Origin of the sequence: Butyrivibrio sp. INlla16 (genome assembly GCF_900104155.1) — a bacterium.
Classification (GTDB): domain Bacteria; phylum Bacillota; class Clostridia; order Lachnospirales; family Lachnospiraceae; genus Butyrivibrio.
In genome coordinates this window covers 1-57,671 of record NZ_FMYB01000012.1, presented here as the reverse complement: position 1 = coordinate 57,671, position 57,671 = coordinate 1, and the positions used below count along the sequence as shown (strand labels likewise).

The window sequence follows — 57,671 nt, the reverse complement described above, 5'->3', positions numbered from 1 at the left end:
GCCGGGAACCACGAGTTTTGGAGCGGCAGAGTACAGGAGATGAAGGAATATCTTAAAACTGTCGGAGTGACAGTGCTTGAAGGTGGCAACACTGAACTTGAAGTTCGTGGGAATACAATAGACATCTGCGGAGTTGATGATCCCACCTATATGTCCATGGATGAGTGGAGAAAGCAGCTTGAAAGCGCCATGACCACATCGGATAATTACAAGATTCTTTTGTCACACAGACCTGAAAAGGTAGATGTGTATAAGGATTATAATTTTGACCTTGTTGTAGCAGGACATGCTCACGGCGGACAGTGGAGAATTCCCTTTACAAAGTACGGAGTAGAAGCGCCGGATCAGGGCCTTTTCCCTAAATATGTCGATGGGCTTCATACTTTATCTGATAAAACCAAAATGATTGTAAGCAGAGGCCTTTCAAGGGAGAGAATACCGCTTCCAAGGTTTTTCAATCATCCGGAAGTGGTGATTATCGAGATTGATTAAATATCGCAGTTCGGATTTTGCTTTTGCAGACCGAATAAGATTCTGCGATAATAATATATATGAATAATAGATTATCTGATAAAACTAAAAAACAATATGACATGCTAAGCGGGAGTTTGCTGGATAAAATTGTTATCTTTGCACTTCCGCTTGCTATTTCCAGTATATTACAGCAGCTTTTTAATGCTGCTGACCTTGCTGTGGTCGGAAGATTCGCTTCTTCGGAGGCGATGGCAGCGGTAGGAAGCAACTCATCGGTAATCGGACTTCTTATCAGCTTTTTTATCGGCTTGTCCGTTGGTGCAAATGCTCTTATCGCCATGGAAATCGGAAGAGGAAGAAATGACCAGATAAAGGAGACTGTGCACACGGTAATTGCGGTTTCTCTCATCGCGGGTATTGCACTCGTTTTTATTGGCTTTTTTATATCAAAACCGATTCTGATACTTATGGGTGCGCCGCAGAATGTTATGTCTCTTGCAATCGTTTATCTTCGCATTTATTTCCTTGGAATGCCTGCAGTAATGATATACAACTATGGCTCGGCGATCCTTAGGAGTAAGGGAGATTCGAAGCGCCCTCTGTATGCCATGATGATTGCAGGAGTAATAAACATTCTTTTGAATCTTCTTTTTGTTGTGGTGTTCCATCTGCATGTAATCGGAGTTGCTTTGGCGACGGTGCTTTCAAATATGTTCAGTGCGGGGCTTGTTCTGAGCTTTCTGGTGACGGAGGAAGAACCGTTCAGATTGGAGTTTAAAAAGCTTTCCATTAAAAAGAAGTACCTCATCCGTATGATGAAGATAGGCCTTCCGGCGGGGCTTCAAGGCGCAGTTTTTTCTCTTTCCAATGTTGTGATTCAGTCTGCTGTAAACAGCTTTGGAGCAGATGCGATTGCAGGTTCAACTGCCGCAACCAATTTTGATTTCATTTCGTATTGTGCAATGAGTGCTTTTGCACAGTCTGCAGTAACTTTCACCAGTCAGAACTACGGCGCCTGCAATTTCGATCGCTGCAAAAAAGTATTCAGGATTTGCATGCTGTGTGGAATCGGGGTGTCTGCTACGGTAGTATTTTTGCTGGTGACCTTCAGATATCAGGCGATTCAGCTATTTACAACCGATCAGGCGGTAACAGAGTTTGCCATGAAAAGAATAATGACAGCGTTCGTACTGCATTTCCTTATAGGATCTTATGAAATCAGTGGTGGCGCACTAAGAGGAATGAACCATTCTCTGGCGCCTGCGGTTATATCTATTTTTGGAACCTGCGTCTTCAGGCTGATTTATGTATTTACCTATATTCCGAGTCATCATACTTTTGAGGCACTTTTCCGCGTATATCCGATTTCCTGGGTTATAACAGGGACAGTAACTTTAAGTGTGTATTTTATTGTGAGGAACAAAGAGTTTAGAAAGATTGCTGATAGGAAATAAGAAAAATATAAGGAACGCAAATTATCATGAACAACGACAGTAAATACAGGCTTGCAGAGGCAATTAAGGAGTGCATGAAAACAACCTCTGTTGAGAATATTACGGTAAAACAAATTGTGGATATCTGTGGTGTTTCAAGGCAGACGTTCTACCGCAATTTTATAGATAAGTACGACCTCATAAACTGGTACTTCGACAGACTCCTTGAGCAGTCCTTTAAAGAAATGGGCAGTAAGGAAAATCTGAAAGAGGGACTTATAAAGAAATTCAAGTACATAAAGGCTGAGAGAGTATTCTTTTCTGCAGCCTTTCGCTTTGATGAGCAAAACAACCTCAAGGAACATGACTTTATCATGATTTATGAGTTTTACTGCAGACTCATAAGGGAAAAGACAGGGAAGCTTCCGGATAAGAAAACACGAAAGCTTCTGGAAATGTACTGTCAGGCCTCAATTTATATGACAGTTCAGTGGGTGCTTAAAGGCATGAAGGAATCAGAGTCAGAACTTGCTGATCTGATGATAGACGCCATGCCGGCTCCGATTGCAAAACTCTTTTCCGAGCTTGGAATATCATGGAACAAAATATCAAAAGTGTAACTTATATTTGTATCCCATAAATGCTAAGGTTTTAAGTGGTAGGTAATGTCTGTGTAACGCAGGCAAAATAATAATTTTTTATGGGAGGCATTTATAATGGCAAACAGAATTTCATTAAACGGCACATCCTATCATGGAGCAGGTGCCATCGCAGAAGCAGTTAACGAGATTAACAACAACGGATTCAAAAAAGCATTCGTGGCTTCTGATCCCGATCTTATCAAGTTCGGGGTAACATCAAAGGTTACAGATCTTCTCGACGGAGCTAAGATTCCTTACGAGATATATTCCGATATCAAACCCAATCCCACAATTGAGAACGTAAAGAACGGCGTTGAAGCCTTCAAAAAGTCAGGTGCTGACTGCATTGTTGCTGTTGGTGGCGGATCTTCAATGGATACCTCCAAGGCCATCGGTATAATCATCACAAACCCTGAGTTTGCTGATGTTCGTTCACTTGAAGGTGTTGCACCCACAAAGAACCCTTGTGTTCCGATCATTGCAATTCCCACAACAGCAGGAACCGCTGCAGAGGTAACTATCAACTACGTTATCACGGATGTTGAAAAAGAGAGAAAGTTCGTATGTGTTGATACACACGATATGCCCATCGTTGCTATCGTTGATCCCGAGATGATGAGCTCGATGCCTAAGGGACTTACAGCAGCAACAGGTATGGATGCGCTTACACATGCAATCGAAGGTTATACAACAAGAGCAGCCTGGGAGATGACAGACATGTTCCATCTCGAGGCTATCAGACTTATCTCCAAGAATCTTCGCGGCGCTGTTGAAAATACCAAGGAAGGCCGTGAGGGAATGGCACTTGGTCAGTACATCGCAGGAATGGGCTTCTCCAACGTAGGCCTTGGAATTGACCACGCTATGGCTCATACACTTTCAGCTCACTATGATACTCCTCATGGTGTTGCCTGCGCTATGTTCCTTCCTATCTCCATGGAGTTCAACCGCGAGCACACCGGCGAGAGACTTCGCGAGGTTGCAAGAGCAATGGGTGTTGAGGGCGTAGATAACATGAGCCAGGAAGAGTACAGAGATGCTGCAATTGCCGCTGTTAAGAAGCTCTCTGAGGATGTTGGTATTCCGAAGACTCTTGATAAGATCAAGGAAGAGGACCTCGATACACTTGCAACAGATGCTCTTAACGATGCTTGCTATCCCGGCAATCCTCGTGAGGCAACCAAGGAGCAGGTAATCGAAATGTTCCGTATGCTTATGGCATAATATCAAATGTACTTTGAATTTGGAAGGCAGAAGAATATGATGATTGGTTTATATATTGAGAGCATTACCCTGCAGTTGTAGGTCTTGCGGCAAATGATGTAATAAAGGATATGTTTGCAGGACTTGAGATCAGTATATATAAGCCCTTCGATCTGGGATCAAGAATAAAGCTTGAGAATGGACAATCCGGAATTGGTGAGGCACTGAATGAAAATGGTATAGAGCTTACCTATGACTGCACGAATGTAATTTTGAGGGACGACCTTTGAATATGAACGGGGAGGAGGTAGGCAGAGATTAACCCCGCCTATAAAACCCGGTCCCGGTCTGGGATACGATACCCATAATGCATAATTCCACCAGGCAGTTCATGACTTGAGCGACCGATATTTCAATTCCACTTGACAACAGTTTTTCAAAAATAACGGATGTGGTCTGGGGATAAAAATCCAGTGAATTAAAAATGCATTCCTGTGTTTTATTGAGCCCAAATGTGGATGAGTCATTTATGAAATCATTTTTATCGGATGAAGAATTACCGCCAAGTGCAGCAGACTTTTTGCAAACATTCTTCCCAAGATTTCTTTTCAGATAATCCACGATATCTTCCGGACTTGACGCGATATTTGCACCTTGTCTGATCAGTGAATTACATCCGTAGCTCAGGCTGTCGCAGATCCTTCCGGGGAGTGCGAATACCTCACGGCCCTGTTCAAGGGCCATATCAACAGTGATAAGTGTGCCACTTTTTTCTCTTGCCTCTATCACAAGGACAGCGTCGGACAAGCCGCTTATTATCCTGTTTCTTGGCGGGAAAAACTGCGGCTTTGGCTGCGTTCCCGGAAGATATTCCGATATCACCCCTCCGGAGGATATCAGCTCATCATAGAGACTCCGGTTTTCCTCGGGATAACAGATATCGACGCCGCAGCCCAGAACCCCATAGGAGTCTCCTCCTGCATAAACTGCGGCCTGCTGAGATATGCCGTCGATGCCACGAGCCATGCCGCTTATTATCTGAACTCCCATGGACGCTAGCTTTTCGCCGAAAAGTTTGGCGGCAAATTTTCCGTATTCGGAACTGTTTCTCGCACCTATAATCGACACGGAAGGCCTCCTCTCATCAGGAAGTTTGCCGGCGCAGTATAGGGCAAAGGGCGGATCCGGGATATCAAGAAGCCGTATTGGATAGCCTGCTGATCCATAGTGATAAAAGTCGATTCCGGTATTGTATAGATGCTCATATTCAGCCTCGAGATCCCACTGCTTCCTTTTCAAGGCGAAGGCCTTGGACTGCTTCACAGTCATGATTTTCTTTAGCAGACTTTCATCGGCTTCAAAGATATTCTTACAACTTCCAAATTCCTGAAGGAGTTTCATAAGAGTCTTATTTCCAAGCCCCGGAACATTATGGAGCATATATGCGTAAGCATTTTCGGTTATCATGACACGCTCCTTTCTGAAACTCTTTTGCTGAAATATTTTGAATCCATCATTCTGTAACACGCCGCTTCGGTCAGATGCCGGGCCTCGATATTTTCAGAGCATTCAAGATCCGCAATTGTGCGGGCTACTCGCAGGACCTTGTGATATGCGCGGGCGGAGAGATCCATAGTGTTGAAAATCTGCTCCATGAGGCGCTGTTCCTTTATTCCGAGTTTGCAGTATTTTTGAATCTGTTTGGGGCTCATCTCAGAATTGAAACGTATACCTTCGCATACAAATCTCTTTCTTTGAATTTCAACAGTTCTCATCACACGTTTTCTTATCTCTGCACTTGTTTCGTTGCAAGCGGTTCCATGACTTAGCTCGCTGACATCCACTTTGGCGGCTTCTATGCTGATATCGATTCGATCCAGTATAGGACCCGATATTCTGCCCAGATACTTACGTATCTCTGACTCCGAGCATTTGCATTTGTTGAGATCCGGGTAATAACCACAGGGGCAGGGATTCATCGCGCCAACCAGAAGAAGATCCGCAGGATAGGAAAAATTGCCACCGCTTCGCGCTATATGAACCTCACGGTCCTCGAGAGGCTGTCTTAAAAGATTCAAGGTGTTGCGTTTAAATTCTGCCATTTCATCAAGAAACATTACACCTCTGTGGGAGAGAGAAATAACGCCGGGATGAGGATATAATCCACCTCCGGCAAGGGCAGACTCGGTTATCGAGTGATGCGGACTCATGAAGGGGCGCCGGGTTATAAGAGTTTCGCCCTTTTTCAGCATTCCCGCGACACTGTAAATTGATGATACTTCCAGCGCTTCGTCCCTCGAAAGAGGAGGCATGATGGAAGGAATTCTCTTTGCCACCATGCTTTTTCCCGAACCCGGAGGGCCTATCAGAAGAATATGGTGATATCCTGCAGTCGCAATTTCCACAGCTCGCTTGACTGCAGACTGACCGTTAATCTCTGCAAAATCCATGCCCTTTAGATAGTCATCACGGCATTCTTCATTTTTGAAAAGCGCATCGACATCGACTAATGTGGGCATGATCAGTGAATTTCGTTCCTCTTTATCGGTTTTGAGATATGCCACAACTTCGGAAAGGGAGCTTACACCAATTACCTTCATTCCCTGAACAACCGCTCCCTCACGGGCATTGTCCGCAGGCAGGATACATGTTTTAAAACCGCAGGAATAGGCGTGAGTCACCATCGGAAGAATTCCGCTGACCGCCTTTACCTCGCCGTCTAGTCCGAGCTCGCCGATGACAATTGTATCTTCGAGCGCATCTGCCTGAATCTCGCCGACTGCTGAAAGGATACCCACTGCCACCGGCAAATCCACGGCGATTCCGGACTTTCTGATATCAGCGGGAGAGAGGTTGACCGTAATCCTCATGGGAGGAAGCGGATAGCCAGCATTTTTCAAGGCGACTTTGACTCTCTCTGCAGCCTCCCTGACATCGCTGCTCATGAAGCCCACCATATTGAACATGGGAATGCCGTCAGAGGTGTCAACCTCTACCTGCATCAGATACGGCATAATCCCTTTTACCGCACCTGAAATTACTGTACTGAACATTAAAAATACTCCTTTCGGGCGCAAAAATAGCGCATCAAAGGATTTCTTCGAAATCAAATACAGGAAAATACGGAGAAACTCCGTGTGGAAAAAATAAGCGCGTTTACGCGCAAAAACAATTATATACAAACGAGACCTTTTTGCAAGAGGAAAATTCTAAAGTAACAAAAATTCATCTAAATTTTAGCTTTATTTCATTCTATGTTCGTTGACTTTTGTCCCCTGTATCTACAAGATAAAGATAGGAGGAAATGTCATGTCAAGGATTGATGATATTCTGAAAACAGCAAAGGAACATGGTGCATCTGATGTGCATATTACGGTTGGTATTCCTCCCAAGATGCGTGTGAACGGCAAGCTCATCGCGCTCGAGGGCTATAACAAAATGCTGCCGGACGATACCAGGGAAATAGCCGATACCATCATGAGCGTAAAGCAAAAGGAACTGCTGGAAGCAAACGGACAGCACGATATGTCCTTTTCAATTATGGGGCTGGGGCGTTTCAGGCTGAACGTTTTTAAACAAAGAGGCTCAATTGCCATGGCAATCCGCCTTGTTGAGACGACAATTCCCGATGCGGAAACTTTGGGTATCCCCTCATCTGTCATTAATCTGTATCAGAGACAGCGAGGCCTTGTGCTTGTAACAGGTCCCACGGGATCAGGAAAATCCACAACGCTTGCCTCCATAATCGATATGATAAACAGCAACAGGGAAGCGCATATCATCACTCTGGAGGATCCCATAGAGTTCCTGTATCACCATGATAAATCCATTGTAAACCAGCGCGAGGTTGGACTGGACAGTGACAATTATGCGAATGCGCTGCGCGCAGCCCTGCGTGAGGACCCCGATGTTATCCTTGTAGGAGAGATGCGTGATCTTGAGACCATAAGCACTGCGATTACCGCAGCGGAGACAGGCCATCTTGTTTTATCAACGCTTCACACGATCGGTGCCGCAAGCACAGTGGACAGAATAATTGATGTATTCCCTCCGCATCAGCAGCAACAGATCAGAATTCAGCTGGCGAACGTTCTTGAAGCTGTTATCTCGCAGCAGCTTATACCGACAATTGATGAGGAGGCAAGGGTAGCAGCTTTCGAAGTCATGCACGTCAATTCTGCGGTAAGAAACATGATTCGAGAAGGAAAAACACACCAGCTCATCACTATTATGCAGACAAACAGAAAGCTTGGCATGGTCACTATGGATGAAGCCATCATTGATCTGTGCAGAGCCGGAAAGATTTCAAGAGACAAGGCGATTCAGTACGCTCAGGATCCCGAAGTTATGCAGAATAAGATTTTGAGATAAGATCAAAATATTTGATATAAAGATAATTTGTTTAGGGAAAATAGGGGCGAAAACACTTTTAGAAAGCGTTTTCGCCCTTATTTTATGCGGCTTTTGCAAAATAGAGGGAACGAAAAGCCAGGATTTTAGGGGTAAAATGGCACTTCTGCACAAACTTTATATGTAAACTTGAAGATGACATAAAGCCTGTGTTTACCATTGGTTTAGCGGTTGCGCAAAGCGCGCACCCTAAAACCACGACTTAATAATCGATTGTGCAAATTGTATAAGGAAAACGTTTTACGTTTGTTAAAAAATCCCCATTGACCACAACAATATACAGGACTACAATTACTTTCAGAACAACCGATTGCGCATATTGTTGCGCAATAGAAACCAAAACCATAGTTTCGGTAAATGGAGGAGAAGAAATGAAAAAGAAATTGGTATCAGTTATGTTGTCTACAGCAGTTGCTGCTACAATGCTTGCAGGATGCGGCGGCAGCGGTGCGGATTCAGCAGCAGACACAGCACAGAGTGTTGCAGATGCAGCCACGGAAACAGCAGATGCGGTTGAGGAAGCTGCAGGAGATGTTGCAGATGCAGCAGAGGACGTTGCAGAGGACGTTACAGAGGATGTTGCGGATGCAGTCGAGGAAGCAGCAGACGACACAGACTACGGCACAGGCGAGATCAAGGTATGGGTTGCTGATAACGTAGTTGATTTCACAAATGAGCAGATCGCAACTTTCCAGAGCGAGCATCCTGAATTCTCAGGCTACACATTTACAGTTGAGCCTGTAGGTGAAGGTGATGCAGCAGGTAACATGATCACAGACGTTGAGGCAGGTGCCGATGTTTATGCATTTGCTCAGGATCAGATCGCAAGACTTGTTACTGCAGGTGCTCTTGAAGAGGTTGAGGAGAGCAATGCAGAGGCAGTAAAGGCTGAGAACGATGCCGGTGCTGTTTCAGCAGCTACAGTAGGTGGCACACTTTATGCATATCCTATTACATCTGACAATGGTTATTTCCTTTACTATGATAAGAGCGTTGTAAGTGATCCTTCCACACTTGAAGGCATCGTTGCTGATTGTGAAGCAGCAGGTAAGAACTTCTACTGCGAGATCAACTCCGGATGGTATCAGACAGCATTCTTCTTTGGTGCAGGTGCTGAGCTTACATACGATACAGATGATGAAGGTAACTTTACAAAATGTAATTCTACATACGCTTCCGATGCAGGTGTTGTTGCACTTAAGGAGATCGCAGAGCTTGCTTCTTCCAAGTCCTTCCAGAATGGATCAGCAGCAGGTGAGGCTACAAACGTTGGTGCTATCATCGATGGTACATGGGATGCAGGAACAGTTAAGGATCTTTTCGGCGACAACTATGCATGCGCTAAGCTTCCTACATTTGAGGGCGCTGATGGCAAGAGCTATCAGATGAGCGGTTTTGGTGGCTTCAAGCTCCTTGGTGTTAAGCCTCAGCAGGATGACAACAAGCTTGCAGTATGTGATGCTCTTGCAGCATTTCTTTCAAGCGAAGACGTTCAGCTTGCAAGATACAATGCAGTAGGTTGGGGCCCTTCAAACCTCAATGCTCAGCAGTCTGATGAGGTTAAGGCAGACGAAGCACTTTCAGCTCTTGCAGAACAGCTTCAGTACACAATTCCTCAGGGACAGTATCCCGGCGAGTATTGGTCACTTGCTACATCACTCGGTGATTCAGTTATCTCCGGTGAGATCACAAAGGATTCTTCTGACGATGACTTCATGAAGGCTCTTGAGGACTTCCAGACAACATGTGAAGGCTATGCTCAGTAATTTTTCATAAAACTGATATAAGATCCTAACTTCAGGCTCGGAATCACTATTGTTTCCGAGCCTGTCTTAGGATTTGGAAAGACTAGTTTGTTCTATAGATAAGGAGGCCGAAGGTATGGGAGGAGACGCGAATAATAAGAAAAAGAGCGGAGCGTCTTTGTTCTTTGAGGCTATCGGGAATGGCTTTAAGGAGATCGGAGTAACATTTGCACAGGGAGATATAAAGACAAAGCTCTCATTTATAATTCTCGGACTTGGTCCTATTTTAAGAGGACAATTTGTTATAGGAATTGCGCTTCTTCTGTGTGAGGTGCTTTTCTTCTGGTTTATGTTTGGTTTCGGATGGCAGTATCTGTCCAAGATAACAACTCTTGGTACAATCGCCACCAAAAAAGTTAAGAGAAAGACGGTTTATGGCGACAACAGCTTTCTTATTCTGCTGTTTGGAATACTCTGTGTTTTCGCTATAATCGCTCTGATTACAATCTGGTACATCAATATTAAGGAAAATCGTAAGGAAGAGCTGGCACTTAAGTCAGGGAAAAAACTTCCCACCAACGGCGATGCCCTTCGTTCCTTACTTGATAAGAATTTTGATAAAACACTTCTGGCACTTCCGGTAACGGGTGTGTTTGTATTCACTGTGCTGCCTATTGTTTTCATGATTTTGGTAGCTTTCACCAATTATGATAAAAATCACCAGTCACCTACCAATCTTTTCACCTGGGTGGGACTGGAGAACTTTAAAAACCTTGTTTCATTTTCAAAGAACGGACTTGGTCCCACATTCGTACAGGTTCTCCTTTGGACACTTATATGGGCTTTCCTTGCAACGTTCATCGATTACTTCCTTGGACTTGCTGTTGCAATTCTGATTAATAAAAAGGGTATAAAATTTAAAAAGCTCTGGAGAACAATTCTTGTCATGACAATAGCGGTACCTCAGTTCGTATCACTTTTGTATGTCATGAAAATGTTTGCAAACGATGGCCTTATCAATGGTTATCTGAAGAAGTGGGGATTTATACAATCCTACATCCCGTTCTGGACAGATCCCATGCTCGCCAGAATTACAATTATTGTGGTTAATATCTGGATAGGTATTCCGTACATGATGCTTATCGCTACGGGACTTTTGATGAATATCCCGGAGGATCTGTACGAGAGTGCGAAGATCGACGGTGCCAACGGATGGCAGATGTTCAGAAGTATTACACTTCCCTACATGCTGTTTGTAACAGGACCTTTCCTTCTTACACAGTACACAGGTAACCTCAATAACTTCAACGTCATCTACCTTCTTACTCAGGGAAAACCGCAGTCCATGAATCTTGCTGAGAGAGCAGGTAATACAGACCTTCTGGTAACCTGGCTCTATAAGATGACGGTTACGGATACCAACTATAAGATGGCAGCTGTTCTCGGAATCGTAGTATTTATTGTTACAGCAGTTGTTTCCCTTGTGGTTTACAACATGCTTCCGTCAGTAAGAGATGAGGAGGGCTTCCAGTGATGAAATCATATAAAAGAAAAAGAACCGTAAGTAACGTTATAGGTTATATCGTTCTTATTTTAATAAGTATTATCTGGCTGTTCCCTTTTGTGGGACTGGTGCTTCAGAGCTTCAGATCCTATTCGAACGAGTACGGCGGAATGGTTGATTATCTGGTGCCTCATACTTTTTCACTGGATAACTACAGATTCCTGTTCTCAGGGGAGACTAACTTCGTAAAATGGTATGCAAACACACTTATCATAGCTGTTTGTGTCACTATTTTTCAGACGATAATCATCCTCTGCGTAAGCTATGCTCTTTCAAGAATGAGATTTAAGGGCAGAACACTGCTCATGCGCTTCTGGCTGATTCTGGGAATGTTCCCGGGATTCCTCACAATGATCTGTCTGTACTTCCTTTTGAAGCAGTTCGGACTTACTCAGGCAGGTGCGGTACCCGGACTTATCCTTGTTTCTGTTGCCAGCTCAGGTATGGGTTACTACGTATGTAAAGGTTACTTTGACACAATTCCGAAGGCTCTTGATGAGGCTGCAAGAATTGACGGTGCTACAAGAGCAAGAATATTCTTTACAATGATTATTCCTATGTCAAAGCCAATCATTATCTACACCGCGCTGGTTGCATTCATGGCACCCTGGTGTGATTACGTATTTGCATCCTATGTTGCTTTTGGTCATGACACCAGCTATAACGTTGCGGTAGCTATGACAAGATGGGTTTGGACCAACGACTATCAGGGATATTTCACAAGATTCTGCGCAGGCGGAGTACTTATTGCAATCCCTGTATTACTTCTGTTTATGTTCCTTCAGAAATACTATGTTGAAGGTGTAACCGGCGGTGCTGTTAAAGGTTGACCTTTATCACTTGGCGAGGTCCTTTCGAGCCTAGTGAGAAAGGTCGTTCTGGCGAACGAAGTGAGAGCAGAACTACATTATGAAAATGAATAATGCAAAAAAAACTACACTTGAGGATGTAGCGGCTGCCCTTGGAGTTTCCAAAACCACCGTTTCCAGGGCTATTTCGGGAAAGGGGCGTATAGGTGAAGCTACAAGGACCCGCATTCTTGAATACATTGATCAAAATAATTTCAGACCGAATGTCGTAGCAAAGAGCCTTGCTGAGAGCCGAACCTTCAGTATTGCTGTAGTCTGGCCGGGGGATTATTCTCTTGTGGATCTTTCGTTTTTTCAGAAGTGTCTTGTCGGAATGAGTGAAGTGACCAGCGGACACGGATATGATATTATCGTGTCTGTGGTCAGCGGAGATGACATGAGCAGCCTTAAGAGAATTATTGAAAATCGCAAGGTTGACGGTGTTGTTCTGACAAGAACTCTGATTTATGACAAGCCTGCAGAATATCTGCTTAAAAGCGGCGTTCCTTTCGTTGCAATAGGTGAATCACCGGATGAGAGAATCATCACGGTTGATAACGATCACTTTGATGCATGCAAGGAACTCACCTCGATTATGATAGGAAAAGGGCACACTAAACTTGCTCTCCTCGGAGGATCAAGAAATCTTGTGATCACGAAGAAGAGATATGAAGGGTTTGCAGCAGCCTTTGCACAGACAGGGAAAAAGCTTGATGAGTCGCTGGTTTTCCTTGATCAGGGAAACGAACAGAAGATGACTGAGATAGTAAAGCGACTGGCAGCCGAGGAGGTCGACGGTGTAATCTGTATGGATGATATGCTTGCTGCTTATGTGATAAGAATCTGCAGAACAGCAAATATCAAAATACCCGAGGACCTTAGACTCGCATCTTTCTACAACAGTACAACGCTTGAAAACTCTGTGGTTCCAGTTACGTCACTAAATTTTGACGACAGAAACCTGGGCGCTGTTGCAACAAGAATGCTACTGCGACTAATCGACGGCGAGAAGGTCGAGAACCAGAAACTCAAGACCTACGAAGTAATAATGAAAGAGAGCACGAAGTAGTGCTCTCTTTACCTTACCCTAGGAGAAAAATATGCTATCAAAAGATTCACAATTATCATTTAATACCATGTCACTTACCCTTGACGGAAAGGGCTTCTATCCCGTAATGGGTGAAATGCACTTTTCCAGATACAGGAACAGATATTGGGAGGAAGAACTCTGCAAAATGAAGAGCGGCGGTGTCTCTATCGTATCGCTCTACACAATATGGATTCATCACGAGGAAATTCGCGGTGAGTTCGACTTTAGCGGTGACAGGAACCTTCGAAAGTTCCTCGGCACTGTTAAAAACGTAGGACTAAACTGCATCCTTAGAATAGGACCCTGGGCACACGGCGAAGCAAGAAATGGTGGTTTCCCGGACTGGCTTCTTGAGGATGCTAAAGAAAAAGGATACGAACTTAGAAGCAATGCGCCTGAATATCTTGAGCATGCGAGAAATTTTTATGAGCACATCTATGAGCAGGCAAAGGGATTTTTCCTGAAGGATGGCGGTCCTATCATCGGAGTGCAGATTGAAAACGAGTACGGACACTGTGGTGGTTTTGGCGGCGAGGAGGGTGAAAAGCACATGCGAACCCTTCGCGACATGGCTGTGGAAATTGGATTTGATGTCCCAATCTATACGGCAACCGGTTGGGGCGGCGCTGTTACAGGGGGCATGCTTCCTGTTATGGGCGGCTACTGTGAAGCACCCTGGGATCAGAGAACCACTGAAATCGAACCAAGCGGCAACTATATTTTTACCAAAGAAAGAAACGACCACAACATCGGGTCCGACCACGGACTTGGTGTCGGGATCACTTTTGATATGGATAAATTCCCTTATCTTACAGCTGAGCTCGGAGGCGGACTTCAGGTTACTCACCACAGAAGATGCATAGCGACCGGAACCGATACCGAGGCCATGAGCATGGTGAAAATGGGCAGTGGTGCTAATCTTCTTGGCTATTATATGTACCACGGCGGAACGAATCCTGAGGGAAAACTTACTACTCTTCAGGAGAGCAGGGAGACAGGATATCCCAACGATCTTCCGGTTTTGTCCTATGATTTTAATGCTCCTATTAAAGAGTATGGGCAGATGTCCGAGACCTACAGAAGGGTCAGAAGACTTTCCATGTTTACCGCGGATTTCGGGGAGGTACTTTGCGATATGCCCTACATTCCGCAGCCGGGAAATACGGATAAGCCGGATAACTCATCTGCCATTCGAACTGCTGTAAGGGCTGTGAAAAAGGATATAAACGGCGAAGAGCTGATGAGCGGATTTTTATTTGTGAATAACTATCAGAGAAGATATGAGCTCGAAGCTCATGACGCCATTACCCTGAAGGCTCATGATGAAAACGGAAATATGATAGCTGAGTTTGAAGAGAGGGATGTGAAAAACGGTGATTATTTCTTCTATCCCTTTAACATGCCGATTGGCTTTGATGCAGTTTTGAAGAAGGCCAACATGATTCCTCTTTGCATTCTTCATGATGAGAGAGGAAGAGAAAATGCATACGTTTTCTATGCGGATGAAAGAGACTCGGCTGCAGCTGAGATAGAGGGTGATCTTGGAAGCATTAAAATCGTGACACTGAGCAGCTATGAAGCTGAGCATGCAGTTAAGATAACCGATGAGAGGGGCGCTGAGCACCTGGTAATCTGTGAGTACGATGTTGTCGACAGGATTATCGGCAGCAACCGGAGAAGAAGCGGTGTACTTGAAAACGGCAATCCGAACGGCTATGAGATTTATGCTGAGATTCCGTCTGATGGAAATGAGCACACTGTTTCCTTCAGAGTGTGGCCGGACCTCGATGAGACACCTTCGGGATTTATCCATGACGATGCAGAGAATGTGTCAGATACCTACATGGTGGACATCATGGACTTTGCGGATTACAGATATGTGGATTCGCTGCTTAATCCGGTCAAGGCTGAGATAAAAGAGGACGAAAAGGCATATCAGCTTAATGTCACCGGAATAGACGAAGAGATTGACGAAATTTATCTTCATATAAAATATGCCGGAGATCGTGGAGAACTCTTTGCAAAAAGTGATATCGATATTTTTCACGAGGGAGAGCTGATCGCTGACAGTTTTTACACCGGTCAGGACTGGGAGATAGGCTTAAAGCGCTTTATCGGTTCTGAAGGAAAAACTGAGCTGGAGGAGAGCTTTGAAGGCGAAGTGGTAATTCATCCGCTTTTCGAAGATCAGGAGATTTATCTTCAGGAATGGCCGCAGCTATCTGAAGAAGCAGAAGGTAAGAAGTGTGCCTGCAGAATTGATGCAGTAGAGAGCGTTGCACAGTACAAGATAAAACTATGGTGATATGACAACAAAGACCGGATTATTTTATTATTTGTTGTTACTTGTAATAGCCATGCATGGTGGATTTTACCCACTGTGCATGGCACTTTTTATGAAGGTGTTATTAGTCTTTGAGTCTTGTTCATTTTTCCCTATGCAGATTACTTTTATAATAGTAAAATAGTAATGCTGTGTTTAGCATTTTTTAATCTGTAAAAAGCACGGCACAAATTGGGGGAAAAACAAAAAAACGGAGGAGAGTATATGCTAGAAGACATCTTATTGGGACAAAAAAGTCTCTTTGAGACCGGGGTTCAGACTGTTCTGAGAGGACAGGAAAACAGGTACAGAAAAATCGTTATACAAAACGGTAATCTTGTGGCAAATGAGCGCTCAGAGGAGAGTGGAATCTGCGCCAGAGTGTATTATAACGGGGCTTACGGCTTTGCATCTACCGCGGAGTATTCTAAGGACGCTGCGGCAAAGACCATTAAGGCTGCAACTGAAAATGCAAAATATCTTGATAAGTTTAATTCCGAAAAGAAGAAGGCTTATCCCGAAGTTATCAGTTCTCATATAACATCACCCAGAATGATAATTGATTATGAGCAGAAAAAACTGGTGGACATCTGCAAGGAAATCGATGCATACATCGAGAAGACCTATACGGATCTGCTTAGCAGAAGTGTAATTTATACGGAAGATACGATGGAGAAGATAATCGTTACTTCCGATGCGTCTGATGGACATGTGGCTTATCCCAGATGCAGGATTATGGTCGAGTTCAGCATGAATTCAAGGGAAGGAAAACCGGTTGAACTTTTCAGAATGTTCTTTGGATGCGGCCATGCAGGTGAGCATTTTGCAGATCTTAATCCCATATATGAAGGACTTGAGGATTTATATAAGAATATTAAAGCAAAGGCTGACGGTGTCTATGCCGAGGCCGGAGTTAAAACTGTAATTCTTCATCCCGATGTTGCAGGAATGATTGCGCATGAAGCTGTGGGACATACTGTTGAGGCTGACCTTGTTGACGGTGGTTCGGTAGCCGGACCGAATTTCGGAAAACAGGTGGCATCAGAGCTTGTCAGCATCGTTGACTATGCTCATACAGCTTTTGGAGTGGACGCTCCCTTCCCGGTTTATCTTGACGACGAAGGAGTTCCTGCGAAGGATGCGGTACTTGTTAAAGACGGAATACTTACAGGCTATATGCATGATCGTGAGAGCGCTCTTAAATATGGAGTTGAGCCCTGCGGTAATTCAAGGGGTTACACTTTCTCTGACGAGCCTCTTATCCGCATGAGAAATACAACTGTTCTTCCCGGAAAAGATAAGCTTGAAGACATGATCGCGTCTGTAGATGATGGTTATTATCTCGTGGGAACCGGTAACGGACAGGCTGACCTTACAGGTGAGTTCATGTTCGGAATAACCTGCGGCTATGAGATTAAAAACGGAAAGCTTGGAAGAGCTATCCTTGATACTACTGTTTCCGGTGTTGCTTTTGATATGCTGAAAACCGTTGATATGGTATCCGACTCAGTAATATGGTGGAGCGGAACCTGCGGCAAAAAGCAGGCTATGCCTGTTGCAACCGGCGGACCGGCAATTAAGTGCAAGATAACGATCGGAGGTAGATAATGGCTAACTTATATGAAGTGTCGGATATAATTGCCGATTACATAAAGACTAAAGGTGACCTTAAAGCAGATTTCACTATCTTTGAGACAGAGACAAATGAGATCACAATGAAAGACGGAAAGTTCACACTTTTCAGAACCATGTTTGATAACAATGTGTCTATCAAGGTAATCAAGGATCATAAGAAGGCATCTACAAGTATCAACAAGTGCGATAGGGAGAGCGTTGAAAAAGCGATTGATGAAGTAATCTCATCAGCTGAGGCGGGAAGCCCCGATAAAGCATTCGATATTGCTCCTGGACTTGAACCTGCTTCGTTCACAAAAGGCGCACTTACTCCGGACATTGAGAAGCTGATGGAGAGAACCAAGGAGCTTTCCGATGATATTGCCAGAGAGCATAAGAACATTATGCTTATCGAGATGTTTGCAAAGTATATCAGAGGGAAATCTATTTTCATAAATACGAACGGAACAAAAGATGATGTGGATTTCGGTTACTATATGATTGCTACCGAGTTCGCAGGAAATGATGGTGAGAACACCACAGGTGTTGCTGTTTCATATGCAGTGTTCGATAATCTGGACAGCAAACTTATCACTCTCGGAAGCATAGAGAAAGATCTGCAGGATGCTGAGAACTCACTTGATCCTATGAAAATCAGCGATAAGTTTGAAGGCGATGTAATACTCACACCCGGATGCGCATCTCAGATGCTTGGTGCTATAATCGGCAATACGGTTGTTGACCATACTCTTATTACAAAGACAAGTGTATGGCTTGATAAGCTCGGAGAGCAGGTTGCTTCGCCGCTTCTAACAGTTCGCTTCAATCCGTGGGATGAAAGAATTCTTGTCACAGAGGTTCATACATCTGATGGTTTCAGGTCAGAGGACTATAACCTTATTGAAAAAGGTGTTCTCAAAAGCTTTGCCGCAAGTCTGTATGCTGCAAACAAGTGTGGCGTAAAACGTGCGCCGAATTCATCCTTTAATACTGTGGTTGATGCCGGTGAAACATCCTATGAAGATATGGTGAAGAGCATTAAGAGAGGCCTTATTGTGGGCTCTGTTTCTGCCGGATCACCGGGGGCAAACGGAGAAATGTCCGGTGTTGCCAAGAACGCTTTCTATGTAGAAAACGGTGAAATAAAAGGAGCTGTCATTGAGACCATGATAAGTGCTAATCTCTTTGACATGCTTAAAAATATTCGTGCGATTTCGAAAGAGCAGCTCTGCGACGGAAATATGGTTATGCCGAGCATTCTCGTCGAGAACGTGACGATATCCGGAAATTAATAAGCCTTCCCCTTGGGGGATGTATAAATAATATGCCTTCCCCTTGGGGGGAAGGTGGCACGAAGTGCCGGATGAGGGGATTTTTGTTATTTTGGAGGTCATTTTGAAAAAAAGAAGTTCATTTTCTGGTAAAGTTGGTTTTGTTTTGTCCGCTGCGGGCGCATCAGTAGGACTCGGAAATATATGGAGGTTCCCATATCTTTGCGCAAAATTCGGTGGAGGTATTTTTCTTCTTGTATATGTAATTCTTGCGCTGACCTTTGGTTACACCATGATCATGGCGGAGACTGCCATAGGAAGAGCCACGAAGAAGAGCCCCGTTGGTGCATTTAAAGCCTTGGGACATAACAAGCTGATGGATATCGGTGGATGGATCAATGCAATAATCCCGATGTTGATCGTTCCCTATTATTCGGTTATCGGTGGCTGGGTATGCAAGTATCTGTTTGAATACTTTGTGAAAAGCCCTGCAGAAATCGCAGGTGATGATTTCTTTGTGAATTTTATTTCCAACGGAGTATCTGCGGAATTCTGGTTCATTATTTTTTCTATACTGGTACTTGGCGTAATTTTTATGGGAGTTCGTAACGGAATAGAGAGAGTATCAAAAATAATGATGCCCATTCTTGTTGTGCTTGCTGTAATTATCTGCGTTTATTCTGTTACAAGACCGGGAGCAATAGAGGGTGTTAAATATCTGTTCATTCCTAATTTTGCGCAGTTTTCACTTATGACAGTGGTTACCGCGATGGGCCAGATGTTCTACTCACTTTCAATTGCTATGGGTATCCTCATCACTTTCGGATCCTATGTTAAAAAGGAAGTCAGCATCGACGAGTCCACAAGACAGGTTGAGTTTTTTGACACAGCTATCGCAATCCTTGCCAGCCTGATGATCATCCCCGCTGTCTTTGCTTTTTCAGGCGGAGATCCGGAACACCTTAATAAGGGACCTTCACTTATGTTTATCACCATGCCCAAGATTTTTGCGAGCATGGGAGTAGGTCGTCTCATCGGAATATTGTTCTTTGCACTCGTTCTTTTTGCAGCTGTAACAAGTGCAATTGCTCTTACAGAGAGTGCGGTTTCAACCTTCTCTGATGAGTTTAAATGGAGCCGTAAAAAGGGCACCGTAATTATGGCATTTATCATGCTTGTTCTCGGAAGCCTTTCATCACTTGGTAACGGCCCTCTTGCAGGTGTCACAATATTAAAAATGCAGTTCCTTGATTTCTTCGACTTCATTACCAATTCCGTAATGATGCCGATAGCTGCACTTGCAACCTGCATCCTTATCACAAAGTTTGCAGGCATCGAGCGCATCGAGGAGGAAGTAGAGCAGGACGGACATCCATTCAAGAGAAAGAAGACCTTCTCCTTTATGATCAAGTTCCTCTGCCCTGTTTTTGTACTCGTTATCCTCATCAGCGCCATCTTAAACGTATTTGGAATTATTCAGATGTAAACAATAATGCCTTCCCCCTTGGGAAGATGAATATTTATATGTAATTAAGCCTTCCCCTCGGGGGGAAGGTGGCACGAAGTGCCGGATGAGGGGAACCGTATGGAAGAAAAATCAAAAGACTTCCTCGCAGGACGTCTTAAAGATCTCGCGACAAAAGCATATCATAACAGCTTTCTCACCCACACCGATTTTTTATCGGTCTCCGAGCTGGCTAGTGTCTACCGAATATTTGCTTCGGAGGGTGTGCCCGCAAATGTGCATGAATACTGCGGATCAAAATATGTGGTATACGGCGGCTTCGAGGATGCCGAGAGAGCGATGGTTTGTTTTCTTCCGGACTATCTCGATGAAGAAAGCTTTCTGGCCGCAGAAAAGGCAGAGCCCTCTGTTCTGAAATGCATTCACATAACACCGGTAAATAACAGGTTTTCGGACGACCTTACTCATAGGGATTATCTCGGATCACTGATGAATCTTGGAATCGAGAGGGATCAGATAGGAGATATTCTTACGGGAGAAAAAGAGGCTTACGTCTTTTCAACACCTGAAATCGGTGAGCTTATCTGTAAGGAACTGATCAGGATCAGACACACCTCTGTGAAATGTACGATGGTCAATCCTTCCGAATGTGAGATAAGACCGGCCTTTGAGGAGATAAGCGGAAGCGTGGCATCAGAGAGAACAGACGCTATCGTAGCTTTTGTATATCATCTCTCAAGAGCCGAGGCGCAGAAACTGATAGAAAGTGAGTCGGTTTTCATAGACGGGCGAACAGCCTACAGTGGTGGCTACGATTTAAAAGCGGGCTCAAGAGTTTCGGTCAGCGGCCACGGAAAGTTTATTTACCTGGGGCAGAGTGGCACCACCAGAAAAGGGCGATGCTACGTAAATGTGAAGTTGTTCGTTTAAATGTAAAATTAAAGCATCTGTTCTTAGCTTTTTGCTAAAGACAGATGCTTTTTTGAAATTTTACTCTTTTTATCAGGTTAATGCAGATAGTCTTTTCTCAAATTGTTCATAGAAATCCGAAGCTGTATCATAATCGGTCAGGAAGAAAATTTTAAGAAGTCCCATATTAACGGCTTTTAACTGTTCTTCCGGCATTTCGGGAGCTCTGTCGCCAATACCTTTTATGAAGAAATGCCACTTATCAATATAGGCTTCATACTTTGAAAATTCCGGAGTATCTATCCATTTTTTTATTTTAATCTTGGATTGTCGCTCTTTTTTACATTCATTCACCTGAAGAAAATACCTGTGAGTTTCATTTTCATATATTCTTCCAAGTGGGAAAAGCCTGCATATTCCGGGACGGTGCGGATGTATGCTGCATCGTCCTTCTGCATTCAGGAAAGAGCACGCATCATTTTCTCCCATTTTAAGGCAGGGGAGTATGATGCCATCAGCCACTCGAAGCTCAAGATTTTTTGCAAGCAGTTCTTCAAAAGACTTCCCAAGCCCTTTTTCCAATCTATACGCATCATAAGGATCCAGTGTTATGGAATCGCCCATCCCGGTGCAGCATGCGTGGCAGCCTTTGCAGTCACCGACATCAAGTTTAGCCATATCACCGGCGCCATAGATTTTTCCGTCTGAGATTTCTTTTATATCAACATTTCTTTTCATTACTAAGTACCTGTGGATTTTAGTCTTTTATATTATTATACAAGATTATAGCTATGATTTTAAAAGTCCTTTTCGCGAATGCTTCGTTTTCTATGATTTGTTACCCTTTTTACTCTGGATATGGACTTTTTAAGGATGAATATTTCGCAAAACAATAAAATCCAACAGTTTGTTACTCTTTTTCTTGGGAAATAGGAGTAACAAAACAATAAAAATGTCTTAATTGCGAAGAATATCCTTAAGAATTTCTTGAAAACAGGCTAAAAAGAGTAACAAAATGATATAAAGAGAATAATTGCGAAAAGAAGTATATGAAATTGACAAATAGGGGAAATTCATGTAAGGTATAGAAATAGATTGTGCGCAATCTAAATACAAAATAGTAAAAAGAACTAATTTACAATCAGGATAATAGGGATATGGCAATAATTAGCCAGGTTCATATAATTATTATCGAAAGGCAATTGAAATATGGCATACAGTATACTAATAGTAATAATCACAATACTTTATATAATTTTGCTTGAGCTCTCAAAGAACACCCTTCTTGGCTGGGCTGTTGGAATAATACTGGCAGCGGCATTGTTCTGCATCAGAATGTTCATGAAAAAGAGTGACAAGTGGGATGTTCGCACTGCGATAGGAGCAGTAGTAATACTTCTTATGCTTTTTGCAGTAAACTATAAACTTACTTCACCGCCTGTAAAAAGGATTCCTGCAGTTACCTACAAAAATCCCGAGCAGACAGCGGTGATTCATGTAGCTCAGGGAGATATTTCAGGTGTTTACAATGAGGATCATAGTGCCGAGATTTTTGCCGGAGTCCCTTATGCAAAGCCTCCTGTGGGAGACCTAAGGTGGAAGGAGCCTCAGGATCCGGATAGCTGGGCAGGGGTGAGGATTTGTGACACCTACGGTCCCATGGCGATGCAACCGAGATCTTCTGAACTCTACTCATCCTTGTCGCAGATACTTGGAACTAACGATTACAGATTTTCATTAACAGATCAGTACAGGGATGCGATGAGTGAGGACTGTCTGTACTTGAATGTATTCAGACCTGCGGATTACAGCGGTGAGCCGCTGCCGGTAGTTTTCTTTATTCATGGCGGTTCGCTCACAACAGGTCAGTCCTACTACACTGAATACCGCGGAGAGAGCTTTGCAAAGAAAGATGTTATCCTTGTAAACTTCGCTTACCGCCTGGGGATATTGGGCTACATGGCAAATGATGAGTTGGCTGCGGAATCCGTGAACCATACGACAGGCGATTACGGACTCCTTGATCAGATAAAGGCACTGGAGTGGGTCCATGAAAACATCGGAGCCTTTGGTGGTGACCCGGATAACATAACCATTGCAGGTGAGTCTGCTGGATCTTCTTCAGTTCAGGCGCTGTGCGTATCACCGCTTACAAAAGGATTATTTGTAAGAGCTATTGCTGAGAGCAGCGGAATAGCAGCTAAGAAGCCCTACCACACCTTCAGAGATATGTCCGAGGCTCTGGAAACAGGAGATGAAATCTTGAAGGAATTCGGCGCGAAAAATGTTGCAGAACTCAGGAAAATAGATGCGGAAAAACTTATTACGACAAAGACTCAGAACAGTGATATGTGTGTGGACGGATATGCGATAGCAGAGCAGCCTTATCTTACTTATGAAAAGGGCGAAAACCACGAGCAGGCGCTTTTAAACGGATCGAATCTAAAAGAGGCGGACGCATTTTTGCTTTCGACAAAGGCAACCTCTGAAAATTACGAGGAGATTCTGACGGATATACTTGGAGACTATGCAGGAGAGGCAGCAGAGCTTATTCCGCCCGGAGCCGTAGAAAGAGATAAGTATTTCATCATTGATCCCAAAGGGGATGCGAAGGGCAGCCTTAATTTCATATATAGTGATGCATGGTTTTCCTACAGTCACAATGTATGGAGCAGATACATGGAAGCACAGGGCAGGGATGTATACCAGTATTTCTTCACAAAGACAAATCCCTACCTTAGTAATAATCATGCGGGTGAGATGCCCTACGCTTACGGCAACCTGTTCTATCATCCGGGAATGTATGACGAAAGTGACTACGAGCTTTCAGAAATTATGCAGACCTACTGGACCAATTTTGCCAAGACAGGAGATCCGAATAAGGGAAGTGATTCTTCTGAAACTATAAATATACCCGAATGGCCAAAGTGGAATTCAGAGGAAGATAAACTCCTGGAATTTAATGATGAGATAAAACTCATTGATAATCCTTATCACGAGCTTAATAAGATCATTGATAAATATCAGAATGAATGACTAAAGCCTTCCCACCTTTGGGGCGCTCGACGTCCGGGGGACGTCGGCTTAGCGCGGACCGAAGCGGAGCGTAGACAGGTGTCTGCGCAGCAGACGGATGAGGGGACAAAAAAGCTCCTGCCGATATTCATAAGTGGCAGGAGCTTTTTCAGCTGCATACGCAGTTTATTTTGTTACTGATTTGGTTTCTTTGGTCTCATGGACAATATTTTTTCAACAATCTCAAAAATCGCTCTCTGATCGTGAGCAGTTTCCTGCTCGATAAGCAAATAGGATTTCATAGCGTAGGAATCCTCTGCTGTATCAATTGTCTCTATATTCTTCATGAAATCAGACATTGAAATATCAAGAGTTTTTGTGATTTTATAAATAGTGTTGACGGAGGGAGTTTTTACACCCCTCTCAAGCTGACCGATATATGAAGGATGAAGATCGCTTTGCAATGCAAGCTCCTCCTGGCTAAGGTTCTTCTCTTTTCTGTAAAATCGAACACGGTTTCCAATCTCTTCGGTAATATTCATTCAAGTTCTCCTTTTAAATAGTGCGTTGTATGCAGCTGATAAAAATGCATACTAACACTACCTATTTTTCTAAAATTTATACTAGAGATTCTTAAAAAACGCCTCAATTTTCGATAGTGCCAATTATTGAATTGCGCATACAATTGACGTTACACCGTCAAAAATATATACTATAGATACTAAAATATGAGGGAGACGTTCTATAGTACGCGTAATCAATCTATGAAAAGAGCACTTATTGTATCAAGTACAGGTGGATTTCTGTCGCAATTTCTTGAAAATGACGTGACAGTTCTTAAAGAAATGGGCTATGAGATTCACTATGCTTCGGATTTCAATAATCCGGTCTATGAGTTTAATCCTGAAAATCTCAGAAATGATGGCATAATAATGCATCAGATTATTCTGCACAAAAAGCCCTGGCACATGATAAAGAATCTGCAGGGACTCTTACAGCTTTCAAGCCTTATAAAAGGTGAACATATCGACCTTGTGCACTGCCATAATCCGGTTGGAGGAATGCTCGGAAGACTCTCGGGATTTTTGTCAGGAAGAAAACCCTACTGTATTTACACTTCGCACGGGTTCCACTTCTTTGAGGGTGCACCAAAATCCTATTGGCTCATTTTTTATCCGATAGAACGATTCCTTGCCAGATTTACAGACATGATCATAACCATAAATAAAGAGGACTATGACAGAGCCTGCAAATTCCATTTGAGGAAAGGCGGACATGTTGAGCTCCTTCATGGCGTGGGACTTGACACCAAAAGATTCTGCCCTAAGCCCGGCATAAGGAAGGATGTGCGCGAAGAACTGGGAATACCCGATGAGGGATTCCATATCGTTACAGCTGCTGAGCTCAATAACAATAAAAATCACATGGTTGTACTCGAGGCGCTTAGGCAGTTGGATGATAAGGATCTGTATTACAGCATTTGCGGAAGAGGTGGAAAGCGTCAGGAGCTTCGCCAGTTCATAGATGAAAACGGAATGTCCGAAAATGTAACTCTGCGAGGTTACAGAAAGGACATGGAAAGGGTTCTACAGTCGGCGGATGCTTTTGTATTTCCTTCCAAGCGTGAAGGATTTGGAATGGCAGCGGTGGAAGCACTTGGATGTGCTGTTCCTGTTATTGCGGCAGATAACCGCGGAACAAGAGAATACATGAGAGACGGGAAAAACGGAATAGTCTGCAAAGCTGATAATCCCAAAGCATTTGCGCTTGCTATTGAGATACTTAAGAATAATCCGGATATCAGACAGAAATATGCAAATAACGCGCTGGAACTTTCGGGGGTATTTTCCAAGGAAAAGGCGAAGGAAACAATGCGCAAGATATATTCAAAAATAGACAGGTAAGTGGGGAGAAAAGTGTATGGAGACGGTTGAGATTTCCGTCATAATGGGGGTTTTTAGCGGTCAGAATACAAATGAACTGGACCGCGCAGTTAATTCCATACTAATGCAGACCTTCAGGGATTTTGAATTCATCATTTATGATGATGGATCTAATCCTAAGGCATCGGAGTTTATCAGAGGTTTGCAAAAAAGAGACAAGAGAATAATAGTGATTGGAAGTGAGGAGAACCACGGACTCGCATTTTCACTTAATAAATGTCTGGAAAAAGCGAGAGGCAGATATATTGCCAGAATGGATGACGATGACATCTCCCTTCCAAAGAGATTTGAAAAGCAGAGAGCTTTTCTTGAAGCACATCCGGAGTATGACTGGTGCGGATGTAATGCAAAGATATTTGATGAGCAGGGTGTGTGGAGTGTGAGTACTAGGCCCAAACATCCGACAGCAGAGGATTACCTGAAGTATTCACCTTATATTCATCCGACAGTAATGTACAGAAGATCAGCGCTTATTGAGAATGGCGGATACACTGCAAGAAAAGAGACTTTACGGTGTGAAGATTATGAGATCTTTATGAGGCTATATCAGGCAGGATTCAAAGGCTGCAACATGCAGGAGGTGCTTTTCAAATATCACGTGGATAGGGAGAGCTACCATAACCGCGATTTCAAATTCAGGGTATATGAAATGAAAGTGCGGTATGAAAATTTCAAGAAGATGGGACTTTTGTTCCCATTTGGCTGGTTATACTGCATGCGCCCGATAATAGGTGTTTTTGTACCGGTTAAACTGATTGAATTCTATAAACATAAGAAAGCAAATGTATAGGATGGACAGGCTGGTTTATTACAAAAAGATTCTCGAGAAAAATCCTGCATATAATAAAGCGCTTTCTGATTGTATGGAGGAGCTAAGAGGCGATCCGCTCTTATCAAAATCTGTTGATAATACGGATAATGTAAGAGTTAAGGGTAGCATAATTCATCATCTTCACTCCTGGGCACCTGTGCTGACAGAGTTTGCGGCATGGGTGCTCGATGATGCAAAAAAAAGCAGTATTAAGAGACTATATTTTTTGTCGAGAGATGCCTGGCCGGTTTATAGGGCAGCGCTTGCGTTAGCGGATAGCTCGTCACCAGAATTACGTTACCTTCGTGTCTCCAGGTATGCGCTCAGGATCCCGGAGATGGCAATAGATAACAGCCAATTCCTGGACATGATGTTTCTTAGCGGAATAGATGTAACCATGAGAAAAATCCTGCAAAGAGGTGCGCTCTCTGAGGAGGAGATGCTGGAATTTGTGAGTATCCTTGGTTTCTCGGACTCACTTGACAGGATAATGGCAAGACCTGAAATACTGCAGTGGAAAGCAAAGGCAGAGATACATAAGGAAGAACTCTGGACTATCGTGCAAAGACATGCGAGACAGCGACTTCCTGATGCTATCGGGTATTTCAGGCAGGAAGGAATGCTTTCCGGAGATAGCATAGCAGTAGTTGACAGTGGATGGGTAGGCACTACTCAGCGAAGCATTAAAAGACTCCTAGACTATGCAAAACCGGGAACAGAACTTCAGGGGTATTATTTTGGACTTTACAAGATTCCGAAAAACATGGATCCAAACACATACAAAACCTTTTACTTTGGACCCAAAGGACAGATTCGAAGAAAAGTCTACTTCAGCAACTGCCTTTTTGAAGCTGTGAGCTCTGAGGCAGCAGGCATGACACTTGGATATGAAAACAATAATCCCGTGATCGCTGACTATGGAAGCCTGAATTCAGAGTACCTTGAGACAATGCAACCATATCTTGAGATGTTTGCAAGAGCGTATGCTCGTAATAGAGAGCTGGATAACGGAGTATCTGTATCCGAAGATATCTTGTCAAAACTGATGGCAAGACCGGATAAGTGGGAAGCAGAGCTATATGGTACCCTTAAATTTTGCGATGATGTCCTTGAGGGAGACGCACAGGATATAGCAGTACGGCTCCCATACAGAGATATATGTAACCTGCGGCTATTTAGAAAAACGGTTATATGGCTCCTAAGTAAGCTTCACATCAGGACACCGGAGATCCACGAGAGCGGCTGGATATACGGAAGCATCGTCAGATGTGGTAAACATGTCCGCTGGAGTCTTCTGCAGGCAAGGCTGTATAACTGTTTGATGTATGTTAGGAAGAACCTATAGTTTAAGCCTTCCTATTTGGGAAAGGTATATGTAAAGAAAAACAAATGCCTTCCCCTTGTGGGGAAGGTGGCGCGTAGCGCCGGATGAGGGGAATGGAGGTACAACATGAACAAAAAATAGAAGTACTGGCAGAGTATCTCGACACCGGAAATGCAGTAGCAGCTAAGTCAACACCTGTACAACAAAAGAAAGCCGGCTGGCAGTCAGAGATCTCATGGCCAAACGGCATCACAGCTCCTGCTGCCAAGACATCTGGAAGCTGGTCTGTAAGCTGCTCCGCGGATGGATCGATATCGGTACAATAAAAATCAGATCATCTGAAAGAGAAAGTTTTTTGGGGGGAGAAAAAGAATATGCTTTTAAAGAGAGTAGTAGCTTTGTTTTCTGCGCTCATAGTCTGCATTGCATCAACACCTATGACTGTAAATGCGGATAGTTTTGATGCTGAAAAAGGAGCACATGAAGCAAATTTTGAAGACTATGATTTAGAACAATACGAAGAGGTGTCTGATGGTAATGTGGGGCAGACAGACACAGATACCGAATTTTTTGAAAATGAAGAACAAGATGGTCAAGAACAAAAAGGAAATGAGCAGATAGAACAATCTGCAAATGATCAAGACGATTCTAAATCAATTTCGGAAATGGCATCTGGAGAAGAAAACCAGGATGCAGAAATGCCAGAGGAAGCCACTATATCAGATGATAATCCAGATGACATTACAACTACAGAACTAGCACCATTAGACATACAAATTTCGGATTCTATGGATGTTTCATCCGCAGAAGAGCTTGAAACAGCTATTAGTTCTAAAATATCCAATATTCATATTGTAAGTGATTTTGAACTTGATAGAACATTTTATGTTACCAGTGAGGTGAATATAACATCATCTGCACCACATGTACTTACCCGTGCAAATAATTTTGCAGGGGATATTTTTGTTGTGGGAGAGAACGCTAATGGCGAAAAAACTTACTCAGCTGATGATAAGGCTATTCTTTCGATAGGAGAATCAGGGGAAGATAATGCAAATCTTTTAGTAATTGATGGAAATAGTGATAACATGCAGGAAGAAGTAACCGGAACAGTTCTTTTTATATGTAATGGGGCTGAGGCAAATATTTATAACAGTCTTACATTTACAAATAACTGTAAGGTTAACAATAGCAGGACGTTGGATACAAAATATCATTTACCATATCCGGAAAAGATAGGCGGTTCTGTAGCGATTATAGCAAATGGTGTTCTTAATGTTTATGGTGGAAGTTTCAACAACAATAGAGTGTTAGCAGAAGGACTGGAAGATGGAGCAGATAGGACATCTTCTATGGGGGCTGTGTTCTATAACTATTCTAATCTGAATATCTATGGTGGGGAATTTTGTCAGAATAGTTCCGGTCGTGGTGGGGTTATATATAATTACAGGATGTTACACCTATTTGGTGGACATTTTGATAGTAATTATGCATCCAAATATGGTGGTGTCATTTACCAGGCAGAAAGCCAGTTTGGAGAATTACTAATAGGGGAGAAAGAAGAATATACGTCGCTTTTTGAAAATAATTCAGCTCTTAATTCCGGTGGAGTTATTTATTCTCAGACAAAGAATGCTGTAATCATATATGGAAATACTTCTTTTAAAGCAAATAAAGCCATTAGCTACAATGGCGGTGCGATTAATATTTCAGGGACGTTAACTGTAAAGGATGAGATTCTGTTTGAAGGCAATAGTGCAAATTCTAAGGGCGGTGCAGTTTATATCGTAAATGATGATCCGAGTCTTACTACGAGAATAGGCACCTTTCACAATGTAAAGTTCAAGAATAATAAGGCTAACAGGGGCGGAGCGATTGGAATAATGGCTGCTGAAGCTACTCAGAAGGAAGGTGGGATAGCGAATTTTGAGAGTTGTACTTTTGAGGGCAATGAGGCTGTAAAGGTGACGGATGATACAACTGATATGAATGGTGGCGCTATATACATTAATCGAAAAAGTAAAGTATCAATAAAGGATACCGCTTTTGTAGATAATAAATGCCAAGATGAGGGTGGAGCTATCTATTGCTCGGGGGAGAGTGAGATAACCATCAATAATAGCTCATTTGATGACAATAGTGCCCTGTTGGCAGAATCCGGTAACGGAGGAGCTGTTGCATTACATAGCAGCGTGGCAACTGTTGATGGAACCTCATTTAACAATAACCATGCCGGAAAAAATGCAGGTGCATTTTATATTTCCTATGTGGGTGACAGTGAAGTGGATTCTACTGTTACTCTTAATAATTCCGGTTTTTATAATAATGAAGCAAATTATGGTGGGGCATTGTATATGACTAGCCATGTTGAGAGTGATTATGACGTTTTAACTATGGCAGAGTCTGAATTTGGAGAAAATCATGCGCTTTATAACGGAGGCGCAATGTATTCCACTAGTTCAAAATCATATTTGACTATGGTCAACTTTTCTGGAAATGTTTCTGATGCTACAGCAAACGAATCTGGATCAAGATATGGAGGAGGAGCCTTATATCTGACAAAAAGCTCTATGGAGATAAATGGTGCGGAATTTATAAATAATACGAGCGATTATAATGGTGGAGCGTTGGCGATATATTCAAATAGTCATTTTGCAGGAAACAATATTATAGCAGAGGAAAATTTGGCTAACTATAATGGCGGTGCGGTTTATGTGAATAAATCATCAATGAATCTGTATCACAGTAATATAAAGCTTAATGCGGCAAAGAAAAATGGTGGTGGAATCGCTTTTTATACAGAAGCTGTTTCCAATATCTATACTACTGCTTTTACTGCTAATACTGCTGATAATGGTGGTGGTATATGCGTTTACACCGGAGATACGGAGACGATGATCAGGGACTGCGAGTTTAAGAGTAATGTGGCAAGTGCCTTCGGAGGAGCTTGTTATTGTGCAAATGAAAGTAGGCTGACACTTTTTAATAACAAAGCAGTCAAAAACAGGGCAGATAATGGCGGAGTAGCATATATCACTAAGACCGGCACCGAAGTGAATGTTGCCGCACTTACAGTTTCAGAAAATGTTGGTATAAGTGGTGGATCTATAATTTATGGAAATACAAACAAAGCAACTTTAAACATCGATAAAGATCAATATACAGATTTAACAACGGATGTGTTGGATGATACTTATTGGGCATCGGCGATTGTAAACAAGCTGACAGTAAATGAAGTGAGCTTTATTATTCCTGAATATGAGGACTATTCACACGAGATTATTCCGGGAATTGTACCTCAGGAGAAAGATTCAGAATCCGTAAAGGCAATTTTTGACCTAGAGAACGGTACTGAAGAAGAATACATAAGCGATGCATACAATAAGCTTGAGATTCTTGGAGATTCTTCGAATTTCTGTAGTCGTAATACAACAGTATTCGAGAATATAAATGGAAAGAATGTCACAGTAGATACGCTTGTTAGTCATAGTGGGGAAAAGGCATATAATCCAAATGTTGCAGAAGGCATTTTGATATATGAGGCGATGAAATATAAAAGAGAATATCCGGAAAAAGAGGTGTTTATAAGCCTCTCAACATTCCACTTTTCAGTTGAAGCTGCTGTATGCATCAACAGAAACAGTAGATACTTTGGATATATGCGACAGCTACCCGGAAAGAATTATGATAAGAATGGTTTTGTTCGCATAGCATATTTACTTGTTACTGCTGCTAAAATGGGAATTCATGTAAATGCAATGGGGCAGATAGAAGCTTCTCTTAGGACAAGTGGAGAAACTGGATTTGTCCAGTATTTTGAAAATTATTTCTATGATAAGTGTGACAAAAATTATGTAAGGGGCGGCTTGGTTAAGGATTACCTGCTCTTTAATAAGGTCAAATGGACTTCTTATGGGGATGATGCAGCCACTGATATGATGCATACAAAGGTTTGCGCAGTTTCCAATTACATTGATAAAGATGGCAAAGAGCACAGTGGATCTTTATGGCTTTCCAGTATAAATTTGGATGGTATCAATAGCACCGGAACAAATAATAACAATAATATTCAGTCAGGGTGTGTGGTATCAGATCATGACAGATTGTATCAAGCTGCATATAATTACTTGAAATTGGTTTCTGAATACTGTGGGCAGGAAGATATTTATGAGTTCAGAAATATTGTATGGGAGAAGATGACTGAGCAGATTGATTTAATAAACGCCGGAAAAGATAATGAAATACCTCCATCTGAGAAAATAGTGTATCTGGGCTCTTCGAGGGATGACGTTTTTGAATTGTATTTTTCACCTTTTGGTGGTGATTCTGCTAGTTGGAATGAAAAGTATAACCCGTTTTGCAAATACTTAAGTCTTATGAGTAGATCAGATGATTATGTTTTGCTTATTTGGAATAACCCTAAGTTTAAGACGAATTACACCCTTGGATCGTCTTTCCAAGACTTAATTGTGAAAGCTTTTCATACACATAAAAATGCAAATAATAGGCTATATCTAGTACTCCCGGGTTTTGATTCTTCTAAAATGAATGATTTGAAGGTTGGTACAGATATAGGATATAAATCTATTGGCACAAGGGCGAAAGGCTCTGTGCATAATAAAGATTTGCAGATTTCATATTCTCAGAATGGAAAACGCGAATATGTAAGTCTTTTGAATTCCATGAATTTGCACCAGGGGTCGATGTCATATCAATCAAATCATCTTCTGATAATCAAAGAGAATAATTGTAATGAAGATAGTGTCTTTTACACTCTTGCAGATCAGACATCTGTTGGGGTTGTGGAAAGAGAAGATAAAAATAGAACGATATCTTTTGAGACAAATGGAGGAAGCGAAGTAGAAAGCATTACGGCTGAATATGATTCAGTAATTAGTGAACCCGAGAAACCTGTAAAGGAAGGAAATACTTTTGAAGGATGGTATTTGGAACCTGAACTGCTTAACGAGTATACATTTGAAAAAATGCCAATGGACAGCATGGTTTTATATGCTAAATGGACTCCCGATGTTTATAGGATTGAATTTGATAGCAATGGCGGCTCGCATATAAGAACCAGGCTAGTGACATATGGAGCGGAGATTGGAGAACTTGATATACCTTCGCGCGAAGGTTATACATTTGGCGGTTGGTTTATGGATGAAGAATTTTATTATCCATACGATTACATAAATATGCCGTCTGAAGATATTTACTTATATGCGAAATGGAATCTTAAAAACAGCAAGACTTCGAATAAAGCATACGAAGAAGATAACACGCCGAATGTTGATAGTAATTCGGAAAAAGCGCAAGTTACATGTACTGATGAAGGGCACAGTATTGGGGAAATAGTTAATACAGATGATAATGATGTCTTTTGTCAGATCACGAAGCTTGATGCGCAGGGTACGCCTACTGAAGGAACTTATATTCATTCACCTATGAGCAAGAAAAAGTCAGTCAGGGTTCCCAGTTTAGTGATATTGAAAGATGGGTGTCAGGTGAAGATAACCGGTGTAGCGAATAGTGCGTTTGAAAACAATAAGAGAGTGAGGAAAGTTGTACTAAGTAATAACATTAGGACGATAGGTGACAGGGCATTTTACAATTGTCAGAATCTAAAGAAGCTGGTTATAAATACCTCTAAGTTAAAAAATAAGAGCATTGGCAAGAAGGCACTTGGTAAAATATCAGAAAAGGCTTATGTTTTTATTCCTGCTAAATGTAGAATAAGATATCCAAAGATTTTTAGGAAAAGAGGCCTTTCACGGAATGCAACAATATACTATCCTAAATGGACCGCTGGGAAAAAGTAGAATAAGGTGAATAAAGGGGCAGCAGTTCATCTAATGCGACAGCCCCTTTTTTCTTTACTACATTTTTTATATACTCAAAAAAATCATTTCACTAATCGTGCCGATTGCAGTAGCTATGCCTGTTTTGTATAATATTAGTGATTGCAGAAAAATGTGGATTACTATACTAGGAGATAATACCTTGTCCCAAAGGTTTAATAACCTTTTGAAAACAGCTGATGAAGGAAGAGGAGTGCCTTGCGGCTCTTAAGAAGAACTATGATGGATACCATTTTCATCAGGGAGGCGAGGGAGTATGCACTTGAATAGCGCTGAAATATTAACAGACCGGAGAAATAAATCTTAATGAAAGCATATCAGCTTAAAATCACAATCAAAAATTCAAAACCGCCAATCTGGCGCAGATGTATAGTACCAGCAGGACTTAGCTTTTCACAGCTGACGGTGGTTATACATAAAGTAATGGGATGGTGGGAAGGACACCTTAGTGAGTATACATTTGGCAATCAGGGAGTAAGGCTCCTTGAGCAGGCTGATGAATTTGATGGCGGATGGGATATGGATGTTTTGGACTCATCAGAATATATCATTGATGAGTTTTTTGAAGATACAAAGTCTTTTACATATCTATATGATTTTGGAGATGACTGGTATCATACTGTTCAAATCGAGAAGATTATCAAAGATTATGAGTATGACCATCCGATGGTAATTAAATTTAAGGGAGATACTCCTCCCGAAGACTGCGGCGGTATATGGGGCTATTATCAGATGCTTGAGACTCTCGATGACCCCAAAGATCCTGAGCATGATGAAATTAAGGAATGGTTCAATGAACAGAGTAACGGACCATACGATATGGAACTGGTCAATCAGGAATTATCAAGATACAAAAAAACAAAAAAGAAAATAAAGCCTGTTAGTGAAGAGAATCTCCTATACAAAACTATGAGTTCCCGCGGAAATATAAATCTTGATCAGGTAAGCGTTCCCAAAAACAGAGATTACATTGTGAGTAAAGAACAGCAGAAGAAACTTGAGAAGGCTATTAAGGATATTGGAAATACATTGAAAGCCGTTGCTGATGCCAAGGAGGCTTTTGACAAAACTCTTCGCCACACTTATGGCGATGAAAATGTGGACAACTACTACGAACTCATGGACCAGACAAACAACGGCGACAAGAAGGTTAAGACTCTTTTTGATTATGACAAATGGACTGATGTGACAATAGAAAAATCCAGGCATCAGATTCAGGATCTGATGCTTAATCTGCGTGACATAGATATCAAGAACTACATCAAATACATGCAGATTCCCGATAAGAGCGGTACTACAAAGCTCGAGAGAATAAGAAAAATCGTTAATGAATTAAAAGAGCATCCGAAATATTTTATGTACCTGTACCACCAGGATGAGCTGGAAACACTTTTTGACATATATGATGGTAAAACAGACATTTTTAAATTCGATGGTTTTGCACCTGGTGAAATAATGGATACTATCATGATCAGCATCCTTATGGGGATTCTTGAAGTCAAGGAGAAAGGTAACAAGGCACAAATTAAGCTTGCAGAGGATGCGGGTGAGATCATTGAGCCTGTAAGGGAGCTTTATAAGAAATCCGGGAGAAAGATATATAGAGAGCTTGGCGATTTTGATAGACGAATGGGCGGAATTATCATGGCTTATGGCATATTTGAGATAGACAAAATCGCGCCGACAATGAACCAAATTTATGGGATAAAGGCAGATGAAAAAGACGTTACCGTAAAAACCTATCTTCATCTTACCATGCCCACAGTGCTTCAGACTTGCACAGATTATCTTAGCGGTGAATCCCACGTTGTAATGCCGGGGCTTGATGCGCAGTCTATCATTGAATATCGGAAACTGAAACTTGGAAGCGACATTGATTACAAGACTTTTACAAGTACAGACGCTCAGATAGTATCTCGGGATATGGCAGACATCTATTATGCATGGGCTGATATGGGTATGCTGTTTGAACATGTCTTTGAACTTGAAGACAGAGAAACAAGTGAGCATATGGATTATCTCTATCGCTGCGTACTTAATGGCTGTGATGCGGGATTTCTATTTGAGGAACTGTGTGAGATATATCCGACCAATAATTATTTCATGCTTTCGGAGTACTGGCATAATAGTATAGCCTGCGTGATGGATACCGGACTTCCTCACTTAAAGGGTTATTCAAGATATGAGTATTACAAGCTCACAGGGCAGCGCCCGCAGGACCTTCCAGTGTCATCCTTTGCAACAACCGGTAAAAAGAGTAAGGGGGCGAAGGCACATCTTATGTACCTTCCGGAGGACATACAATGGGAATTATATGAGCTTCGTGTTACGGATGAGATGAAGACGCACAAGGAAGAATTTGCAGAGCGGGCAGAAAAAATACTTGCAAAGTACCCGGACAATCTGGAAGTTATGGCGAGCTTCGTGGATTTCTTTGTGGCAGTTGGCAAAAAGGAACGCACCGAATTTCTTCTTGGAAGAATAAAGAAACTGGCGCCTGAACTATCTACGGAAGTCAACAGAATGCAGAACATGATAAAGAAGGGGAGAGTACCGGATTACTTTGAATCAGACTTGCCCTTTCATGATGACGATAACTTATTCATTCACGGAATTGATGACGATCCATTACGTGACTGGGATGATGACCTCTTCATTCCTCAAAAGCCGATAGTCCGTGATAAGCCCAAGATTGGAAGAAATGATCCCTGTCCATGCGGGAGCGGCAAGAAATTCAAGAAATGCTGCATGGGGAAAGGGATATACGATTAAATTCTATCCCGGCTATGAGGAATTACTGTCTACGGGAAAATCTCCTCAGGGCAGCAGTACTATACAACTATCCTGAAAGGCTTGAACACTATAAAGGAAATATGCTTCTTTCGAAAAATAAGTAATAGATAAATGAATAGTAAAAAGGATAAATCCTGATGTAACGTATGAAAATGCTTTATGTCAGGAGTTTTTTATGCCCTTTTTACGAATTTTGTACTGCCTCAGGAAATGACTCCGGAAATGCACTATTGTGTCAAAAACACCATTTGACGGTTCTATAGTATAGTTATATACTAAATAGGTACATTAGTGCATAATTGCAGCATTAAAGTACTATAGAAAGTTTTTTGTGAGGAAAGTATGGGAGATTTAAAGCAGTACTGGTTTGTAATCAGGGAGCTTACGGGGAGAGAAATCAAGAGAAAATATGCCAGATCCTATCTGGGAATCTTGTGGAGCGTTTTAAGTCCACTTCTGTATATGCTTGTAATGACATTGGTATTCTCTACTATGTTCAAAAGAAGCATTCAAAATTTTCCACTTTACTACTTAGCTGGATATTTATTTTGGAATCTGTACGGACAGATCAGCAACAGTGTAATGACAGTTCTGGTTGATAATAGAAATCTACTACTACGTGTGAAGGTACCAAAGAATGTTTTTGTCCTTTCGAGATGTTATACAGCATTGGTGAATTTTCTGTATACCCTTCTGGCCTTTTTTCCACTTGTGTTTTTGTCTGGAGTGAAACCATCAATCACCATGTTGTTATTCCCGATTGATATCGTACTCTGCGTAATGTTTGGACTGGGAGTTGGATATATACTATCAATACTGTATGTATTCTTTGCTGACATAAAGTATCTATACACAGTATTCTTGACAATGCTTATGTACATGTCAGCGCTATTCTATCCAGTTGAACAAGTGCCTGCAGCAATGCAAATGGTCATCAATAATAATCCGGTGTATTGCTACATGCTCTTTGCCAGAGATACCATGATTTATTCCACATTTCCTACTAAGGACTTATGGATAAAAGCCATCTTCTGGGCGGTAGCGGCATACCTTTTGGGATACCTCGTATTCCGCAGAAGAGAAAACGAAGTAATGCAAAACATCTAATAATTGTGCCTTCTCCTTGAGGAGAAGGTGTCAGCGAAGCTGACGGATGAGGGGACGCATATGAACCAACAACCAATAATCCAGGTCAAAAACCTGACCATGAAATACAAAATCAGCACTTCCAACGTCTCCGGACTTAAGGAGTACCTGATAAAAACAATTAAAAAGGAAATAAGCTACCGCGAGCTTCTCGCTCTTAACGATGTCTCATTTGATATATACAAAGGCGAAGTTGTCGGGATAATCGGAACCAATGGTTCGGGGAAATCCACGCTCTTCAAACTGATTGCCGGTGCCATAAATCCTACTGAAGGAGAGATAATTGTCGATCGTAGGCGTCTCCAAATGTTGACACTTGGAACCGGCTTCGATATGGAACTCTCCGGTCGAGAAAATGTCTACCTGAATGGAGCTATCGTAGGCTATTCCAAGGAATTCATAGATGAACACTATGATGACATTGTAAAGTTTGCAGAGCTTGAAGACTTTATGGAAGAGAAGGTGAAGAACTACTCCTCAGGTATGGTATCCAGGCTTGCATTTGCAATTGCAACTGCAGGTGATGCCGCGGACATACTACTGCTTGACGAAGTGCTGTCAGTTGGAGATGAGTTCTTTAGGAAAAAGAGTTTGGCTAGAATTAAAGAGATGATTCATGGAGGCTCCACTGTTTTACTTGTTAGTCATGGTATGGCAACTATCAGGGATAACTGTGATAGAGTGATTTGGATTGAAAAAGGCAAGAAACTCATGGATGGAAATACTGAGGAAATATGCGCTCGGTATAGTGAATCTGGATCGAAATAATATTCATATCGATTATTGTCAGAAAAATGTTGGGGAGATGTATGGATAATGGCTAAAGTGTCAGTGCTAGTTCCGTGTTACAACGTGGAGAAATTCATAAGAAAATGTCTTGAGAGTGTGTTGGAACAAACACTATCAGATATTGAGATTATCTGTATAAATGATGGATCAACGGATGGAACGCTACAGATACTTGAAGAGTATGCGGTAGAGGATGATCGTATCATTGTTTTGAACAAAACGAATAGCGGTTATGGAGATTCTATGAATAAAGCGATGAAAATCGCTACGGGAGAATACATAGGTATCGTTGAAAGTGATGATTATATAAGGCGGGAGATGTTTGAACGCTTATATACTACTGCGAATAAATATGAGCTTGATGTGGTGAAAGCTAATTTTTATTTGTGGTGGGCAGATACGGATAAGATTATTCCACACGAAGCTTGTTTGCCGGAAGAGTGTAACTACATTTTTGAACCAAAGAAGTTTAAACAAGGAACGATGTTCAGTAGAAAGCCTTCTATATGGTCAGCAATATACAGAGCAGACTTTTTGAGAAATAATAATATTTTATTTTTGAACACACCTGGAGCATCGTATCAAGATACCAGTTTTACTTTTAAAATTCTTGCATGCGCAGAAAAAATGGCATGTATTTCTGATAAACTGTATTTTTATCGGCAGGATAATGAAGGCTCATCTGTAAATAATGCAGATAAAAAATCGGATTTTGTTCTTAAAGAATATGGAGAAATCAAAAGATTCATAAGTGGCTTGGAAAATAAAAAAGATTCAGAAGATGAGGGTGCTGATGATGAAGTGTGTTCGCTTCCGCTTATTTATGTCAGTGCTTTTTACGATGCGTGTATTTGGATGTACGAATTACTTAGTCCAAATAAGAGATTGGATTTTTTGTATAAAATATCTCCTATTTTTGAAGAAATGATATTTGAGTATGGTGCTGATAAGATTCCATTTGGACCGTGCTGGTGGAAAAAACGCGATATTGTAAGGATTGCAAGAGAACCTTTTGAATATCACGTTTGGAGAGATGACGAACGCATAGCCAATAATAAAGAAAAAACTATTAAGCAGATAGTACAGGCGGCATCAAATATGCCAGAGGAAGACAAGGTGGCTGAAAATAATAATCCATTTTTTTCAATCATCATCCCTGTATATAATGCCGAGAAGCATATCCAGGCATGCCTGGACAGCTTGCGTTATCAGAGCTTCAGCAATTATGAAGTGATCTGCATAAATGATGGTTCTACAGATAAAAGTGGGGAAATAATAAAGAGTTTTCAAAAATGTGATAATAGAATCAAATTGATATCTACGGGTAATAGTGGCGTATCGCATGCCAGAAACCTTGGACTAAAGAGCGCTACAGGAAAATATATTTTACTATTGGATGCGGATGATCATTTTGATAAAGACACATGTAAGATTGTCTGCGAATCAATAATTTCGAATAATGAGCCGGATATGCTGGTGTTTGGCGGAGAACCATTCCTTATGGATGATCGGCGACCTGATGAATGGTTTTTTAGGGTACTGACAACACCGGATTTGTATTTTGAAAAAGTAGCTGCTGAAGATATTTTTTCAAAAAAATACTTAAGTGTATTTTGTTGGCGATGTGCATATAAAAAGGAATATGTCATAAGAAAACAGGTTTCGTTTATAGAAGAAAGAAAGTATGGTGAAGATGCCATATTCATGATATCAGCACTACATAATGCTGATGGAGTGGCAGTAATATCTGACAAACTCTACCATTACAGAGCTGATAGTGAAGATTCTGCTATGAATAAGATAAAAAAGAAACCGGAACAGTTTGCGAAGGAACAAATTGACATATTGGAGAGCATATTGGGATATTCTTTGCAGAATAACTTGTGTTATACGAAGGAATTGTTACCATTTGCAATTGATTTTGCATTTGATGCGATTATGTCTTGCCCTATGCCATACAGAAATAAGGGCGCAAACAGATTCATATCACTTATTGACTCGTACAAGCTTAATCAATATGAGCCAGAGATTACCGATGATGGTAAAAAATTTCTTAATATGTGTAGACAAGGGAACTTTGAGGTTGATACTGATACTCCAAAGAATTGGAATGATGCCGGAATAGTGAAACGAGTGTTGCTAAAAGTACTGCCTCCATCAAGGGCAGCTTTTTATGACTATATGTGCTTGATTTTACAAAAACTAGGATAGGAGCAAATTACTATATATGCCTACATTTGATGTCTTGGGATGTTGTGTGTCCAGGGATATATTTAATTACTTGGATCAGGAAGTATATTCCTTGGATAAAAAGATTACATTGTATATAAATGCGCATACATGCGACAGATGTCTCAGCTCGCTAGATGGATATCTGCCATTATTTGGAAAATCAGATTTTATGAGAAGAATGGCAAAGCTGCTAATAATGGGTAATTTGTTTGAAGTGCTAGGCAATAAAAATAACGGAATATGTAATAAAATAAACGACTGTCCCGGGGGGCAAAAATGGCTTGTGTTGGATTTTGCTAATGAGCGGTTCCCACTACAATTATGGCAATATAAAGACCAGTTTGGAATGATGCCAGTATGTTGGGATACATATAAGTGGGGAGAAGAGATAAAGAGTAGGACAGCGGAGTTTAAAATTGCTGATTGGCATTTTGCCGATAGAAATGCCAGGCAATATGCTGAAAACATAGAAAGATATATAGATTCTCTTTTGAAAATATATGATACCCACCATATTATATATATCCAGACACGCTTATGCGATGAAGTTCGTGATGATAATGAAAATAGAATGTATTCACTTACAAAGAATACTGACAGATACAAAGGAATAGATGAACCTTGGAGAAGGAAGAAAGGGAATCAGCTTATAGAGGCTGCTGAAAAGATACTTCTCGAAAAAACTAAAGATGCATATATCATTCCTTTTCCAGAGGGTGTTTTTATAAACAGTAATCATATATGGGGAACGCATCCACTTCATTATGATGAATTGTATTACGAATATGCAGCTACAGCAATAAAACTGATTGCAAAGGATAATGCTACTAACACTAGTGATCGAAAAATTCTAATTGAGAGGGAATTACAGTTCCTAAAAAAGCAATATGAAAACAAGTTTTCAAGGGTAAGGGGATTGGCTGTAAGCAATGAATAAAACTATAAAAAATATACCTGAGGAAAAATGCACTGGCTGCGCAGCATGTTATAGTAGCTGTCCAGCTAATGCTATAACCATGAAATATAATTCTGAAGGTTTTTTGTTTCCATTTTTAGATGATTCTATGTGTATTAACTGTGGCATATGTTTGAAACGGTGTCCAGAAAAAGAGGTTGATAAATTATTAGAGTCTCTGCAAGAACCAATCAATTGTAAAGCAGCGATGGTCTCTGATGATGCTATAAGATTAAAAAGTTCCTCAGGGGGACTATTTTCTGCTATATCTGAATACATAATTAGTCAGAACGGCTATGTATGCGGGGCAGTTTATAGTGATGATTATCGTACAGTAATGCATGTTTTGTCAAATAATGAGCATGATTTAATAAGGATGCGGGGATCAAAATATGTACAAAGCTCAGTTGGTGATTGCTATATTGAAATAGAAAGGGTATTGAAAAATGGAAACAAGGTTCTTTTTTCAGGGTGCCCATGTCAGGTTAGTGGCCTAAAATCTTTTTTACATGATGAATATGAGAATTTGTACACAGTGGATATAGTTTGCCACGGAGCTAACTCTGTATTTGCATATCAAAGCTATATTGATGAAATCGCAAAAGGAAGGCAAATAGAAAGTGTGAATTTTAGAGATAAGAGTCTTCATGGGTGGTCAACGCCGGTTACAATTAGATACACAGATGGAACGATGGATGATTATCCGTACCATTTGTCAAAATGGAACGATGGATTTTTAAATGGGATAATAAATAGAAAATGTTGTGCAACATGCCATTATGCGCAAAAGAGGAGAGTAGGAGATATTACGCTTGGGGACTTTTGGCAAGTACAAAAGTGGGATGAGAGCTGTAATGACGGCGGAGGAACTAGCCTTGTTCTAATAAATAATTCTAAAGGATTATATTTATATGAGCATATAGTACCATTATTGAAGCTGAGTAAGGAAGCACCTTTTGAAGCAGCCGCGAAGTATAACGGACAGTTAAATAGACCACAAAAAATGGCACCGGGGAGAAAGTATTTTTTTAAACACTTATCATCTAAGGGCTATCATAATTCTTTATGGTATGGCCATGAATGGAGATATGATTTTGGACTTGTTGGATGGTGGTTTGCTTCAAACTATGGAAGCGTGCTTACTTATTTTGCTCTTGGAAAAATTCTCTTGGATATGGACTATTTGCCTATACTTATTAGAATACCAAAGAAAGACGGAACGCCATGGGAAAAGATAACAGAGAAGAACATAGAGTTTATGGCAAAGCATTTTTATATATCAAAAGAACGAACTTTTGATAAAATGGCCGAAACAAATGTTTTTTGTGATGGCTTTTTATTAGGCTCTGATCAACTGTGGGTTGATTGGTATAAAGATTTAGTGGGGCATATTTTCTATTTAGCTTTTGCTGATGAAAAAAAGAAAAAAATAGCTTATGCAACATCACTTGGACGATCTGATTTTCAGACTACAGACAGAGAAAAAATAACAATTTCAATGCTGCTAAGAAGATTCGATGCCATATCTGTTAGAGAAACATCGGGTGTAAATATATGCAAAGAAAGATTTGGTATTGATACCCTTCGAATGTTGGATCCGGTTTTTCTTTGCAAAAAGTCTCATTATGATAAAGCGGCTGATGAATCTAATTTGATTTTTGATGAACCATATGTGTTTTTCTATATTCTTGATTTGACAGAAGAAAAGAAAAAAATGGTGCATGCAATAGAAAAGGCTTTGATGTTAAAGGCTGTTGTTCTTTTGGATATGAGGTTTGAAATAATAGATGATGCTATAAGAGAAGAGTTAAACATTATTAGCAACGCGACAATAGAAGATTTTATTAGTCTTATAAGAAACAGTGCTTTTATAGTTACAGATTCACATCATGGAGCATGCTTTGGACTGATTTATGAAAAGCAAATGATTACAATATGCAATGATAGACGTGGCGCAACAAGGTTTGAATCGTTATTCCAACTATTAAAGCTGGAAAAATGTTTAATCAAAGAGAATCAATTGGAACAATATGATTATCAGCGGGATTATCAAAATATTGATTATTCTGAAGTGAACAATATTTTAGAAAACGAAAAGGTAAAAGCGCTATCCTGGCTGAAAGAAAAGACAATAGCTAAGCATGATACATCACTTACAGAGGAAGATGTATTTTCAGATTATGTATGGGAAAATGAAAAACGGATATAAAACGAGGAAAAATAGATATGGAACTAAAAAAAGATATTGCCGAAAAAGATAAACAAAAAGAAACTGCTAAGATAGATATTTCTCTAAATACGTTAATCGGAATTATTGCTTTGGTTATGGCTCTATATGCTATAGCTGTTGGTAGAAGCAATAGTATAAAACTTAACGAAATACAGAATACCCATGAGGCAAGCGCTTCAAGAGAATCGAATTTAATTCCATTTCCATATTCTGAGACAACAAAGACTCAAAATGGAATAACTATTACAGATAATGGGGATAGAACTATTTCTCTAAGTGGAACATGTACCCAAGATAGTGTCGTTTTTAGAGTATGCGCTAATGATCAACGTATAGAAGTTCCGTTGGAAAACAAAAAATATATTTTTTTCCAAGGCGTTGACGAAAATCTTATTACAAATGCTTGTAAACTTGATATAGGAGTAATGAAAACTGACGGAACTACAGAGGTTTTACATGCAAGCTTGGATGATAATAAGAAAATTGTAAATGGTGGTGAAATAATAATTGATAATACTGATGGTAGATACCTGGGGATTTATGCTATTTCGCTCTACGTTTTTAAAGGCTTTACGATTCCGGAGAATTATACATTTTATCCGTCAATAGTAGAAATGAATTAAGTGGAGAATCACCATGCTAATGGATATGAGGAAGTGGAAGAAAACAGAAATTATTAGAGTTGTGTTTTCTCTTATGGTTTCGATACTTTTGGTATTATCTTATAGGATTTTACCATACATTGAGGGAACTAACGGGATTGATGATTTAAAAGGAGATTATCTTTCCGGCACATTGATAATAATAGCTGTAATCGGGGCATTTGTTTATCGTGTTCTTGATAATTCCTTTTTGGGAAAGATTTTCGGTACAACATGTAAGTACACCAGCTCTGAATATCGTAATGCCAATGGCGTTGTAATATTTTTGATGGTAATGGTATCTTTTTCACTAGCATATTTGAGATACTATCCTGGCTGTGCTATGAATGATACAATTACAGCTTTTATGACACCGTACACAAGTGCACAACCACCATTATTTCATTTTTATATTTATCATTTTATGAGGATAATGTCCTCTCTTATGGGAAATATGACTAATGCGTTCTCACTTTATATGATAATACAGATGATTTTGTTTTCCCTGTCAATAACTTATTCGTGTATATGGTTAAGTAACAACAGAATATGCAAGAATATTTATCTCTATTGTTTATTTTTTGTTTTGAATCCGGTAATAAGTCGATATGCAGTTACTCTTGTAAAGGATGTTCCCTTTTCTTATTGCTTCTTACTGTTTATTCCGTGTGTGTTCGATGTGATCGAAAAAAGAGATAATATTTCAGATATTAAACGAACTACTTATATAATGTTGATTATTTCATCGGCAGGAATTTGGTTTACCAGGTCGAATGGAAGATATGTGATTATTGCATCTTGTCTGTTTATTGCATTTGTATTGACTGGGAAAAAAAGAAAATTTTGTATCTTTTTAATCGCAATGATAGTTGTAATGAGCTTAATATCATCTTTTGCAGATTATAACAATTTCAAGGTTGCAAAAAAACCGGAAGTAAGCTTTAGAGAATCAACTGGGATTATGATTAGTCAGATTGGAGCAGTTATTAGAGTGGATGGTGTAATCTCAGATGAAGACCGAGAGTTCTTGAATGGCATTATGCCTATTGATAAATGGAAAGCTAATTATCTTAGAACAAATGTTGATGCTGTTAAGTACAATAATAGCTTTAGCAATGGTTATTTGAATGATAATAAAATGAAATTTATAGAGGTTTATCTCGATATATTGAGTAAAAATCCTGATATATGCGTTAATGCGTATTTAAACCATACGTATGGGCTATGGAGTTTGTGCTATGGTACACCATTGTACGAAAAGCAGTCTATTTTTTCTTCTATTGGTAATAATATTACTGATAAAAATACATTTTGGGCTGTTTATCTTGGTCATGTAAAACTACAAAATGAGCCAGAGATGCTTCCAAAAGACATAAAACTTGACATTGACTCAATATATGATGGGCTAACGGAGTCTATGATGAGATTTTTTAGAGTGATAGCCATATTATTTCAACTATTCTCGGCATACTGGATTGTAACAAGAGTTGGATCTGATGATAAAAATAAGCGGCTTGCTACAATAGGTAGTTTGATTCCAATATATGTTTTTTCAGTTACCAATTTTATGGCCACACCAGCATCTCTTATTTATCGTTATCAATTTCCAATAACGCTTGTCATGCCGTTGTGTATGATGCTGATTATAAATGCAAGCAGGATAGATAATAATGACATACAAGCGTTAGAAAGTATTTGATATTAACTGGTCAAAAGAGAATAGATATTGTCAAAAAGTACTAAGAGTAAGAAGAAAGATGATGTGAAGCATAATATCCCAGAGATAAAAAACATTCTGATGAGATATCTGCTCATATAGTGCACAAAAAGCGTGTTGAATTATTAAAATGGCTTTTCCCTCGGCATTTTTTCTTTCATCACTTCAGTACTTGCGATTTCAGCTAATCGAATCTATAAAAAGCAAGCGGAGCTTCAAAAGGCTTAAATGCAGTCGATTGTAGATGTAGTGGCAAGTTATTCTGAAAATCATTAAAAGATAGAATCAGAAAAAATAACAAATAGTGGGACGGAAGTGAATAATTTCAACATAAACATTTACCCGTATTACAGGATAGATTATAAGCTTCCGCGCATAGAATATGGGGCATCAGAAGATGAGATTTTGCTTGACGGGAAGCTGGTTCTGCAAATACCAATAAGAAAAAAGACGGTATCTTTCAGAACTCATAATTACAGCGTAAAAACCGTATTACTGCCAGAAATTGAAAATGTTGATGCGTTGGATGATCTTTATGAGTTCGGTTGCAGGATTGTTGATAGTAATCAGTTACTAAGTGATGCATATAATGATGATTATGAAATTGTTGTAGAAAATGAGGAAGATAGCAATTCAACTTTTAAAAGAGATGATGGAAATAGCATATGGGAAAGCGAATGCATTGGAGGCAGAAGTTGTTGAAAATTGGGCTGCGTAAAATTATTGAACTCTAATTGTAGGCGATAGAGATAGTGAATGCTTATGCATTTTTGGAGAGTTAAAATATGAAAACTGCAATACTAATACCCTGCTATAACGAAGAAGCAACAATAAAAGTGGTCGTTGAGGACTTTAAAAACGCAATGCCTCAAGCGGAGATATATGTGTATGACAACAATTCCACGGATAGCACAGCCAAGATTGCTGAGGACTGTGGTGTTATTGTTCGGCATGAGCCACGCCAAGGAAAAGGCAACGTTGTTCGAACGATGTTCCGGGACATAGAAGCTGACTGCTATATCATGGTCGATGGAGATAATACTTATCCTGCGTCATTTGGTCCTGTGTTGGAGCGATTTGTTCTCGAAGGGCAGGCAGACATGGCGATAGGGGATAGGCTATCTTCTACATATTTTCAAGAGAATAAACGACCTTTTCATAATTTCGGTAATGTACTTGTCAGATGGTTGATAAATCACCTTTATAAATCTCATGTGAATGACATAATGACTGGGGCACGTGCTTTTAGTAGGGATTTTGTAAAGAGCTTTGCAATAATGTCAAAAGGTTTTGAGATTGAAACGGAAATGACGATTTTTGCACTTGAGAATAATCTTAAACTTGTTGAGGTTCCTATAGAATACAGAGATCGCCCCGAAGGAAGTGTGTCAAAACTGAATACATTTTCTGATGGTATTAAGGTTTTATTGACTGTTGTTCAACTTTTCAGAGATACCAGACCTATGAAATTCTTCTGTACACTAAGTACAGCCTTAATAATCATCGGATTGTTGTTTTTTATTCCAATCTTAAAGGCATACTGGGCAACGGGGATAGTACTGAAAATCCCGACGCTGATAATGGTGGTATTCATATGGATAACAGCCATTCTTCTTGCGTTTTGTGGAGTAATTCTATCAGCGCTTCATAAGAAGAGTAGGCAGGATTTTGAGAGATATTTAAATCAGCTTCATAATGTATAAAGATTAAGAAAATACTTGGTAAAGGGTATGAGAAAACGCATTTATGAAATTGTTGAGAGAACAAAAGATGATCAGCTAAGTGATTGGTATGATGCCATCATGCTATTTTTTATAATTATCAGCATAGCACCTCTTATGTTCAAAGAAAGCAGACCTATTCTCACTGTTACAGACAGAGCAGCTGCGATAGTTTTCATTATCGATTACATACTCAGGTGGATTACTGCCGATTATAAGCTAGGAAAGAAAAGCGTAACATCTTTCATTAAGTACCCCTTTACGCCTATGGCTATCATTGATATGCTATCAATTCTTCCTTTTATTACATATCTTGATAAGAGCTTGAGAATACTCAGGGTTTTCAGATTTATTAAGGCACTTAGAGTGTTTAGAGTATTTCGGACAATTAGGTATTCCGGCAGTATGGAGATTCTGGTTGTAGTAATGAAGGAGTCAAAGAGAGCGCTTCTTGAGGTGGCATCTCTTGCAATGGGGTATGTGTTTGTTTCAGCACTTGTGGTTTTTAGCGTGGAGCCGGAGTCCTTTAAGACATTTTTTGATGCGATATATTGGGCGACCGTTTCTTTGACAACGGTGGGATATGGAGATATTTATCCGGTTACGACTGTGGGGAGAACAGTGGCGATGATATCGTCTGTGTTTGGAATTGCAATTGTGGCGTTACCTTCCGGTATTGTGACAGCGGGGTATCTGAATGCGCTGTCAAAAAGAAGTGGGGAGAAGCCTACAGGCAAGTAAAAACGCCTCACCTTTTTCCAGGCGAGGCGTATGATAAATTAGTATTATTTGTTCTTTAAATCTTCAATCTGTTTTTTCAGGGCTTCGATTTCAGCATCTTTTTGAGTGATTTCGGCATCTTTTTGTTGCTTGAGGGCCTCAATTTCAGCATCTTTTTCTTCCAGCTGTCTGGTGTAAAAGATGCGAACATCGTTCTGAGTACGATAGTAGTCCTCACGAGCCTGGCACTGGAGTCGGATTTTTTCTTCCTGGGTGAGGGTATAAACTGTTTCAGATGCCTCTTTTAGTATATCTTTTTCGGAAGCTAACATATTCAGTTCCTCCCATGTTTTTGCGTTGAAGAGTTTCGCCCAGTAATCAATGTTATGGGCTTTGTCTTCATCTGTTGCTAACTCTATCTGAGTTAAGTCTAGCACGCGGAGTTGGAGCTTGTCACTATAAATATGATGAGTCTTTTCGTTTATCAACTTGTATGACGCATAGAACTCAGGGTATTCTTCAAAAAGTGTGAAGTTTAAGATACCAATCTGATATGCTGTTTTGGCATCCAGGTAATTTTCGCCGTGGTTAAGAGTGTCATAGTTCCTACATAGATATGATAGTGATCGCTCTGGCCAGTTTTGCTCGTTTATTACTTGCATTTCAAGGTTTATGTTTGCGTTATCACCAAGAAGGACATTGATATCCAGGATAAATGTTTTTGCATCAATTGTTTCTCCGAGGACTATGGGGTTAGTAATTGTTACTGAAACCACAGAGTCAGATGGCAGGTGTAGCAGATCCTGAATGAGAACCTGTAAAACATGATTATTCCTTTGAAGCAAAGCCCTGAAGAGATAGTCGTTGGTCATCGGGATTTCCAAAGTGCCGGAAGCAGGCAGGGTGATACCTGCTTCGCTATTTTTGGTAAACTGATTAGTTTTATTGCGTTTTTCCATGTAGTAAAATAAATCCTTTCTGCTTGTAGAGTATGAATAATAACAATGTGGAAAAGGCATTGTTATACGGTCAGATGCTACTGCATCTGTAAAAAAATGCGATTAAATCCTGTTTCAAAAAGAAATGGAAATAAACCGTTAGAAAGATGTTCTTCGGGTGCATCGAGATGATGCTTGGACAATATATCACAATTAAATATATTTTGCAATACACGGAATAAAATATGAGTAACAAACCGTAAAGAAGAGGTTATATTTCAGGAGTTTTTATGTTTGCTCAACATATTGTAAGTGAAAATAAAAAATATGATGAAATAAAAGCATACCTCAATTTTTTTGATGTCCATGCATGGGAAAAGTATACCGGTATTACGAAATGGCAGATAGAGAGTGATGATTGCGGTAACCGTGGATATGCGCCGGTTGCGGTACAGCAAAGAAGAGCGGTTACTTTGGCACTAATTATTTGTACCTACCATAGGCATGAGCAAATTGAGAAGAATGTTAAAAAACTTATGACTATGAAGTTTTTTGATTCTAGGGAATCAGATTATTTCAGACATTTATATATTTTTATAGTGGACAATGAGGCCGGTGAAGGAAAGGCTTTGGAATTAGAAGATTGTGATAGCGACTTTCTTAAGGTTATTCCAAATCGGAATACCGGAGGATCAGGAGGCTTCCAGAAGGGACTTGAATATATCAGAGCCGTTAATGCTGAGTTTACACATGTGATTTTTATGGATGATGATGCGGACTTTTTGCCTGAAACGTTTTATCGGTTGTATGCTCTTTTGACATACATGAAACCTGAATATTACAACTGCTCTGTTGCAGGGAGGATGTTCTGCCTGGATTATCCTACAGTGCAGTATACAGCTGCAGAGATATGGAACAGGGGTATATTGCAGCATGTCGCATTCATGGAAGATATGAGTAAAAAGGATTTTAGTGATAATGGTGCCACTTTTGAAGAAAGTGATTTATTGCCTGATACGCGCATTCCATTGAACTTTTCAGGAGGGGCTGATTATGGAGGATGGTGGTTTTGCTGTTATCCGTATGAGTTTTGCAGCAAAAACGATATCATGCCTTTTTTCATCCATTGCGATGATGTGGAGTATGGACTTCGATTTTTAGAAAATGGTGGGGGACGACCAATAATCTTAAATGGTATCCAGGTGTGGCATGAAACGGCAGTATATAGGCAGAATCCGATTATTCAATATTATGATATGAGAAATCCTCTGTTTGTGAACGAGAAATATGGACTTATGGATTATTTCGAAATGTTGGAGTGGTGGAAAGCAAGAATAAGCTCATTCCATGTTTGTGGAGATTATGCTTCAGAGTACTATACCATCCTTGCGCTATTGGATTTTATGAAGGGGCAGGAGTGGCTGTATAAGATAGATTCCGAATTACATCACAGGAAGTTGATGGATAAGCGTATCAGCAGATATAAGAATGCGGTGTTGTGGAGAATTGCAGAGAGGAGATTTAGGGAGAGGTATTTGTAGAGTTTGTGGAATAAACACCTCACCTTTTACAAGGTGAGGTAAATACTTATTGTTTGTTCTTTAAAATTTTCAATCTGCTTTTTTAGGGCTTCGATTTCAGCATCTTTTTCATCAAGCTGTTTTTGATAGAAGATACGAACATCGTTCTGAGTTAAGTCTAGCACGCGGAGTTGGAGCTTGTCACTATAAATTTGATGACTCTTTTCATTCATCATTTTGTACGAAGCATAGAATTCAGGATGGGTTTCAAAGAGCGTAAAGTTTAAGAGCCCGATCTGATATGCGGTTTTTGCATTAAGATAGCTGTCTCTATGATTAAGTGTGTCGTAGTTCCTGCACAGATATGAAAGAGAACGTTCTGGCAAGTTTTGCACATTGATAATTTCATACTTTACAAAACGAGTATCGGATGATATATTACATTAGCATGTTTCAGATTTGCGGAGACATCCGGATGTATCATCCATTTTTTCCATTTATTTTTCCGACGATAGGTTTAGTGGCTATTTTATATTTTTTTGAATTCATTCTGTTCTTGTCTCCAACAATAAGTTACTTGCAACTATAAATACTAGAAAATATAATGGAGGTAAGAAATTGAGTGATGAAGTAAATGTAAATCGTGAGTATAAGTCGAGGCTGTTTGTAAAACTGTTTTCAGATAAGAAAGAACTCCTTGACCTATATAATGCTGTTAACGGAACGGAGTATGATAATCCTGATGATATTGATTTAAATACCGTTGAGGATTTCATCTATATGGGGATGAAGAATGACATTTCCTTTCTGATAACAGATGTGCTTAACTTATATGAGCACCAGAGTACTGTTAATCCCAATATGCCATTTAGAGGATTCCTGTATTTTGCAGCGTTGTATAGGAAACTATTCAAGGAACAAAATGACATTTACAGTAGTAAACTGGTAATGATTCCGACACCGCAGTTCATTGTTTTTTACAATGGTACGACAGATGAGCCGGATCGTATGGAACTTAGATTAAGCGATGCATTTAGTAAGAAAAAGGTTCTTGAACCTTGCATCGAGTGTACGGCAACTCTACTGAACATAAATTACGGACATAACCGAAAGCTGATGGAGAAATGTAAAACTCTCAGAGAATATGCTACGCTTGTGTTTTATGTTCGAGAGGAATTATCTAAAAGGGAATCGAATTCTAAGGAAGCACGTAGAGCGGCGATTGATGCAGCAATAGACAGATGCATAATAGAAGGCATTCTTGCCGAGTTTTTGAGAGAGCATAGAAGGGAGGCTACAGATATGTTACTTACTGAATATGATGAAGCACTCCATATTAAGAATGAGAAGGAAATCTCCTATGGTGAGGGTATGAAGCAAGGAGTAAAGCAAGGAATAAAGCAAGGAGTACAACTGGTTAATGAACTATATTCCTGGCTTGTTGAATGTGGGAGAAGTGAGGATATTACCAAAGCTATTGATGATGCTTCGACGCTTGATAAGCTGCTAAATGAGTATCAGGCATATAAAAATGGCAGTAATAAATAATTAGAAATTAAGTTTATTTTATGTGTCATTTGCGCTATTAAAACAATTAATAAAGCTCCTGATGTAAAGTATGAAATTACTTTATATCAGGAGCTTTTATTGCTTCAAAAAAACAGAGGAGAAATATCCATGAAGATGAAAATATACCAGGCATTGGTTAATAAAATACCCGGAATAAAACAGAGATATCATAGCTATCACGATGGAGCAACAGGAGTAAAAAAGCTTATTTCCTGGCTTTATCTGATTTGGCTAAATCTGGGGTACCATGTTTTGCATATTGATTCTCTTGGGAGCATAGTACAGGCTGAATATTATGAGGAAAAATCAGTTCCTGTCCGCATCAGTGAGTCTGCTCAAAATGCGGAAAAAAATCCACATCTGACAGTAGAGCAGGTCATTGATGTTTTAAAAGGCTATGATGTCATATCCTTTGATGTATTTGATACGCTGATTTTCAGATCGTTATCAAAACCCACGGATGTATTCTGTTTTGTTGGAGAGAAACTGGGGATGCTTAACTTCCGTGATATACGTATGGAAGCTGAATTTAACGCAAGACTTGAATGTAAAAAGAAGAACGGGCATATGGAGATCAGATTCTCCGACATCTGGGACAGGCTATCAGCTGATACGGGACTAGATAGCGAAAAGGGAATGAGGCTTGAATGGGAGTGTGAGCTTTCGCTATGCTATGCCAATCCATTCATGTTGGAAGTATGGAACAGACTGGGAAAACTTGGCAAGAAAAGAATAATAGTATCTGATATGTATCTTTCTCATGATCATATAGAGACTCTTCTTGAAAAAAATGGCTTCACCGGTGCAGACAAGATATACATTTCATGTGAGTATGGTATCAGTAAGGCCGATGGTAAACTTTTCTATCTTGTAAAAAAAGAGTACTCCTCCGGCAAAATGATCCATGTAGGGGATAATCTTATAAGCGATATTAAAAATGCCAATAAGGCAGGTATCGAAACGCTGCTTTATCCCATTATAAACAGAAATGAGCTTCTTTACAGGGCACAGGATATGTCATATCTTGTGGGCTCAGCATACAGAGGGTTAGTCAATGCCCAAATTTATAGTTGCCGAAATGTCTATTCCATGGAGTATGAATATGGCTATATTTATGGAGGACTGTTTGTTCTTGGCTACTGCGCATTTATCCATGACTACTATATTAAGGAGAATCTGGATAAGCTTTTATTCCTGTCCAGGGACGGGGACATTTTATTAAAAGCTTATAAGCTCCTGTATCCGGATGACAATGCTGAGTATGCATTTTTATCAAGAAAAGCTGTGACCAAGCTTATGTATGATATGGACAGGCATGACTACTTCAGAAGATTTGTCTTCCATAAAGTAAATCAGGGGTATTCGATTAATGACATCCTGGGCTCGATGGAACTTGATGAGCTTGCAGGAGAGTTGCCGCCTTCTATTAATGCCGGCGATGAGCTTACTGATAAGAATAGCTCTATTTTGCGCAGTTTTATCGAATCAAAATGGGATGAGGTCAGAGCTGTTTATGATTCTCAGGTAAGGGCAGCAGGATGTTACTATAAGACTAAGCTCTTAGGATGCTCGCGGGCAGCAGCAGTTGATATAGGCTGGGCAGGCAGCGGTGCCATGGCTTTATACAGGCTATCAGGTGAAGCGTGGAATCTGGGATGTGATGTCAGAGGTATTGTTGCCGGGACGAATACTGTATACAATGCAGAGCCTGACGCTGCTGAGCAGTTCCTTCAATCAGGTCGCATGGTGGCGTACCTGTACTCACAGTCCCATAACCGCGATCTTCTTAAAAAACATGATCCGGACAAGGGTTACAATGTGTTCTGGGAGCTTCTTTTGTCATCGGATACTCCGCAGTTTGTGGGATTCTATGAAGGCGATGAGAGGAAGGGCGACGAAGATATTTATGATGCGGATATGGATATTACCTTGCGCTTTGGCAAAAGGGATGTAGATCCTAATGGTGTTGCAGAGATTCAACGAGGTATCCTTGATTTTGTAACGCAGTATAAAGAACACTTTGCAGAGTATCCTTATATGTTCAATATCAGCGGAAGAGATGCGTACGCGCCTCTTCTGGCAGCTGCCTGCAAAAATGAGAGATATCTTCACGAGATTGAAAAGAAATTCGAGCTTGAGATAAATGTGGTTTGATGATGGAGAGGCATGTATGTGATGTCGGATTAACAAATATTCTCTGCTATGGTAGGATTATTATATACTTAACAATATTAAACAGAAACAGGAATGTTTTGGAGGAAATCTGCCATGGAGAGGAAACTTCCGGTAGGAATACAGGGGTTTGAGAAATTACGCACCGACAATTTCCTATATGTAGATAAGACAAAATACATTTATAAGCTGGCGCATAATAATGTACCCTATTTCCTTAGCAGACCAAGGAGATTCGGAAAAAGCCTGCTGCTTTCTGCTATGAAGGCCTATTGGGAAGGGAAAAAGGAACTCTTCACAGGTTTGGAGATAGAGGAACTTGAAAAAAATAATGAGGATGCATGGGCGGAGTATCCTGTTTTTTACTTCGATTTTAATGGTGAAAACTATAATGAAACATCTATCGAAACTGTTTTGGATGGAATGCTTTCCGATTGGGAAGAGGTGTATGGGACGCAGTATAATCAGCGTACATTAGGAGACCGATTTCAAAAGGTACTGGAACTTGCGGTAGAAAAGACCGGGAGAAGATGTGTTGTTCTTATAGATGAGTATGACAAACCTCTTCTGGATACGCTTGATCATAAGGAACTTCAAAATCATATAAAGGATGTTTTCAAGGGGTTTTTTAGCCGCCTTAAAAAAGCTGATGAATCTATACACTTCATTTTTATAACCGGAGTATCAAAATTTCATAAGGTTAGTATTTTTAGTGACTTAAATCAGCTTCGGGATATATCTTTAGATAGAGATTATGCCGCTCTGTGTGGGCTTACAGGCAAAGAGATTCGCGAATCTTTTTCGCCTGAGATAGAGACGCTTGCCAAGTATCAGGAACTAACTGAAGAAGAGTGTTTTAATGCTTTGAAAATGAATTATGACGGATATCATTTTCATTTGTCAGGAGAAGGAATTTATAACCCTTATAGTGTACTGTCTGCTTTGTTCGCAAAAGACTTTGGAGCATATTGGTTTGAGACAGGTACCCCCACTTTTTTGATTCATCAGATTAAGGAAAGAGGGTTTGATCTTAGAAAATTTACTAATAATACTATATATACAAATGAAGCTGCTCTGAAAGATTATACCGGTGACACTTTAGATCTTGTTCCGCTGTTATATCAAACGGGATATCTTACAATTACTGATTATGATAAGGTAAAGAAAAGATATACGCTGTGCTTTCCAAATGAAGAAGTTAAGTACAGTTTTATAGAGAACCTTATGCCGGCTTATGTCCCCAAAGCAAATGCCGGGAATGGACTGGATATATTTACTTTAGATGAGTATATCGAGAGCGGAAAGCTCGAGAATATCAAAGATTTTCTTACTGCACTGTTCGCAAATATTACATACACTATCAAAGATGATCCATTTGAACATTATTTTCAATCGGTTATCTATTTGGTGTTTACTTTGCTTGGGAAGATTGTGCAGTGCGAGATGCATACATATACCGGTCGTATAGATTGTAAAGTTGAAACATCTGATTATATATATCTGTTTGAATTTAAGAGGGATGATTCTGCTGAGGCAGCATTAAAGCAGATAGATACAAAGGATTATGCTCTTCCGTTTGTCGCTGATTCCAGAAAGCTATACAAGATAGGCGTATCATTTGATTCTGAAAGTCGAAAACTTATAGGCTGGGAAGTGGCTGAAAAAAACTAAGATGAGATGAGCCGGCGCGTCAAGCGCCGGCTCTACTTTTGCTTTAAATCAGACCTTCCTTATCATCCAGGAAAATCTCAAACAAATCATATCTTTCCAGAAACTCATAGGCTGCAAGAAGCTCATCACGTAGGAGATTGCGAGAGTGCTGGAGATAATCAAGTTCATCTCTTACATACTTATAGGTTTCTGTAGTATGCATCGCATGGATAATGGCTTTCCCGAGTTTTCCTCGTTTAAAGAGTATTTCTTTAATTTTGTTATAATTCATAAACGAAATCTCCTTTCTTTATCATCGCAAACAATAGCTATACGAAAGATATAAAGGAGAGAACGTTTTCGTAGTAAGACGTACAAAGTAGCATTCAGAATGAAAAAACGGACGATAGTAACTGTTTTTAGGAAAGATTAATTATATGGGGTAAGATTTTAATTATTATTTAATAGAAATGTTTCTTCAAGAAAACACAATAAACACAAATGTGAGATATTAAAGGATGCATGAAACGGTATAAATATGATTGTAAATATCTTGAAAATTTAACGGCTCCGACTTGTTGCAGGAAGCCGGAGCCAAGAAAAGTGATTCAAGGATACTATCATATTGATGTCCTTGTATCATAATTATATACTATAGATACAAAAATAATCAATAAGAATACTATAGACACTATTTGGTTTTATGGAATTGCGGCAAGTTTCAATAAAGATAGATATGAATTGTATATTTAATAAGCGATAAAAATAGGATAATATTGTGTAATATCCACCAGAATAAATAGTTTATAAATTATTGTTACGTGCAATTAAATATACGAAAAAAAGTATAAATTTAAAATAGTGACTATTGACTTTATAAAAAGTAAAAACTATACTATAGATATGTTTTGAAAAACAAAACACACAAAAATACAAT

The 57,671-nt window shown here is 40.3% G+C and carries 43 protein-coding genes (1 of these 43 running past the window's edge); 36 read left to right on the top strand and 7 right to left on the bottom strand.

All coding sequences use genetic code 11. The features are described from left to right. The 5 genes from BLR42_RS07745 to BLR42_RS22305 all read left to right on the top strand — a co-directional run. Nucleotides 1-492, top strand: partial view of a metallophosphoesterase gene (locus tag BLR42_RS07745; RefSeq protein WP_091868012.1) — the 3' portion only. It extends 339 nt beyond the left edge of the window; only the last 492 of its 831 coding nucleotides appear in the window; the start codon falls outside the window, past its left edge; the stop codon is at nucleotides 490-492. 116 nt (nucleotides 493-608) lie between these two features. Beyond that, nucleotides 609-1,928, top strand: coding sequence for an MATE family efflux transporter (locus BLR42_RS07740; RefSeq protein WP_242879259.1), 1,320 nt, complete (start codon nucleotides 609-611; stop codon nucleotides 1,926-1,928). 26 nt (nucleotides 1,929-1,954) lie between these two features. Further along, nucleotides 1,955-2,527, top strand: a complete 573-nt coding sequence (locus BLR42_RS07735; protein WP_026497919.1) for a TetR/AcrR family transcriptional regulator C-terminal domain-containing protein — start codon at nucleotides 1,955-1,957, stop codon at nucleotides 2,525-2,527. A gap of 96 nt (nucleotides 2,528-2,623) precedes the next feature. After that, complete coding sequence (fucO, locus tag BLR42_RS07730) at nucleotides 2,624-3,772, top strand: lactaldehyde reductase (protein ID WP_091868008.1); 1,149 nt, start codon at nucleotides 2,624-2,626, stop codon at nucleotides 3,770-3,772. Between the two features lie 110 nt (nucleotides 3,773-3,882). Next, nucleotides 3,883-4,041, top strand: a complete 159-nt coding sequence (locus BLR42_RS22305) for a hypothetical protein (protein ID WP_139165125.1) — start codon at nucleotides 3,883-3,885, stop codon at nucleotides 4,039-4,041. A gap of 28 nt (nucleotides 4,042-4,069) precedes the next feature. Here BLR42_RS22305 and dprA read toward each other — a convergent pair whose 3' ends face one another. Both dprA and BLR42_RS07720 read right to left on the bottom strand, forming a co-directional pair. Beyond that, on the bottom strand, nucleotides 4,070-5,218 hold the full coding sequence (dprA, locus tag BLR42_RS07725; RefSeq protein WP_091868006.1) for a DNA-processing protein DprA: 1,149 nt from the start codon (nucleotides 5,216-5,218) through the stop codon (nucleotides 4,070-4,072). Beyond that, nucleotides 5,215-6,804 carry a YifB family Mg chelatase-like AAA ATPase gene (locus tag BLR42_RS07720; RefSeq protein WP_091868004.1) on the bottom strand — a complete coding sequence of 530 codons (1,590 nt, stop codon included), beginning with the start codon at nucleotides 6,802-6,804 and terminating at the stop codon, nucleotides 5,215-5,217. The genes dprA and BLR42_RS07720 overlap by 4 nt, the downstream gene beginning before the upstream one ends. Before the next feature lie 256 nt (nucleotides 6,805-7,060). On the opposite strand from BLR42_RS07720, the gene BLR42_RS07715 reads away from it, so the two are divergent. The 10 genes from BLR42_RS07715 to BLR42_RS07670 all read left to right on the top strand — a co-directional run bounded on the left by BLR42_RS07715 (nucleotide 7,061) and on the right by BLR42_RS07670 (nucleotide 21,011). Beyond that, nucleotides 7,061-8,122 carry a type IV pilus twitching motility protein PilT gene (locus tag BLR42_RS07715; protein WP_022760745.1) on the top strand — a complete coding sequence of 354 codons (1,062 nt, stop codon included), beginning with the start codon at nucleotides 7,061-7,063 and terminating at the stop codon, nucleotides 8,120-8,122. Between the two features lie 410 nt (nucleotides 8,123-8,532). After that, the gene (locus BLR42_RS07710) at nucleotides 8,533-9,927 is read left to right on the top strand and encodes an extracellular solute-binding protein (RefSeq protein ID WP_091868002.1); all 1,395 of its coding nucleotides are present in this window, start codon (nucleotides 8,533-8,535) and stop codon (nucleotides 9,925-9,927) included. A gap of 115 nt (nucleotides 9,928-10,042) precedes the next feature. After that, complete coding sequence (locus BLR42_RS07705) at nucleotides 10,043-11,440, top strand: carbohydrate ABC transporter permease (protein ID WP_022760743.1); 1,398 nt, start codon at nucleotides 10,043-10,045, stop codon at nucleotides 11,438-11,440. Then, entirely contained in the window at nucleotides 11,440-12,300 is an 861-nt protein-coding gene (locus BLR42_RS07700) for a sugar ABC transporter permease (protein WP_091868000.1), read from the top strand. The genes BLR42_RS07705 and BLR42_RS07700 overlap by 1 nt, the downstream gene beginning before the upstream one ends. A gap of 79 nt (nucleotides 12,301-12,379) precedes the next feature. Continuing rightward, a complete protein-coding gene (locus BLR42_RS07695) occupies nucleotides 12,380-13,387 on the top strand; it encodes a LacI family DNA-binding transcriptional regulator (RefSeq protein ID WP_091867998.1) in 1,008 nt (335 codons plus the stop codon). Nucleotides 13,388-13,418: 31 nt separating this feature from the next. Next, nucleotides 13,419-15,713, top strand: coding sequence for a beta-galactosidase (locus BLR42_RS07690; protein WP_091867996.1), 2,295 nt, complete (start codon nucleotides 13,419-13,421; stop codon nucleotides 15,711-15,713). A gap of 243 nt (nucleotides 15,714-15,956) precedes the next feature. Next, nucleotides 15,957-17,339: a TldD/PmbA family protein gene (locus BLR42_RS07685; protein ID WP_091867993.1), complete on the top strand. Its 1,383-nt coding sequence runs from the start codon at nucleotides 15,957-15,959 to the stop codon at nucleotides 17,337-17,339. Continuing rightward, entirely contained in the window at nucleotides 17,339-18,637 is a 1,299-nt protein-coding gene (locus BLR42_RS07680) for a TldD/PmbA family protein (RefSeq protein ID WP_091867991.1), read from the top strand. The genes BLR42_RS07685 and BLR42_RS07680 overlap by 1 nt, the downstream gene beginning before the upstream one ends. 103 nt (nucleotides 18,638-18,740) lie before the next feature. After that, complete coding sequence (locus BLR42_RS07675; protein WP_330387318.1) at nucleotides 18,741-20,102, top strand: sodium-dependent transporter; 1,362 nt, start codon at nucleotides 18,741-18,743, stop codon at nucleotides 20,100-20,102. A gap of 99 nt (nucleotides 20,103-20,201) precedes the next feature. Continuing rightward, a complete protein-coding gene (locus BLR42_RS07670) occupies nucleotides 20,202-21,011 on the top strand; it encodes a YlmH/Sll1252 family protein (protein WP_091867989.1) in 810 nt (269 codons plus the stop codon). Nucleotides 21,012-21,083: 72 nt separating this feature from the next. On the opposite strand, the gene BLR42_RS07665 is transcribed toward BLR42_RS07670, so the two are convergent. Next, nucleotides 21,084-21,728 (bottom strand): YkgJ family cysteine cluster protein, encoded by a 645-nt coding sequence (locus BLR42_RS07665; RefSeq protein WP_091867987.1) that lies wholly within the window; start codon nucleotides 21,726-21,728, stop codon nucleotides 21,084-21,086. Nucleotides 21,729-22,199: 471 nt separating this feature from the next. Between BLR42_RS07665 and BLR42_RS07660 the strand changes: the two genes are divergently transcribed. Beyond that, a complete protein-coding gene (locus BLR42_RS07660; protein ID WP_091867985.1) occupies nucleotides 22,200-24,026 on the top strand; it encodes a carboxylesterase/lipase family protein in 1,827 nt (608 codons plus the stop codon). 173 nt (nucleotides 24,027-24,199) lie between these two features. On the opposite strand, the gene BLR42_RS07655 is transcribed toward BLR42_RS07660, so the two are convergent. Beyond that, nucleotides 24,200-24,547 (bottom strand): helix-turn-helix domain-containing protein, encoded by a 348-nt coding sequence (locus BLR42_RS07655; RefSeq protein ID WP_022760733.1) that lies wholly within the window; start codon nucleotides 24,545-24,547, stop codon nucleotides 24,200-24,202. A gap of 222 nt (nucleotides 24,548-24,769) precedes the next feature. Between BLR42_RS07655 and BLR42_RS07650 the strand changes: the two genes are divergently transcribed. The 16 genes from BLR42_RS07650 (at nucleotide 24,770) to BLR42_RS07575 (ending at nucleotide 48,906) form a co-directional block, all read left to right on the top strand. Next, nucleotides 24,770-25,909 (top strand): glycosyltransferase family 4 protein, encoded by a 1,140-nt coding sequence (locus BLR42_RS07650; RefSeq protein ID WP_170832680.1) that lies wholly within the window; start codon nucleotides 24,770-24,772, stop codon nucleotides 25,907-25,909. 16 nt (nucleotides 25,910-25,925) lie between these two features. Continuing rightward, entirely contained in the window at nucleotides 25,926-26,738 is an 813-nt protein-coding gene (locus tag BLR42_RS07645; protein WP_242879257.1) for a glycosyltransferase, read from the top strand. Between the two features lies 1 nt (nucleotide 26,739). Then, nucleotides 26,740-28,104 carry a hypothetical protein gene (locus BLR42_RS07640; protein WP_139165124.1) on the top strand — a complete coding sequence of 455 codons (1,365 nt, stop codon included), beginning with the start codon at nucleotides 26,740-26,742 and terminating at the stop codon, nucleotides 28,102-28,104. A gap of 92 nt (nucleotides 28,105-28,196) precedes the next feature. Next, complete coding sequence (locus BLR42_RS07635; RefSeq protein WP_091867979.1) at nucleotides 28,197-28,409, top strand: hypothetical protein; 213 nt, start codon at nucleotides 28,197-28,199, stop codon at nucleotides 28,407-28,409. A 48-nt stretch (nucleotides 28,410-28,457) separates the two neighbouring features. Then, complete coding sequence (locus BLR42_RS07630) at nucleotides 28,458-33,902, top strand: InlB B-repeat-containing protein (protein ID WP_091867977.1); 5,445 nt, start codon at nucleotides 28,458-28,460, stop codon at nucleotides 33,900-33,902. A gap of 345 nt (nucleotides 33,903-34,247) precedes the next feature. Continuing rightward, entirely contained in the window at nucleotides 34,248-36,713 is a 2,466-nt protein-coding gene (locus tag BLR42_RS23795) for an IS1096 element passenger TnpR family protein (RefSeq protein WP_091868072.1), read from the top strand. A 363-nt stretch (nucleotides 36,714-37,076) separates the two neighbouring features. Beyond that, complete coding sequence (locus BLR42_RS07620; RefSeq protein WP_091867975.1) at nucleotides 37,077-37,841, top strand: ABC transporter permease; 765 nt, start codon at nucleotides 37,077-37,079, stop codon at nucleotides 37,839-37,841. 60 nt (nucleotides 37,842-37,901) lie between these two features. After that, complete coding sequence (locus BLR42_RS07615; protein WP_242879255.1) at nucleotides 37,902-38,648, top strand: ABC transporter ATP-binding protein; 747 nt, start codon at nucleotides 37,902-37,904, stop codon at nucleotides 38,646-38,648. Between the two features lie 48 nt (nucleotides 38,649-38,696). Beyond that, complete coding sequence (locus BLR42_RS07610) at nucleotides 38,697-40,880, top strand: glycosyltransferase family 2 protein (RefSeq protein WP_091867973.1); 2,184 nt, start codon at nucleotides 38,697-38,699, stop codon at nucleotides 40,878-40,880. A gap of 16 nt (nucleotides 40,881-40,896) precedes the next feature. Next, nucleotides 40,897-41,838 carry a DUF6270 domain-containing protein gene (locus tag BLR42_RS07605; protein WP_091867971.1) on the top strand — a complete coding sequence of 314 codons (942 nt, stop codon included), beginning with the start codon at nucleotides 40,897-40,899 and terminating at the stop codon, nucleotides 41,836-41,838. After that, nucleotides 41,831-44,065 (top strand): polysaccharide pyruvyl transferase family protein, encoded by a 2,235-nt coding sequence (locus tag BLR42_RS07600; protein ID WP_091867968.1) that lies wholly within the window; start codon nucleotides 41,831-41,833, stop codon nucleotides 44,063-44,065. Before BLR42_RS07605 ends, BLR42_RS07600 begins: the two co-directional genes overlap by 8 nt. Before the next feature lie 17 nt (nucleotides 44,066-44,082). Next, complete coding sequence (locus BLR42_RS07595; RefSeq protein WP_091867966.1) at nucleotides 44,083-44,709, top strand: hypothetical protein; 627 nt, start codon at nucleotides 44,083-44,085, stop codon at nucleotides 44,707-44,709. Nucleotides 44,710-44,722: 13 nt separating this feature from the next. Continuing rightward, a complete protein-coding gene (locus BLR42_RS07590) occupies nucleotides 44,723-46,426 on the top strand; it encodes a DUF6020 family protein (protein WP_091867964.1) in 1,704 nt (567 codons plus the stop codon). A gap of 333 nt (nucleotides 46,427-46,759) precedes the next feature. After that, nucleotides 46,760-47,146, top strand: coding sequence for a hypothetical protein (locus BLR42_RS07585; protein WP_091867962.1), 387 nt, complete (start codon nucleotides 46,760-46,762; stop codon nucleotides 47,144-47,146). Nucleotides 47,147-47,229: 83 nt separating this feature from the next. Then, the gene (locus BLR42_RS07580) at nucleotides 47,230-48,147 is read left to right on the top strand and encodes a glycosyltransferase family 2 protein (protein WP_091867959.1); all 918 of its coding nucleotides are present in this window, start codon (nucleotides 47,230-47,232) and stop codon (nucleotides 48,145-48,147) included. Nucleotides 48,148-48,174: 27 nt separating this feature from the next. Beyond that, on the top strand, nucleotides 48,175-48,906 hold the full coding sequence (locus tag BLR42_RS07575; protein WP_091868068.1) for an ion transporter: 732 nt from the start codon (nucleotides 48,175-48,177) through the stop codon (nucleotides 48,904-48,906). A 44-nt stretch (nucleotides 48,907-48,950) separates the two neighbouring features. Here the strand turns inward: BLR42_RS07575 and BLR42_RS07570 are convergent, their stop codons facing one another. Beyond that, nucleotides 48,951-49,844: an Rpn family recombination-promoting nuclease/putative transposase gene (locus BLR42_RS07570; RefSeq protein WP_170832677.1), complete on the bottom strand. Its 894-nt coding sequence runs from the start codon at nucleotides 49,842-49,844 to the stop codon at nucleotides 48,951-48,953. Nucleotides 49,845-50,113: 269 nt separating this feature from the next. Between BLR42_RS07570 and BLR42_RS07565 the strand changes: the two genes are divergently transcribed. Beyond that, the gene (locus BLR42_RS07565) at nucleotides 50,114-51,364 is read left to right on the top strand and encodes a glycosyltransferase family 2 protein (protein WP_091867954.1); all 1,251 of its coding nucleotides are present in this window, start codon (nucleotides 50,114-50,116) and stop codon (nucleotides 51,362-51,364) included. 26 nt (nucleotides 51,365-51,390) lie between these two features. On the opposite strand, the gene BLR42_RS07560 is transcribed toward BLR42_RS07565, so the two are convergent. Further along, a complete protein-coding gene (locus BLR42_RS07560; RefSeq protein ID WP_170832676.1) occupies nucleotides 51,391-51,729 on the bottom strand; it encodes a PD-(D/E)XK nuclease family transposase in 339 nt (112 codons plus the stop codon). Nucleotides 51,730-51,961: 232 nt separating this feature from the next. Here BLR42_RS07560 and BLR42_RS07555 point away from each other — a divergent pair, with 232 nt between their 5' ends. The 3 genes from BLR42_RS07555 (at nucleotide 51,962) to BLR42_RS07545 (ending at nucleotide 56,755) form a co-directional block, all read left to right on the top strand. After that, on the top strand, nucleotides 51,962-52,891 hold the full coding sequence (locus tag BLR42_RS07555; RefSeq protein ID WP_091867950.1) for an RpnC/YadD family protein: 930 nt from the start codon (nucleotides 51,962-51,964) through the stop codon (nucleotides 52,889-52,891). Between the two features lie 129 nt (nucleotides 52,892-53,020). Further along, nucleotides 53,021-55,066, top strand: coding sequence for an HAD family hydrolase (locus BLR42_RS07550; protein ID WP_091867948.1), 2,046 nt, complete (start codon nucleotides 53,021-53,023; stop codon nucleotides 55,064-55,066). Between the two features lie 114 nt (nucleotides 55,067-55,180). Beyond that, on the top strand, nucleotides 55,181-56,755 hold the full coding sequence (locus tag BLR42_RS07545) for an ATP-binding protein (protein WP_207648524.1): 1,575 nt from the start codon (nucleotides 55,181-55,183) through the stop codon (nucleotides 56,753-56,755). Nucleotides 56,756-56,798: 43 nt separating this feature from the next. On the opposite strand, the gene BLR42_RS07540 is transcribed toward BLR42_RS07545, so the two are convergent. Continuing rightward, complete coding sequence (locus BLR42_RS07540; protein WP_026497904.1) at nucleotides 56,799-57,026, bottom strand: hypothetical protein; 228 nt, start codon at nucleotides 57,024-57,026, stop codon at nucleotides 56,799-56,801. Nucleotides 57,027-57,671 lie beyond the last annotated feature (645 nt).

Coding starts and splice junctions, on each gene's coding strand:
- BLR42_RS07735 (WP_026497919.1), top strand. CDS start 1,955: ATGAACAACGACAGTAAATACAGGCTTGCAGAGGCAATTAAGGAGTGC.
- fucO (WP_091868008.1), top strand. CDS start 2,624: ATGGCAAACAGAATTTCATTAAACGGCACATCCTATCATGGAGCAGGT.
- BLR42_RS22305 (WP_139165125.1), top strand. CDS start 3,883: ATGTTTGCAGGACTTGAGATCAGTATATATAAGCCCTTCGATCTGGGA.
- dprA (WP_091868006.1), bottom strand. CDS start 5,218: ATGATAACCGAAAATGCTTACGCATATATGCTCCATAATGTTCCGGGG.
- BLR42_RS07720 (WP_091868004.1), bottom strand. CDS start 6,804: ATGTTCAGTACAGTAATTTCAGGTGCGGTAAAAGGGATTATGCCGTAT.
- BLR42_RS07715 (WP_022760745.1), top strand. CDS start 7,061: ATGTCAAGGATTGATGATATTCTGAAAACAGCAAAGGAACATGGTGCA.
- BLR42_RS07710 (WP_091868002.1), top strand. CDS start 8,533: ATGAAAAAGAAATTGGTATCAGTTATGTTGTCTACAGCAGTTGCTGCT.
- BLR42_RS07705 (WP_022760743.1), top strand. CDS start 10,043: ATGGGAGGAGACGCGAATAATAAGAAAAAGAGCGGAGCGTCTTTGTTC.
- BLR42_RS07700 (WP_091868000.1), top strand. CDS start 11,440: ATGAAATCATATAAAAGAAAAAGAACCGTAAGTAACGTTATAGGTTAT.
- BLR42_RS07695 (WP_091867998.1), top strand. CDS start 12,380: ATGAAAATGAATAATGCAAAAAAAACTACACTTGAGGATGTAGCGGCT.
- BLR42_RS07690 (WP_091867996.1), top strand. CDS start 13,419: ATGCTATCAAAAGATTCACAATTATCATTTAATACCATGTCACTTACC.
- BLR42_RS07685 (WP_091867993.1), top strand. CDS start 15,957: ATGCTAGAAGACATCTTATTGGGACAAAAAAGTCTCTTTGAGACCGGG.
- BLR42_RS07680 (WP_091867991.1), top strand. CDS start 17,339: ATGGCTAACTTATATGAAGTGTCGGATATAATTGCCGATTACATAAAG.
- BLR42_RS07670 (WP_091867989.1), top strand. CDS start 20,202: ATGGAAGAAAAATCAAAAGACTTCCTCGCAGGACGTCTTAAAGATCTC.
- BLR42_RS07665 (WP_091867987.1), bottom strand. CDS start 21,728: ATGAAAAGAAATGTTGATATAAAAGAAATCTCAGACGGAAAAATCTAT.
- BLR42_RS07660 (WP_091867985.1), top strand. CDS start 22,200: ATGGCATACAGTATACTAATAGTAATAATCACAATACTTTATATAATT.
- BLR42_RS07655 (WP_022760733.1), bottom strand. CDS start 24,547: ATGAATATTACCGAAGAGATTGGAAACCGTGTTCGATTTTACAGAAAA.
- BLR42_RS07650 (WP_170832680.1), top strand. CDS start 24,770: ATGAAAAGAGCACTTATTGTATCAAGTACAGGTGGATTTCTGTCGCAA.
- BLR42_RS07645 (WP_242879257.1), top strand. CDS start 25,926: ATGGAGACGGTTGAGATTTCCGTCATAATGGGGGTTTTTAGCGGTCAG.
- BLR42_RS07640 (WP_139165124.1), top strand. CDS start 26,740: ATGGACAGGCTGGTTTATTACAAAAAGATTCTCGAGAAAAATCCTGCA.
- BLR42_RS07635 (WP_091867979.1), top strand. CDS start 28,197: ATGGAGGTACAACATGAACAAAAAATAGAAGTACTGGCAGAGTATCTC.
- BLR42_RS07630 (WP_091867977.1), top strand. CDS start 28,458: ATGCTTTTAAAGAGAGTAGTAGCTTTGTTTTCTGCGCTCATAGTCTGC.
- BLR42_RS23795 (WP_091868072.1), top strand. CDS start 34,248: ATGAAAGCATATCAGCTTAAAATCACAATCAAAAATTCAAAACCGCCA.
- BLR42_RS07620 (WP_091867975.1), top strand. CDS start 37,077: ATGGGAGATTTAAAGCAGTACTGGTTTGTAATCAGGGAGCTTACGGGG.
- BLR42_RS07615 (WP_242879255.1), top strand. CDS start 37,902: ATGAACCAACAACCAATAATCCAGGTCAAAAACCTGACCATGAAATAC.
- BLR42_RS07610 (WP_091867973.1), top strand. CDS start 38,697: ATGGCTAAAGTGTCAGTGCTAGTTCCGTGTTACAACGTGGAGAAATTC.
- BLR42_RS07605 (WP_091867971.1), top strand. CDS start 40,897: ATGCCTACATTTGATGTCTTGGGATGTTGTGTGTCCAGGGATATATTT.
- BLR42_RS07600 (WP_091867968.1), top strand. CDS start 41,831: ATGAATAAAACTATAAAAAATATACCTGAGGAAAAATGCACTGGCTGC.
- BLR42_RS07595 (WP_091867966.1), top strand. CDS start 44,083: ATGGAACTAAAAAAAGATATTGCCGAAAAAGATAAACAAAAAGAAACT.
- BLR42_RS07590 (WP_091867964.1), top strand. CDS start 44,723: ATGCTAATGGATATGAGGAAGTGGAAGAAAACAGAAATTATTAGAGTT.
- BLR42_RS07580 (WP_091867959.1), top strand. CDS start 47,230: ATGAAAACTGCAATACTAATACCCTGCTATAACGAAGAAGCAACAATA.
- BLR42_RS07575 (WP_091868068.1), top strand. CDS start 48,175: ATGAGAAAACGCATTTATGAAATTGTTGAGAGAACAAAAGATGATCAG.
- BLR42_RS07570 (WP_170832677.1), bottom strand. CDS start 49,844: ATGGAAAAACGCAATAAAACTAATCAGTTTACCAAAAATAGCGAAGCA.
- BLR42_RS07565 (WP_091867954.1), top strand. CDS start 50,114: ATGTTTGCTCAACATATTGTAAGTGAAAATAAAAAATATGATGAAATA.
- BLR42_RS07550 (WP_091867948.1), top strand. CDS start 53,021: ATGAAGATGAAAATATACCAGGCATTGGTTAATAAAATACCCGGAATA.
- BLR42_RS07545 (WP_207648524.1), top strand. CDS start 55,181: ATGGAGAGGAAACTTCCGGTAGGAATACAGGGGTTTGAGAAATTACGC.
- BLR42_RS07540 (WP_026497904.1), bottom strand. CDS start 57,026: ATGAATTATAACAAAATTAAAGAAATACTCTTTAAACGAGGAAAACTC.